Annotated in this window: 46 protein-coding genes and 1 pseudogene (2 of these 47 running past the window's edge); 18 read left to right on the top strand and 29 right to left on the bottom strand. The window is 71.0% G+C overall.

Translation table 11 applies throughout. The features are described 5' to 3' along the window. Window positions 1-1,756: the 3' portion of a putative bifunctional diguanylate cyclase/phosphodiesterase gene (locus EDD30_RS27615; RefSeq protein WP_071805824.1), read on the top strand. 629 nt of this gene lie to the left of the window's left edge; the window shows 1,756 of its 2,385 coding nt (coding positions 630-2,385); the start codon falls outside the window, past its left edge; its stop codon occupies window positions 1,754-1,756. Here EDD30_RS27615 and EDD30_RS42080 read toward each other — a convergent pair. Continuing rightward, a complete protein-coding gene (locus tag EDD30_RS42080) occupies window positions 1,710-2,390 on the bottom strand; it encodes an HhH-GPD-type base excision DNA repair protein (RefSeq protein WP_394328260.1) in 681 nt (226 codons plus the stop codon). The genes EDD30_RS27615 and EDD30_RS42080 overlap by 47 nt on opposite strands. Between EDD30_RS42080 and EDD30_RS27605 the strand changes: the two genes are divergently transcribed. Continuing rightward, the gene (locus tag EDD30_RS27605; protein ID WP_071805826.1) at window positions 2,285-3,022 is read left to right on the top strand and encodes a class I SAM-dependent methyltransferase; all 738 of its coding nucleotides are present in this window, start codon (window positions 2,285-2,287) and stop codon (window positions 3,020-3,022) included. The genes EDD30_RS42080 and EDD30_RS27605 overlap by 106 nt on opposite strands. Window positions 3,023-3,156: 134 nt before the next feature. On the opposite strand, the pseudogene EDD30_RS27600 reads toward EDD30_RS27605, so the two are convergent. After that, window positions 3,157-3,375: pseudogene (locus EDD30_RS27600) on the bottom strand (phosphotransferase family protein); the annotation flags it as partial. 43 nt (window positions 3,376-3,418) lie between these two features. Beyond that, window positions 3,419-3,994, bottom strand: a complete 576-nt coding sequence (locus EDD30_RS27595) for an HhH-GPD-type base excision DNA repair protein (RefSeq protein ID WP_071805827.1) — start codon at window positions 3,992-3,994, stop codon at window positions 3,419-3,421. Window positions 3,995-4,190: 196 nt separating this feature from the next. Here EDD30_RS27595 and EDD30_RS27590 point away from each other — a divergent pair, with 196 nt between their 5' ends. Both EDD30_RS27590 and deoC read left to right on the top strand, forming a co-directional pair. Beyond that, a complete protein-coding gene (locus EDD30_RS27590; protein WP_071805828.1) occupies window positions 4,191-4,919 on the top strand; it encodes a GntR family transcriptional regulator in 729 nt (242 codons plus the stop codon). Beyond that, window positions 4,916-5,620, top strand: a complete 705-nt coding sequence (gene deoC / locus EDD30_RS27585; RefSeq protein WP_071805829.1) for a deoxyribose-phosphate aldolase — start codon at window positions 4,916-4,918, stop codon at window positions 5,618-5,620. Before EDD30_RS27590 ends, deoC begins: the two co-directional genes overlap by 4 nt. On the opposite strand, the gene EDD30_RS27580 is transcribed toward deoC, so the two are convergent. Further along, window positions 5,614-8,865: an NACHT domain-containing protein gene (locus tag EDD30_RS27580; protein ID WP_071805830.1), complete on the bottom strand. Its 3,252-nt coding sequence runs from the start codon at window positions 8,863-8,865 to the stop codon at window positions 5,614-5,616. The genes deoC and EDD30_RS27580 overlap by 7 nt on opposite strands. A gap of 56 nt (window positions 8,866-8,921) precedes the next feature. On the opposite strand from EDD30_RS27580, the gene dtd reads away from it, so the two are divergent. Continuing rightward, window positions 8,922-9,344 carry a D-aminoacyl-tRNA deacylase gene (gene dtd, locus EDD30_RS27575; RefSeq protein WP_071805831.1) on the top strand — a complete coding sequence of 141 codons (423 nt, stop codon included), beginning with the start codon at window positions 8,922-8,924 and terminating at the stop codon, window positions 9,342-9,344. A gap of 11 nt (window positions 9,345-9,355) precedes the next feature. Here dtd and EDD30_RS27570 read toward each other — a convergent pair whose 3' ends face one another. Then, window positions 9,356-10,141: a sporulation protein gene (locus EDD30_RS27570; RefSeq protein WP_071805832.1), complete on the bottom strand. Its 786-nt coding sequence runs from the start codon at window positions 10,139-10,141 to the stop codon at window positions 9,356-9,358. A 313-nt stretch (window positions 10,142-10,454) separates the two neighbouring features. Between EDD30_RS27570 and sigB the strand changes: the two genes are divergently transcribed. Then, entirely contained in the window at window positions 10,455-11,411 is a 957-nt protein-coding gene (gene sigB / locus EDD30_RS27565; RefSeq protein ID WP_123678875.1) for an RNA polymerase sigma factor SigB, read from the top strand. A 333-nt stretch (window positions 11,412-11,744) separates the two neighbouring features. Here sigB and EDD30_RS27560 read toward each other — a convergent pair whose 3' ends face one another. Both EDD30_RS27560 and EDD30_RS27555 read right to left on the bottom strand, forming a co-directional pair. Continuing rightward, complete coding sequence (locus tag EDD30_RS27560) at window positions 11,745-14,306, bottom strand: bifunctional acetate--CoA ligase family protein/GNAT family N-acetyltransferase (RefSeq protein ID WP_071808599.1); 2,562 nt, start codon at window positions 14,304-14,306, stop codon at window positions 11,745-11,747. Between the two features lie 426 nt (window positions 14,307-14,732). Continuing rightward, window positions 14,733-15,917, bottom strand: a complete 1,185-nt coding sequence (locus EDD30_RS27555) for an acetoin utilization protein AcuC (RefSeq protein ID WP_071808584.1) — start codon at window positions 15,915-15,917, stop codon at window positions 14,733-14,735. Window positions 15,918-16,225: 308 nt separating this feature from the next. Between EDD30_RS27555 and EDD30_RS27550 the strand changes: the two genes are divergently transcribed. Next, window positions 16,226-16,924: an iron-dependent transcriptional repressor DtxR gene (locus tag EDD30_RS27550; RefSeq protein WP_071808583.1), complete on the top strand. Its 699-nt coding sequence runs from the start codon at window positions 16,226-16,228 to the stop codon at window positions 16,922-16,924. A 219-nt stretch (window positions 16,925-17,143) separates the two neighbouring features. On the opposite strand, the gene EDD30_RS27545 is transcribed toward EDD30_RS27550, so the two are convergent. Further along, a complete protein-coding gene (locus EDD30_RS27545) occupies window positions 17,144-17,698 on the bottom strand; it encodes a hypothetical protein (RefSeq protein ID WP_071808582.1) in 555 nt (184 codons plus the stop codon). 62 nt (window positions 17,699-17,760) lie between these two features. After that, entirely contained in the window at window positions 17,761-17,994 is a 234-nt protein-coding gene (locus EDD30_RS27540; RefSeq protein WP_071808581.1) for a DUF5522 domain-containing protein, read from the bottom strand. 86 nt (window positions 17,995-18,080) lie between these two features. Here EDD30_RS27540 and EDD30_RS27535 point away from each other — a divergent pair, with 86 nt between their 5' ends. Both EDD30_RS27535 and EDD30_RS27530 read left to right on the top strand, forming a co-directional pair. Beyond that, window positions 18,081-18,752: a hypothetical protein gene (locus EDD30_RS27535; RefSeq protein WP_211277977.1), complete on the top strand. Its 672-nt coding sequence runs from the start codon at window positions 18,081-18,083 to the stop codon at window positions 18,750-18,752. Beyond that, a complete protein-coding gene (locus EDD30_RS27530; RefSeq protein WP_342353747.1) occupies window positions 18,739-19,650 on the top strand; it encodes an alpha/beta fold hydrolase in 912 nt (303 codons plus the stop codon). Before EDD30_RS27535 ends, EDD30_RS27530 begins: the two co-directional genes overlap by 14 nt. Here EDD30_RS27530 and EDD30_RS27525 read toward each other — a convergent pair. The 4 genes from EDD30_RS27525 to EDD30_RS39965 form a co-directional block, all read right to left on the bottom strand. Beyond that, the gene (locus EDD30_RS27525) at window positions 19,625-20,839 is read right to left on the bottom strand and encodes an MFS transporter (RefSeq protein ID WP_071808598.1); all 1,215 of its coding nucleotides are present in this window, start codon (window positions 20,837-20,839) and stop codon (window positions 19,625-19,627) included. The two genes, EDD30_RS27530 and EDD30_RS27525, sit on opposite strands and share 26 nt — an antisense overlap. Window positions 20,840-20,931: 92 nt before the next feature. Continuing rightward, a complete protein-coding gene (locus EDD30_RS27520; RefSeq protein ID WP_071808578.1) occupies window positions 20,932-23,835 on the bottom strand; it encodes a vitamin B12-dependent ribonucleotide reductase in 2,904 nt (967 codons plus the stop codon). A 318-nt stretch (window positions 23,836-24,153) separates the two neighbouring features. After that, entirely contained in the window at window positions 24,154-24,681 is a 528-nt protein-coding gene (nrdR, locus tag EDD30_RS27515; RefSeq protein WP_071808577.1) for a transcriptional regulator NrdR, read from the bottom strand. 1,026 nt (window positions 24,682-25,707) lie between these two features. Next, a complete protein-coding gene (locus tag EDD30_RS39965; RefSeq protein ID WP_071808576.1) occupies window positions 25,708-26,034 on the bottom strand; it encodes a LysM peptidoglycan-binding domain-containing protein in 327 nt (108 codons plus the stop codon). A gap of 344 nt (window positions 26,035-26,378) precedes the next feature. Between EDD30_RS39965 and lexA the strand changes: the two genes are divergently transcribed. Continuing rightward, entirely contained in the window at window positions 26,379-27,101 is a 723-nt protein-coding gene (gene lexA, locus EDD30_RS27505) for a transcriptional repressor LexA (RefSeq protein ID WP_229798697.1), read from the top strand. Between the two features lie 562 nt (window positions 27,102-27,663). On the opposite strand, the gene EDD30_RS39960 is transcribed toward lexA, so the two are convergent. Together EDD30_RS39960 and hflX are read right to left on the bottom strand one after the other, a co-directional pair. Beyond that, entirely contained in the window at window positions 27,664-29,826 is a 2,163-nt protein-coding gene (locus EDD30_RS39960) for a hypothetical protein (protein ID WP_211277976.1), read from the bottom strand. 129 nt (window positions 29,827-29,955) lie between these two features. Then, window positions 29,956-31,353, bottom strand: coding sequence for a GTPase HflX (gene hflX, locus EDD30_RS27485; RefSeq protein ID WP_211277975.1), 1,398 nt, complete (start codon window positions 31,351-31,353; stop codon window positions 29,956-29,958). A gap of 172 nt (window positions 31,354-31,525) precedes the next feature. Between hflX and EDD30_RS27480 the strand changes: the two genes are divergently transcribed. Next, a complete protein-coding gene (locus tag EDD30_RS27480; RefSeq protein ID WP_071808572.1) occupies window positions 31,526-32,986 on the top strand; it encodes an NAD-dependent malic enzyme in 1,461 nt (486 codons plus the stop codon). On the opposite strand, the gene EDD30_RS27475 is transcribed toward EDD30_RS27480, so the two are convergent. Genes EDD30_RS27475 through miaA form a run of 3 tightly spaced genes read right to left on the bottom strand, consistent with a single transcriptional unit; the run spans window position 32,947 to window position 35,644 of the window. Further along, window positions 32,947-33,867 (bottom strand): glycerophosphodiester phosphodiesterase, encoded by a 921-nt coding sequence (locus EDD30_RS27475; RefSeq protein ID WP_084557269.1) that lies wholly within the window; start codon window positions 33,865-33,867, stop codon window positions 32,947-32,949. The genes EDD30_RS27480 and EDD30_RS27475 overlap by 40 nt on opposite strands. Then, a complete protein-coding gene (gene dapF / locus EDD30_RS27470) occupies window positions 33,864-34,712 on the bottom strand; it encodes a diaminopimelate epimerase (protein ID WP_071808595.1) in 849 nt (282 codons plus the stop codon). The genes EDD30_RS27475 and dapF overlap by 4 nt, the downstream gene beginning before the upstream one ends. Before the next feature lie 8 nt (window positions 34,713-34,720). Further along, window positions 34,721-35,644, bottom strand: a complete 924-nt coding sequence (gene miaA / locus EDD30_RS27465; protein WP_071808571.1) for a tRNA (adenosine(37)-N6)-dimethylallyltransferase MiaA — start codon at window positions 35,642-35,644, stop codon at window positions 34,721-34,723. 173 nt (window positions 35,645-35,817) lie between these two features. Here miaA and EDD30_RS27460 point away from each other — a divergent pair, with 173 nt between their 5' ends. After that, window positions 35,818-37,026: a DUF349 domain-containing protein gene (locus EDD30_RS27460; RefSeq protein ID WP_071808594.1), complete on the top strand. Its 1,209-nt coding sequence runs from the start codon at window positions 35,818-35,820 to the stop codon at window positions 37,024-37,026. Window positions 37,027-37,080: 54 nt separating this feature from the next. Here the strand turns inward: EDD30_RS27460 and EDD30_RS27455 are convergent, their stop codons facing one another. From EDD30_RS27455 to EDD30_RS27445, 3 genes are all read right to left on the bottom strand, one after another. Beyond that, window positions 37,081-38,508 carry a GGDEF domain-containing protein gene (locus EDD30_RS27455; RefSeq protein WP_170047620.1) on the bottom strand — a complete coding sequence of 476 codons (1,428 nt, stop codon included), beginning with the start codon at window positions 38,506-38,508 and terminating at the stop codon, window positions 37,081-37,083. A gap of 41 nt (window positions 38,509-38,549) precedes the next feature. Next, a complete protein-coding gene (miaB, locus tag EDD30_RS27450; RefSeq protein ID WP_071808569.1) occupies window positions 38,550-40,040 on the bottom strand; it encodes a tRNA (N6-isopentenyl adenosine(37)-C2)-methylthiotransferase MiaB in 1,491 nt (496 codons plus the stop codon). A 127-nt stretch (window positions 40,041-40,167) separates the two neighbouring features. Beyond that, window positions 40,168-40,548, bottom strand: a complete 381-nt coding sequence (locus tag EDD30_RS27445; RefSeq protein ID WP_244945417.1) for a hypothetical protein — start codon at window positions 40,546-40,548, stop codon at window positions 40,168-40,170. 245 nt (window positions 40,549-40,793) lie between these two features. Here EDD30_RS27445 and EDD30_RS27440 point away from each other — a divergent pair, with 245 nt between their 5' ends. The 4 genes from EDD30_RS27440 (at window position 40,794) to EDD30_RS27420 (ending at window position 44,288) form a co-directional block, all read left to right on the top strand. Continuing rightward, window positions 40,794-41,540, top strand: a complete 747-nt coding sequence (locus tag EDD30_RS27440) for an amino acid ABC transporter ATP-binding protein (protein ID WP_071808567.1) — start codon at window positions 40,794-40,796, stop codon at window positions 41,538-41,540. A 54-nt stretch (window positions 41,541-41,594) separates the two neighbouring features. Continuing rightward, on the top strand, window positions 41,595-42,449 hold the full coding sequence (locus EDD30_RS27435) for a glutamate ABC transporter substrate-binding protein (RefSeq protein ID WP_071808566.1): 855 nt from the start codon (window positions 41,595-41,597) through the stop codon (window positions 42,447-42,449). A 262-nt stretch (window positions 42,450-42,711) separates the two neighbouring features. After that, on the top strand, window positions 42,712-43,386 hold the full coding sequence (locus EDD30_RS27425) for an amino acid ABC transporter permease (RefSeq protein ID WP_071808564.1): 675 nt from the start codon (window positions 42,712-42,714) through the stop codon (window positions 43,384-43,386). Continuing rightward, a complete protein-coding gene (locus EDD30_RS27420; RefSeq protein ID WP_071808563.1) occupies window positions 43,383-44,288 on the top strand; it encodes an amino acid ABC transporter permease in 906 nt (301 codons plus the stop codon). The genes EDD30_RS27425 and EDD30_RS27420 overlap by 4 nt, the downstream gene beginning before the upstream one ends. Window positions 44,289-44,423: 135 nt before the next feature. Here the strand turns inward: EDD30_RS27420 and rny are convergent, their stop codons facing one another. The 8 genes from rny to EDD30_RS27380 form a co-directional block, all read right to left on the bottom strand. Next, the gene (gene rny, locus EDD30_RS27415) at window positions 44,424-46,148 is read right to left on the bottom strand and encodes a ribonuclease Y (RefSeq protein ID WP_071808562.1); all 1,725 of its coding nucleotides are present in this window, start codon (window positions 46,146-46,148) and stop codon (window positions 44,424-44,426) included. A 1,558-nt stretch (window positions 46,149-47,706) separates the two neighbouring features. Then, window positions 47,707-48,366, bottom strand: a complete 660-nt coding sequence (locus EDD30_RS27410) for a hypothetical protein (RefSeq protein ID WP_071803743.1) — start codon at window positions 48,364-48,366, stop codon at window positions 47,707-47,709. A 1,201-nt stretch (window positions 48,367-49,567) separates the two neighbouring features. Further along, a complete protein-coding gene (locus tag EDD30_RS27405) occupies window positions 49,568-50,479 on the bottom strand; it encodes a hypothetical protein (RefSeq protein ID WP_071803744.1) in 912 nt (303 codons plus the stop codon). A 531-nt stretch (window positions 50,480-51,010) separates the two neighbouring features. Beyond that, window positions 51,011-51,775 carry a regulatory protein RecX gene (locus EDD30_RS27400; RefSeq protein WP_071803745.1) on the bottom strand — a complete coding sequence of 255 codons (765 nt, stop codon included), beginning with the start codon at window positions 51,773-51,775 and terminating at the stop codon, window positions 51,011-51,013. A 332-nt stretch (window positions 51,776-52,107) separates the two neighbouring features. Then, entirely contained in the window at window positions 52,108-53,154 is a 1,047-nt protein-coding gene (gene recA, locus EDD30_RS27395) for a recombinase RecA (RefSeq protein ID WP_071803783.1), read from the bottom strand. 198 nt (window positions 53,155-53,352) lie between these two features. After that, complete coding sequence (locus EDD30_RS27390) at window positions 53,353-53,553, bottom strand: DUF3046 domain-containing protein (protein WP_071803746.1); 201 nt, start codon at window positions 53,551-53,553, stop codon at window positions 53,353-53,355. A gap of 127 nt (window positions 53,554-53,680) precedes the next feature. Further along, window positions 53,681-54,343, bottom strand: a complete 663-nt coding sequence (locus EDD30_RS27385; protein WP_071803747.1) for a UdgX family uracil-DNA binding protein — start codon at window positions 54,341-54,343, stop codon at window positions 53,681-53,683. Window positions 54,344-54,424: 81 nt separating this feature from the next. Then, window positions 54,425-55,771: an aminotransferase class I/II-fold pyridoxal phosphate-dependent enzyme gene (locus tag EDD30_RS27380; protein WP_071803748.1), complete on the bottom strand. Its 1,347-nt coding sequence runs from the start codon at window positions 55,769-55,771 to the stop codon at window positions 54,425-54,427. A gap of 46 nt (window positions 55,772-55,817) precedes the next feature. Here EDD30_RS27380 and EDD30_RS27375 point away from each other — a divergent pair, with 46 nt between their 5' ends. Continuing rightward, complete coding sequence (locus EDD30_RS27375) at window positions 55,818-57,059, top strand: bifunctional pyridoxamine 5'-phosphate oxidase family protein/GNAT family N-acetyltransferase (RefSeq protein ID WP_244945416.1); 1,242 nt, start codon at window positions 55,818-55,820, stop codon at window positions 57,057-57,059. Window positions 57,060-57,598: 539 nt separating this feature from the next. Beyond that, window positions 57,599-57,671: the 5' portion of a leucine efflux protein LeuE gene (leuE, locus tag EDD30_RS27370; protein WP_084556181.1), read on the top strand. Its footprint extends 689 nt past the window's final position; only the first 73 of its 762 coding nucleotides appear in the window; its start codon is at window positions 57,599-57,601; its stop codon lies beyond the right edge, outside the window.

Here is a 57,671-nt window from a genome sequence, read left to right as displayed (position 1 = left end):
GCCGGTGTACTTCAAGAACGGCCCGATCCGCGGGTGGCTGAGCCTGGGCGTGCACGGCGGCGACCTGCTCAACGAGACGCTGCGGGCACAGGCGCACGGTGCGGTGACCGCCGAGCTGGCCGACCCGGCCGCCGCGAGCGACCGGGTGGTCGCCCAGGCGACCGCGGACCAGGCACGGCCCTCGGCGACACTGAGCCGCACCGCCTACATCCCCGCCGGGCTGCGGATGTGGCGGCTGGAGGTCCACCCGACCGACCGGCTGCTCGCCGAGACCGACCGGGGCATCGTGGGCTCGGCGTGGGCTCTCGGGCTGACCATCACCCTGCTGCTGACGGCGCTGGTCGGCATCCTCACCGGCGCCCGGAACCGGGCGATGAGCAAGGTGGACGCGGCCACCGCCGCGCTGCGCCTCGACATCGAGCGCCGCCAGCAGATCGAGACCAAACTGCGGCAGCGCGAGTACGAGTTGCAGCGGCTGGCACTGCACGACGCACTGACCGGCCTGGCCAACCGGGCCGGCCTCGAGGACCGGCTCGCCCGCACGGTGGGCAACCGCGCGGACGTGGCGCTGCTGCTCATCGACCTCGACGACTTCAAGCTGGTCAACGACGCGTACGGGCACGCCGCCGGCGACGCGATGCTGACCAGCTTCGCCGAGATCCTGGCCTCCTCGGTCCGCGCCGAGGACGTGGCGGCCCGCATCGGCGGCGACGAGTTCGTCGTCCTGCTCACCGACGTCCCCGACGCCGACTCGGCCCTGGCGGCCGCCCAGCGGATCCTCGCCACCGCCGCGGCCTCGCCGGTGTGCCTCGGCGACGACACCGTGCCGGTGCGCGCGAGCGTCGGCGTGGCCACGACCCGCCCCGGCGACACGCCCAAGGAACTGCTGCGCCGCGCCGACATCGCGATGTACCAGGCCAAGGACCTGGGCACGCACGGCGCCCAGCTGTACGACCCGTCGATGATCGACGGCCGCGCGGCCGACGCCCAGCTCGGCGACGACCTCACCGGCGCCCTGGAGCGCGACGAGCTGACCGTGCTCTACCAGCCGCTGGTGGACCTCTCCGACAGCCGCCCGGTCGGCGTCGAGGCGCTGGTCCGCTGGCAGCACCCGGAGCTCGGCGTGGTCTCCCCGGCCCGGTTCATCCCGATCGCCGAGCGCAACGGCACGATCAACACCCTCGGCCTGTGGGTCCTGCGGGAGGCGTGCGCGCAGGTTGCCTCGTGGGGCGGCGACACGTACGTCAGCGTCAACCTGTCGCCCCGCCAGTTGCAGGAACCGACGCTGGTGCACGACGTGCTCGCCGTGCTTCAGCTCACCGGCCTGGAACCGGGCCGCCTGGTCCTCGAGATCACCGAGTCGGCGCTGGTCGACGACGTAGCGGGCACCACCATGCTCGCCGAGTTCCGCGCGCACGGCATCCGCGTGGCGATCGACGACTTCGGCACGGGCTACTCCTCGCTGCACTACCTCACCCGACTGCCGGTCGACATCCTGAAGATCGACCGCAGCTTCGTGGCGGAGCTGAACGGCACGCCGGAGGGCGCCGGCATCACCGAGGCGATCCTGCGGCTGAGCCACGCGCTGCACCTGACCACGGTCGCCGAGGGCATCGAGACCACCGAGCAGGCCGCCGAGCTGCAACTGCTCGGCTGCGGCATCGGCCAGGGCTACCTCTTCGCCGAGCCCCTGCCCCCGTCGCAGATGCTCAGCCTGCTGACGCGCTCTTCGCAGCCGCCTTCATCTCTATCTTGAAGGAACGCACCCGCGCCAGCGAGTCGCCGTCGACGATGTCGGCCACCGAGCGGTGCGAACCCTCCTCGCCGTACGCGCCCGCGGCCTCCCGCCAGCCGGGCGGCTGGACGCCGCACTGCTTGCCGAGCAGCGCGACGAAGATCTGCGACTTCTGCTTGCCGAAGCCGGGCAGCGCCGCGACCCGCTTGAGCAGCTCGTGGGCGTCGGCGGCGTCCCGCCAGAGATTGGCCGCGTCGCCGTCGTAGCCGCCGACCAGCGCCCGGCAGACCTCCGGCGGCGTCCCAGTCGGGCCGTCGGGGTACCGGACATACACGTGCAGAATTTTGCCTGGTGGCAGCATCTGCGGAACGGAGACGTCGCAGTCGTAAGGCCCCTGGCAGGGCTCGTTGTTGAGGACCAGGCTCGCCTCTTGGAAGAACGATCTTCGCAGTATGGCGGCCGCTTCGCCTTCGGCATGGTCAACCGAAACCGGCCGGAATCTGCGTTTAAGCCTTTGCGTCGGATGCAACGCCGTGACAGCGTGCGGTCGTGACCGATCTGACGGACGTGTTCTGGCGAGCCCACCGGGACCTGCCTCGGGAAGCGCCCGGCTCCGTGGCCACCACGCGGCTGCTCCTGCAGCTCGTCGGCGCACTGCCGGAGGAGCCGTCGATCCTCGACGTGGGGTGCGGCACGGGGCCGGCCACGGTTCTGCTCGCCCAGCTCACCAGCGGGCAGGTGACCGGGGTGGATCTGCACGTGCCCTTTCTGCAGGCCCTGGCCGAGCGCGCCCGCTCGGCCGGCGTGAGTGACCGCGTCACGACGCTGGCCGCCTCCATGGACCACCTGCCGGTACGCGCCGGTTCCGTCGACCTGCTGTGGGCAGAGGGTTCCGCCTACGTCATCGGCTTCGACGCGGCCCTGGCGGCGTGGCGGCCGCTGCTCGCGCCGGCCGGCGCGCTGGTGTTGACGGAGGCGGAGTGGTCGACGCCGGACCCGGCACCGGGTGCGCGGGCGTTCTGGAATGCCGGCTACCCCGCCATGCGTACCACCGCGAGCAACGTCGAGGCGGCCCAGCGCGCCGGTTGGCAGGTCTGCGCGATGTACGTGCTGCCCGAGTCCGACTGGGACGACTACTACCGGCCGCTGGCCGCCCGCATTGACGAACTGCGACGCGAGGGCGTGGCGGAGGACCTTCTCGCGCAGGTCGCGGAGGAGATCACCGTGCGGGCCGCCCACGGCCGGGACTACTCCTACACCGCTTACGTCCTGCGCCCCCGCGCCTGAACACCGGTTCTTCCACCCGCCGGCTGCCTGCCTCGGGCCCAAGCGCGAGGCCACGATCACCACCGAGGTCCACAGCGGCCACCCGTCACTGGACCTGACCCCACTCACGCTCTGACCCCATCGCCGTGAGGCGGCAGGAGTGAAGGACCTCTGGAGGGCTGTTCGCATCGATCAGCGGCTCGAATTTCGGCCTGCTCAGGGGTGTGACCGCTGCCGTTCAGCCATGGGACGAGCATGGCCGGCTCAACCCACGGTGCCGCCTTGGTAGCGAAGGCCCAGTCGACGATCCGGAGACCATCCGGTGTCACGATCAGGTTGGCGGGATTGAGGTCGGTATGGATGAGCAGGTCTCCCACCTACAGAGACAAGAAGTCATCAGATACCTATGGAGAAGCTCTATGCCTTCGCGGCCTTCGCCTCGGCCTTCATCTGCTTCTTGTACGCGCGCACCTTCGCCAGGGACTGGTCGTCGACGATGTCCGCGACCGACTTGAAGGAGCCCTCTTCGCCGTACCCGCCCGCCGCCTCGCGCCATCCGGTCGGCTGGACACCGTACTGCTTGCCGAGCAACGCCACGAAGATCTGCGCCTTCTGCTTACCGAAGCCCGGCAATGCCAGGATCCGCTTGTACAGCTCGTCCCCGCTTGTGACATCCGCCCAGAGGCCGACCGCCTCACCGCCGTACTGGTCGACCAGAACCCGGCAGACCTCCTGCACACGGGTCGCCATCGCTTTCGGGAAACGGTGCAGCGCCGGCGGTGTAGCAAAGATCGCGATCAGTTCCTCGGGCTCAAAGTCGGCAAGTTCGGTCGCACTCGGGTCATGTCCGAGCCGCTGGCTAAGGACGTAAGGCGAGTTGAAGGCCTTCTCCATGGTCACTTGCTGATCAAGAGTGATCGCGGTCACGACAGCCAGAGGGTCACGGTCCAGCAGCGCGTTGGCCTCGGCGTCAATGGGCAGCGAGAACGTCATGCCGCCATCTTGCTATACCTGCATCGGGACCTTCGCTGATGAGGGACCTCGGCTCCCGGCCAGGTCCCGCCCGGAACACGGCGAGCCACGCGGCGAACGCGAGCAGGGCCGTACGGAAGCGTCGTAGCCCACATCCTCTAGACAAGTTCTCGCCGATCCGGCAACCTCTAGGTTGTCTAGATGACCTGGAGGACCAATGGCGAAGACGCCGCTCTACGTGCGGATCGAGCGGGCGCTGCGCACCCGCCTCGCCGGGGCCAGCCCAGGCGACCTGGTGCCGGCGGAGTCGGCACTCGCCGAGGAGTTCGGCGTCGCGCGGATGACCGTGCGTGCCGCGCTCAACGCGCTGGAGGCCGACGGGCTCATCGAGCGGGTGCAGGGCCGGGGCACCTTCGTGCGCCAGCGTCCCGCCCCCCGCGCCGCCGCCACCCTGATGAGCTTCCACGACCAGGTGCTGAGCTGGGGCCGGCGGCCGTCGTCGCGGGTCGTCGAGGCCGAGGTACGGCCGGCCGGCGCCGACGAGGCCGCCGCGCTGCAGCTCACCGCGTCCGCACCGCGGGTGATCTCGATCGTCCGGGTCCGGCTCGCCGACGACGTCCCGATGGCGATCGAGTACGCGAGCTTCCCGCCGCATCTCACCGCGCTGCTCGACGCCGACCTCGAGACCGGCTCGCTGCACCGGGCCCTGCACGAGCTCGGGCTGCGGCCGACGCTCGGCTCGTCCACGCTCAGCGCCCAGCTCGCCGGCACCGACGGCGGTCACCTCCAGGTCGCCGCGACCGAGCCGCTGCTGGTCGAGAGCCGCGTCATCGTCGACCAGTTCTCGCAGCCCCTCGAACACTCGGTGAGCCGATACGTCGGCAGCCGCTACTCGCTGCACGTCACGTTCGACGTGCAGCCACCCCGGACAGGAGACACCCGATGAACGTCGCCAAGATGATCGACCACGCGCTGCTGCGTCCCGAGCTGACGCCCGAGGAGGTCCGGCAGGGTTGCGCGGTCGCCGCGCGTCACGGCACCGCCTCGGTGTGCGTGCGCCCCGCCGACGTGGCACCGGCCAAGGCCGCCCTGCACGGCACCGGCGTGCTGGTCGGCACGGTGGTGGGCTTCCCGCACGGCAGCACTCCCACCGCGGTGAAGGTGGCGGAGACCCGGGCCGTCGTCGAGGCGGGCGCGGACGAGATCGACGTGGTGCTCGCCATCGGCCTGCTGCGCGGCGGCGAGCACGACGCCGTGCGCGACGATCTCGCCGCGGTGGTGGCCGCCGCCGAGGGCCGCGTGGTCAAGGTGATCCTGGAGACGGCCTACCTGACCGACGAGGAGAAGGTGCACGCCTGCCGCCTCGCCGAGAGCGCGGGTGCCCACTTCGTGAAGACCAGCACCGGCTTCGCGCCGGGCGGCGCGACCCTCGCCGACATCCGGCTGATGCGCGCGACCGTGTCACCCGCCGTCGAGGTCAAGGCCTCGGGCGGCGTCCGTACGCTGGAAGCCCTGCTGGCCCTCTACGAGGCGGGAGCGACCCGCTTCGGCACCACCGCGACCGAGGCCATCGTCGCCGAGCAGGCGGCCCTGGAGCGCGGCGAACGCCCGGCCGTCCCCAGCCCGGGCGCCGCGGGCGACTACTGATCCACGGCCTGCGCCACGCGGGCGGCCAGTGCGCGGTCCACCGCCAGCGCCTGCTGGGCCTGTGCGTCGGCCATCGCGCCGGCCACTCCCCGCACCAGGTTGGTACGCAGGTGGGAGGCCGTCCGCCCGGGCAGGCAGCCGCGCAGCTCGTGCAGGGCCGCGAGGACGCGGAGCTGATCGACCGGGGCCAACTGGAGCCGCAGCAGGTTCATCTCGTCGACGAGCTCGGGCACCCCCTCGCCGTGGGGTATCCGAGCGGCGGCGAGGCACTCCAAGATCTCCGGCACCATACGCCGGAAATAGCTGCTGCGCACGTACGCCCGCAGCCAGCGCAGCACGTCGGCGACCGGAAGCCGGGCGGCGTCGCGGGTGAGCATGCCCAGCAGCAGCCGGGCGGCCCGGCCGAAGTGAAGCTGCGAGGCCGCCTGCTCCGGTCCCCCGCCGAGCAGGGCGTCCACGGCGCGCGCATAGCCGGTGGCGAGCGTCGCCGCGTCGGCTCCCGCCGCGCCGACCCAGACCCGCACGAGCGCGTGCGCCACGGACTCGGCATCGTCGTCGCCCATGGCCACCACGGTCGTGACGGCGTCGGGCATCCACCGGGCGAGCGGTTCGGCGGCCCAGCGGACCAGGTCGGCGGCGGTGTCGGCGGTGAGATGCAGGCGGTTGGCGACCCGGTCGTACGGCACCGTGCCCCAGGTGCCGGGCGTGCCGTACGTGGGGCCGGCGGTGCTCCAGCGCAGATCCACCGACGGGAAGCGGCGCTGGACGGTGGGATCCAGGACGAGGTCGCGGCGGTCGCCGTCCCAGGTGCGAATGACCGTCAGCGTGGCGACGAGATCGTTCCAGATACCGGACGGGACCGCCGCCTCCCACTGCAGCGCGGTGCCGCGCAGCCACGCCGCCGGATCGGGCGAGTGCAGGAACAGCTCGGAGGCCCGCAGCGGCTCACCGCAGGCGAGCGCGAGCAGGGCCAGATTCAGCGAGTACGTCGCCATCAGGTGGTCCACCCGCTTGTCGACCGGCCGGTACTCCTGGGCCGGGCACGCGGGCCGGATCACCGCGACGCGCAGCGTGTCCACCAGCCATGCTCGGATCAAGGCCCGGTCCTCGCCGGCAAGCATCGACGAGACGAAGGGCAGCACGGTCGCCCGGGCGGCCAGCGGTGCGTAGCCCAGCAGCGTCCGCACCAGGCCCTCGTCTCGTGGGCCGCCGAGGGGCAGCCGCGCCACGGCCGCACGTGCCGCCGTGTCCCGCAGCGCCCGGACCACGAGCCGGGCCACCAGGAATTCCCCGAACGTGGCGTGCAGGAACTCGTACGTCTGCAGCGTCCGATCGTCCTGCGTGGCCCGGGACCGCTGAATGAAGAAGAAGCGCCCGATGAGCTCCTCCCCCGCGGTCAGTGGCCGGCGGAACGCCTCGGTGCCGGAGCGCATCCCCGTGAGGCCGAGCGCGGCCAGGTCGGCGTCCAGCTCCCGCTCGGTGACCGACTGGCGCAGCCGGTTGAACATCGCGAACGCCACCACCGACAGGCGGACCAGTTCCTCCTCGATCAGCCCCGGCACCGCCGCCTCGGGCTCGCGGGGGTTCATCCGGCGTACCTCCCGCTCCGCGAAGCTGCTCAGCAGCCGCTCGTACAGCTCCGCGGTCTCGAGCGAGGCCTCGCTCTGCAGCGCGTGCGTGGCGGCGTCGTAGAGCGCGAGCATGAGCAGGAGCAACGGCTGCTCGCAGAAGTCCGGGAAGCGCGCGAGCACCTCGGCCGGCAGCGGCCGGTGGTCCGGGCGACCGGCGTTCGCCCGGTTCCAGGTCGTCAGCCAGGCGGCGACCTGAGCCTCGTCGAAGCCCTCCAGCCGTACGGCGAGCGCACCGCCCGGCAGCCGGGCCCGGTCGGCCACGGCCAGGCGGCTGGTGACGACGACCGCGACCGGCCGCCCGAGGACGGACTCGCGCTGTTGGAACGCCGCCACCCGCTGCAGGTAGTCGGACTGGTGGATGCCGGTCGCCTGGATCAGCTCGTCGAACCCGTCGAGCAGGATCACCGGCAGGGCGCCGGCCGCGGCGCGGGTCAGCTCCGGCCAGGCGACGGTCTCCCCGACGGCGGCGCGGACGGCCAGCTCGACCTGGTCCTGGATCGCCGCCTCGGCCGGCACGTCGCGCAGCACCACCCGGACGACGAGGAAGTCGGCGGCGGGCAGCCGCGCCGCCAGCACCCGGGTCAGTGCCGACTTGCCCGCTCCCGGCTGGCCGAGCAGCACCAGCGGCGCCTCGAAGGCCTGGGGCGTGGTCAGGTAGCCGGCGAGGAAGGCGGACAGGTCGCCGCGGATCTCTCCGGTCCACCACGACTCCTCCGCCAGGCTGGAGTTCGGCGACGCGACGCGGACCCGGAACCGCGGATCGAGGTAGACCTCGCCCAGCGACGGGACCCGGACCTCCCCGGCGTCACCGCGCAGCACGGGCAGCTCCAGATCGGCGCGGTACGCCGCCGCGAGCGCGGCCCGCCAGCCCTCCGCCCGGCGTCCGGAACCCGCCCGTTCCAGCAGCTCCCGCAGCTCGCCCAGGCTGTGACCGATGGCCCGCCGTTCGGCGCGTGCCGCCCAGAGACCGAACTCCGGTACGTCGACGGCCAGGCGCAGGCTGATCTCCTCGTACCGGCGCACCGCCAGGCCGGGAAGCCGGGCGCCGATCAGGTCGCCCGCGGTGCGCCGCTCCCGCTCGCTCGCCTGCTCCCAGACCGCCAGGCCTTCGAGGAAGCCGCGCAACCGGTTGCTCGCGGCGGCGTAGAACTCGGCGAGCTCCGCGGCGAGTCCCCGCGGCGTCTGCGCCGCCGACGGGATCGGGATGTCCGCGGTGACCAGCGACTCCAGCCAGTCGCCGTCCACCCTGGTGCCGGTGGAGAGCAGAACCTGCTCGTCGCGGGTCAGGGCCGGCGCGCCGACCCCGGACTGCGCCACCACCTGGTCGAACGCCTCGAAGTAGGCGGCCAGCACCAGCACGCCGTGTGCGGCCTGGAGGCGGCTGCTGCGGTCGTGGCGGGGCAATCCCCGTACGGAATCATGAAGTTTGCCGGCCACGACGTGGCCGAGGCGGACCATCTCGGTCTTGGCGTCGAAGAGCGACAGGGCCGCCGCCGAGCCGCCCGCGGTGGCCACCGACAGCGCCCCGCCGAGGAGATCGTCGACCGCCTTGGCCGCGGGTCCCGCCCCGTCGAGAAGCTTGACGGCATCGACGTAACGCAATCCGCGGGCCATCCGTCCATGATGTCCGGTACGCGGACCGCAGCCAAGAGCCGGTACGCTCGGCGCCGATGAGGGCACTGATACAGACCGTCAGCCGGGCAAGCGTGACCGTGGCCGACGAGGTCGTCGGGAAGATCGAGGACGGCCTGCTCGTCCTGCTCGGCGTCACCCACGCCGACACGGCCGACATCGCCGCGACCATGGCCCGGAAGATCCACGAGCTGCGCATCCTCGACGACGAGCGCTCGGCGGCCGAGGCCGGCGCGCCGCTGCTGGTGGTCAGCCAGTTCACGCTCTACGGCGACGCGCGCAAGGGGCGACGGCCGAGCTGGTCCGCGGCCGCCCCCGCGGAGGTCGCCGAGCCGCTGGTCACCGCCGTGGTGGAGGCGCTGCGCGGGCGCGGGGCGACGGTCGAGACGGGCCGGTTCCGGGCCCACATGCTCGTCGAGAGCGTGAACGTGGGCCCGCGAACCGTCCTGCTGGAGCTCTAGCTCCCGTTTTCTCAGAAGAGGCCGCGGCGCTGCGCGGACTGCTGGAGCCAGCCGTTGAGCTGCGCTGTCCAGTCGACCTGGTCGACCGTGTGGTAGTCGACGTCGAAGCGGCCGAACGCGTCGCGGCCCTCGGTGAACAGCCCGCCGCGCTTGTCGATCTCCAGCACCACCTGGAGCTGGTGCGGCGTCGGGATGAACGTGACTTCGAGCTGGTTGATGCCGTGCGCGAACTGCGCCGGCGGGTGGAACTCGATCTCCTGGTAGAACGGCAGCGTCTGCTGCACGCCGTAGACCCGGCCGCTCTCCACGTCGGCCCGGCTGAAGCGGAAGCCCAGCCGCAGGAAGGCGTCGAGAATCCGCTCCTGGGCCGGCAGCGGGTGCACGGCCACGGCGTCCAGGTCACCCTTGTCGACCGCCCGGGCCACCTCGAGCTCCGTACGCAGACCCATGGTCATGCCGTGCAGGTGTTGCCCGTACACCTCGGTGATCGGGGTCTCCCACGGCACGTCGAAGCGGAACGGGACGTCGTAGCGCGCGCCCGCGTCGAGCTTGAACGAGCCGGTGAGACGCTGGCGGTGGAACTCCTGATCGGTGTTGTACTCGCTGTCGCCGCTTTCCACCTCGACGCGGGTCAACAGTCCGACAGCCACGTACTCGATGTCCACGGCGTGGTCGCCGCCCATCACGTGCACCTGGCCCTCGAGGTAGCCGCCGGGGCGGCAGTTGGGGTTGGCGAGCACCGTCTCCACGGACGGCCCGCCCACGCCCATCGCCTGCATCAACTTTTTGAAAACCACCGAACCTCCTCGTCCGACCCGTGCCCTCCTGGCAGATTACCGGTCTTCGCCAACGCATTCGGAATTGCGCCACGTTCGGCAAATGTCACACCAATCCGGGCGCCCTGTCGGCTTGCCGACCTCATGGTTCTCCCTGATTCATGCCACCCGCACTCTTGCCTTACCTCGGCTTAACGCCCCCCGGTCCAAACTTTTGATCACCGGCACGAATGCGGCTGGGAACGCACGACATCGGTTGACGCGGGGAGGGGACTGAAAGGTGGTCCTGCAGATGAAGGCGACGGAGTCCACGGTGGTTACCGCCGAGAACATCATGACTGACGGTGTCGAGGCCCTGGCCGATCTGGACGCCACCGACGAGCGCGGCGTCTCCGCGGACCTCGTCCGGGCGTACCTCAACGGCATCGGCCGCACCCGCCTGCTCACCGCGGTCGAGGAAGTGACCCTCTCGAAGCGCATCGAGGCCGGGCTGTACGCCGAGGAGAAGCTCCCCGAGGCGGGCGACGACCTGGCCCCGCTCCTCGAGATCATCGTCGCGGAGGGCCGTGCCGCGAAGAACCACCTGCTCGAGGCCAACCTGCGCCTCGTCGTCAGCATCGCGAAGCGCTACACCGGCCGCGGCATGGCGTTCCTGGACCTCATCCAGGAAGGCAACCTGGGCCTGATCCGCGCGGTCGAGAAGTTCGACTACACCAAGGGCTACAAGTTCTCCACGTACGCCACCTGGTGGATCCGCCAGGCCATCACCCGCGCCATGGCCGACCAGGCCCGCACCATCCGCATCCCGGTGCACATGGTCGAGCAGGTCAACCGCATGGTCCGGGCCCGGCGCGACCTCGCCGCCCAGCTCGGCCGCGAACCCGCCGTCGCCGAGATCGCCAAGGCCCTCGGCGTGCCGGAGTTCCAGGTCATCGAGCTGATCTCGTACGACCGCGAGCCGGTCAGCCTCGACCAGGCGGTGGGCGAGGACGGCGAGAGTGCTCTCGGCGACTTCGTCGCGGCGGTCGACCCGAACGCCGAGCCGGGCAGCACCATCACCCAGGGCGAACTCCGCAACGAGGTAGAAATCGTCCTGGCAACGTTGTCGGAGCGCGAGTCCGCGGTGATCCGCCTCCGGTTCGGCCTCGACGACGGGCGTCAGCGCACGCTCGACGAGGTGGGCCGCGAGTTCGGGCTGAGCCGCGAGCGGATCCGCCAGATCGAGAAGGTCACGATGTCGAAGCTGCGGGACCCGCAGCGGGCGTCGCGGCTGGAGGCTTACGCGAGCTGAGTTTCACGGGGACGAACGAGGCCGGTCGCGGTATGCGACCGGCCTTGTTCGTTTGCAGTTCGGGCGTACGGGCCTTGACCGGCCTCCCCGCCGGTGTCCGCGTTCTTGCGACGCCGCCGCTTCGCCGGGTGTTGAGAGGTCACGGGCGGGTGGTCGGCGCCGGGCGGTCGCGGCACTTGGACCATCGAGGCGTTCGACCCGTCAGGGCACTCGTCCTGTCAGCGCACGCGACCCGGCGGCGCGCTCGGCCGTCGGGGCGCTCCGCCCGGCGGCGCGCTCGACCCGCCAGCGCGCTCCGGCCGTCGGGCGGTCGACCCGTCGGGTGTGGGCTTGTCAGGCGGTGTGCAGGCGGCGGGGCCCCGTGTCCGGGCGGGTGCCGGGCTCGCCGAACTCCACCGAGGCGTGCAGGACTGTGTATCCGTCCGGGCGGGCCAGCACCGGGTTCAAGGACAGGGTCCGGACGCGGAGGTGCTCGTCCGCGAGGCGGCCGACGCGGAGCAGCAGGTCGACCAGCGCGTCCCGGTCGACCGGCTCGGAGCCCCGGTAGCCGTGCAGCAGCGGCGCCGCCCGGGGCTCGTCGACCAGCGCCTCGGCGGCCCGGTCGGTGAGCGGGGCCGCACGCCAGGCCAGGTCGCCGAGGAGTTCGCTGGCCACGCCGGCCAGGCCGAAGCCGATGACCGGGCCGAACGCGGGGTCCTCGACCACCTCGATCGTGCAGGGCACCCCGGGCGCCACCATGGACTGGACGAGTACGTGCGGACCGAACGCCGCAGCCAGCTCCCCGTAGGCGGCGCGTACGTCGCCCTCGCCGCCCAGGGCGAGCCGGACAGCACCGAGGTCGATCCGGTGGCGAAGCGCCCGCCCAGCCGCCTTCAACGCCACCGGATAGCCGAGTGACCCCGCCGCGGCGATCGCCTCGTCGAGGGTGGCGGCCACGGTGGAGGGCTGTATCGAGATTCCGTACGCGGCGAGCAGCTCCGGCAGCGGCCCCTCGATCTCGGTAGCCGCCGGATCCACACCGGAGAGTGCCGGGAGGATGCCGGGCGGCCGGCGCAGCCAGTCGGCGTACGACGCCACCCGGCCGAGGGCACGCACCGCCTCCTCCACGGACGGATAGGACGGCACTCGGGCGGGCAACTGCCCGAGCAGGAACGTCGCCACGGTGGGCTTCTCTCCCGCCAGGGCAACGCTGCCGAGCGCGGCGGTGAAGTCGGCGTCCTCGTCGGAGAGCTGGCCGGGCAGCGGCGGCGCGAAGACCACCACGAGCGCGTCGACCCGGTCGTCGACCGCCGCGTCGGCGAGGGCGTCCGCGAAGTCGTGGGCGCCGGCCTGCGGGCCGATGTCGTGCGGATAACCCTCGGCCATGGTGAGGTCGTTGGCGCGGCACGCGGCGACCGCCAGGCCCGACAACGCCGAGGAGTTGCCCACCACGGCGACCCGGCGCCCGGTCGGAAGCGGCTGGTGGGCGAGCAGGACGCCGACATCGAACAGCTCCGCGACCGTGTCGACGCGGATGACGCCGGAGCGGGCGAACAGCGCGGTGACGGCCTTGGTGTCCGGACCGGGAAGATCGCCGGCCAGCCCGGGAGGGCGGCTCGCCGACGCCACCGCGACCACGGGCTTGACCCGGCTCATCCGCCGCGCCAGCCGGGCGAACTTGCGCGGATTGCCGAACGTCTCGAGATAGAGCAGCACGACATCGGTGCCGGGGTCGTCCTGCCAGTACTGCAACAAGTCGTTGCCGGAGACGTCGGCGCGGTTGCCGGCCGACACGAAACTCGACAGGCCCAGCCCGCGACGGTCGGCCTCGGCCAGGAGCGCCACACCGAGCGCTCCCGACTGGCTGAAGAAGCCCACGCGGCCCGCCGCCGGCAGGAGCGGCGCCAGCGTCGCGTTCAACCGTACGGAAGGATCGGTGTTGGCTATGCCCAGGCAGTTGGGGCCCACCACCCGCAGGCCCGCCGCGTGGGCCGTGTCGACCAGGGCCCGCTGTGCCTGCGCGCCCGCCGGCCCGGTCTCGGCGAAGCCGGCCGAGATGACGACCAGACCCCCCGCGCCGGCCGCGGCCGCATCGGCCACGGCCGCCGCAACCCCGTCCGGGGGCACGGCGATGAGCGCGAGGTCGATGTCGGCCCCGGCCTCGGCGGCCGACCGGTACGCCGGCAGCCCCGCCACCCGCCCGGCCCGCCGGTGCACGGGCACGACGGTGCCGGTATAGCCACCGTCGCGCAGGTGGCCGAGCAGGGCCGCGCCGATGCCCTGACCGCTTGCGCTCGCCCCGTACACGGCGACGCCGCGCGGGTGCAGCAGGCGCGCGATGGACCGCGCCTCCGTACGCTGCTCGCGGCTCTCCTGCACCTCGCGCGACTTCTCGGTCGGTGCGATCGGGAAGCTCAGGTGCACCACGCCGTCGGCATACTGGCGCTGGACCTGGTAGCCGAAGTCGCTGAAGACCCGCAGCATGCTGCCGTTCTCCGGCAGCACCTCGGCGACGAAACGTGAGATCCCGTTCTCCTGCGCGGCATCGGCGAGATGCTCGAGCAGCACCGGGCCGATACCCCGGCCCTGGTGCGCGTCCTCGACGACGAAGGCCACCTCCGCCTCGGGCGAATCGGGGCCGAGGCGCTCATAGCGGCCCACGGCCATGATCCGCGAACCGGACACGATGACGAACGCCTCGCGGTCACGGTGGTCGACATTGACGAAACGGTCGAGGTCGCGTTGCGGGATGCGCGGATAGGGCGAGAAATACCGCAGGTAGCGGGTGCGGTCGCTCATCCGGGAGTGGAACTCCACGATGGCGGGTGCATCGTCCGGGCGGATCGGACGCAGATGCACGGCGCTGCCGTCAGAGAGCAGCACGTCGGCCTTCCTGGTCACGGACTCTCTGGTCACCGGCTTCACCTCCCCAGTCTCCGTCTCGGATGCGGTCCCGTCGCGGGTCTTAAGTGTTTGTTCCCAGCGAAGTTCGCTTTCTCTTCTTACGTGTCCATCACTGGTACCCCGCCCGGCGCAGTGCCGACGGAGAATCTGGATCCCCGTCCGCAGCGGACGGTCTCGAGCACCGAGCGCGCCGAAGCCGTGCTGCAGGACCGACAGCCGCGCTGCTGTGCGGACCCGGACAGCCTCGCCGCTGGACTAGCGCAGCCGCCGCCAGGCCACCCGCTCGACGCGAGGCGGGTCCGAGGTCGCAACGCAGCGCGGCTTAAGGTCACAACGCAGCGCGGACCTGAATGCCGCGACGCAGCGCGGGCCTCGAAGCCGCAACGCGGCCCGGGCCTGAGAGCCGCGAGGCGAACCCGGTCGAGGTTGCGGGGTCGGTCAGTCTCGGGGGTCATGAGGGTCCAGTCCGTGCAGCGGGAAGACGGCCGACCGGGTCGCCATGATGGCCTTGTCCACCGGATCCGTCGCGGTGCCCGGTTCCCAGCGCTCGACGGGCGGGGGGTCGCCATCCGTCAGGGTCGCCGGAACCGTGCCGCCGGGGCAGCGTTCGGCCGCGAGCTTGCGCCAGAGTGGCGGGGTTGCCGTGTCGGGATCCAGCGGTGCGCCGGTCGCCACCGCGAGGAGGTGCGCCCAGGCCCGGGGCACGACCTCGACCAGTGCGTATCCGCCCCCGCCGGTGGCGATCCACCGGCCGTCGCTGACCTCGTCGGCCAGGCCGCGCAGGGCGATGTAGGCGGCCCGCTGACCGTCCACCGACAAGCGCAGGTCGGCGAGCGGGTCCAGCCGGTGGGCGTCCGCACCGCACTGGGTGAACAGGACCTGCGGCTCGAACGCGCGCACGACCGACGGCACGATCGCGTGGAAGGCACGCAGCCAGCCCGCGTCGCCTGTGCCTGGCGGGAGGGCCACGTTGACCGCCGTGCCCTCGGCTCCCGGTCCTCCGGTCTCGTCGGGGAAACCCGTGCCGGGGAAAAGCGCCAGCGGCGACTCGTGCAGACTCACGGTCAGGACGCGGGGATCGTCGTAGAAGGCCGCCTGGACGCCGTCGCCGTGATGGACGTCGATGTCGATGTAGGCGATGCGCCGGGCGCCGAGGTCGAGCAGGCGCGCGATCGCGACCGCGGGATCGTTGTACACGCAGAACCCCGCGGCACGCGAGGCCATCGCGTGATGGAGCCCACCGGAGACGTTGACGGCGCGCGTCGCCTCGCCGGACCAGACGGCCTCGGCCGCGGCGATCGTGGCACCGCAGATGCGGGCGGATGCCTCGTGCATGCCGTCGAAGACGGGGTTGTCCGGCGTATTGAGGCCCCAGCCCTGGAAGAAGGGGTCGATCGGCGCCGCCCGCACCGCATCCAGATAGTCGGCGCGATGCACGCGCGTCAGGGCGTCGTCGCCGGCCGGTGTGGGCACGATCATCCGGACCCCGGGCCGGTCGAGGACTCCCAGCTCGCGGGCGAGTGCGATGGTGAGCTCGACCCGCACCGGATTGAGCGGGTGATCACCCATGTCGTATGCGAGCAGCGCCTCGTCCCAGATCACTGCCGTCGTCCCATCCGCCATGCCGTCACTCTGCCACGCCGGGCCGACAGATTCGGACCGCCGGCCGAGGGCTGTGGATAACGTGAGCCTTCAGGGTTTGTGGGTGCTTGTCGGCGCGACCCCGAGCGGTGAAGGTGGGAGGACGAGCGGTGAAGGTGGGAGAGAACCGAGGAGGGATGACGGCGGGATGAAGGGGTTGACCGCGGTCGAGGCGTTTTGTCCGGTCCAGACATCTTCCAGCGCCGTCCGGTAAGGTCTCCACACGCACCTCGTCGGCGCGAAGTCAACCCCCGGCTGCGAGGTAATATCGCTGCTGGGAGGGCCGCACTGTGAATGATCTCGTCGACACCACCGAGATGTACCTGCGCACAATCCTCGAGCTGGAGGAAGAGGGCGTGCCGCCGCTGCGCGCACGCATCGCGGAACGGCTGCATCAGAGCGGTCCCACGGTCAGCCAGACGGTTGCGCGGATGGAGCGCGACGGTCTGCTCACCGTCGAGAACGACCGCCATCTGCTTCTGACCGAGCAGGGTCGCGTCGCCGCGGTTGCGGTCATGCGCAAGCACCGCCTCGCCGAGCTGCTACTCGTCAACGTCATCGGCATGCCCTACGAGGAGGCCCACGAGGAGGCCTGCCGCTGGGAGCACGTGATGAGCGACGCCGTGGAGAAGAAGGTCTACGAGCTGCTCAACCGGCCGACCCGCTCGCCGTACGGCAATCCGATCCCGGGCCTCGAGGTTCTCGGTCCCCCGTCGGAGGACATGCTGAGCAGCAGCGCCACGGCAGTGAACGCGGTCGAGCGCAACCTCGCCTTCCCGGGGCTCAGTGGCAGTGTGGTGGTGCGCCGGATCTGCGAGAGCGTCCAGACGAACGCCGGCGTACTGCGCCAGTTGCACGCCGCGGGCATCGACCCGGGCGCGACCGTGACGGTGGCGCAGGAGCGTGACGGTGTCACGATCGACCGGTCGGGTGACAAGATCCGACTGCCGCGCGAGGTCGCTTCCCGGGTGTTCGTCGACGCCCACTGAGCCGCGCATAGCTCGCCGGGCTCAGGTTGCGCGGACCAAGCCCAGGCGGAGCGCCTGCATCCAGCAGGACGTGCCGCATCCAGCAGAGCGTGCCGCGGCCAGCAGGCCGCCTACGCGGGCCCGGGTGGGAGGAGTCGACGCGGGCGGACCGCGGTCACGCAGAGCCTGCCGCGCTCGGGCAGGGAATGCCGCGCGTCCGGTATGCCCATCGGTGTGCGGTCAGCCGTTGGTGGTGTTGATCGCCTTGGCCAGCGACAACAGCTTGGTCTGCATCCGCTCGACGTCCTTGGCCGAGGCTCCCTTTGCGAACGTGTAGCGCAGCGTCTGGAGCTGTTCCGCCTCGCTCAGCCAGCTGATCTCGATCGTGGGCCCGTGACCCCCGGACGCCTTCGCCACCAGGCGGTAGCCCGCCTTGCCGAGTCCCTTCACCTTCGTCGACTTGGCGGGCATCATCTCGTCGAGGAAGAGGTCCGCGTCCGCCTTGGTGCTTTCCACCACGGAGAGCGCCAGGTACGGCCCTTGCGCCGACGTTGTCTGGACCACGCAGGTCGAGGTCTCGTCGACCTGGTCGGAGGCCGCGACGGAGAAGGCGACGCCGATCGTCTTCTCGATGAAGGGATAGTCCCAGAGGATGCAGGCCCCGCCCGCCGATGCCGCCGGTTGTTCGGCGATCCGGACGGGAGGGAGCGGCGCCGGGTCGGGTTGCTCGTTCGAGCAGCCGGCCGGCGCCAGCAGCGCCACTGTGGCGCCGAGGGCGATGAGACGCTTGCGCACCTGGTCCTCCCGAATATTTCGGGCACACCGTACTGGTCTCCGGGAGTCGGCGAAAGATCGGGTCAGACACCATCCACGTACGGACAGTGACGGCAGCCCCGCCCACAGCACGTGCCGCGCTTGGCGAGAAAGCCGGCGGTGAGCACGAAGAGACCGGTCTGCGGGTCCGGGTAGCCCGCCTGGCCGGCTTCGAGCGCCGCGGCGTGCGCGGCGAGGATCTCCGTCCGCCGGGGATGGCCGGGAGCGAGCCGGGACGGGTGCGGCTCGGTCAGGGGGCGCGGGGCGGGTTCGTCCACCGCTCGACCCTAGAGGAGAGTCTTCCTCGCAGGATGGTGGCGAGGCTGAGCCCCGGCCATGCTCCTTGACAGAGGATGTCAAGTAGATGAACGATTGCCGAGTGCCGACCCGTGCCGCACTCGTCGAGCAGATCGTCCGGCTGCTCGACGTCCGGCTGCTCGACCCGCTCGAGATCCTGCTGGAGGGCGACGATGCCGTGGCGGCGTTGCGGGAATTGATCCGCCTCCGCGCCGCAGCCTGGGCGGATCTCATGCGCGGCCCCGACGACGGCGTGGCCGCCGGCGCCGTCATCCGCCTTGTCGCGATGCTGTATCCGGGCGATCGCGCCTTCGATCCGCCGCTGGAATGGTGGCGCACCCCGCTCGGACGGGTCGTGGCGCTGCGGGTGGGCCACCCGGGCGCGGAATCGGTGACGCTCGCCACCGCCGGGGCGATGCTCGGGATCACGCGGCAGGGGGTGCATGATCTGGTCCGCCGGGGAAAGCTTCCGCGCCACCCGGACGGCGGCGTGCCGTCGGCAGCGGTCCGCGACCGGCTACGCCGCGCCGACGAAAGCGACAAACCCACCGCCGGCAAGCGCGTGGAAGACACCAAGAGCGTCGTCGAGGACAGCAAGAAGGCCAAGGACGGCAAGCGCGGCGAGGACAGCAGAAACATCCAGGTCGGCGGAGACGACGGCACGGACCGCGACGGCAGCACGGACCGCGACAACGGCACGGACGGCGACGAGCACCAAGGAGACGATGATGATCAATGACCGACTGGTCGACGCCGGGGAGCTTCCCATCGCCGTGCGGGACTTCGGCGGGGATCGACCTCCGCTTCTCCTGCTGCATGGGGCCGGCGGCAATCTTGCGATGCTCACCACGCTGGCCCGGGCGCTGCGTTCCCGGAACCGGGTCATCACCATGGACCTGCGGGGCCACGGGCGTTCCGGTGACGGCGCGTGGTCGTGGGATGCCGCGCTCGGTGACATCGCCGCGGTGACCGTACAGATGGAACTGGATCGTCCTGCCGTTGCCGGGTATTCCCTTGGCGGGATGCTGGCCGTCCTCTGGGGTCAGCGGCATCCCGAGTCGCCCGGCGTGGTGAATATGGACGGTAATCCGCCGCCGACGCGGGTCGAGCACCTGCCGGGCCTGGAGCCGGAGAAGGCTTCCGCCGAGCTGGCACGGTTGCATGCCACCTTCGATGCGGCCCAGGCACAGTTCGGGCGCACGATCGCGGCGACCGAGCTGCCCGATCTGGTGGAACGGCAGCAGATGGCGGCCCGGGACATGGGCGCCAACGAGAAGCTGTGGATCGAGGGGTTCCGGCGCAACCTCGTGCACAAGGACGGGGAGACCTCGATGCGGCCGACGGCGGAGACGTCGGGCTCCTTGCGTACGCTGATGAATGAACTTGATCTTGGTCCGGTCTATGCCTCGACGCCCGCGCCGACGCTGACGGTCCTCGCCACGCGGAACCTGCCGGAGCAGGAGCAGTTCGCCGAACTCTACGCCGCGCACCGCCGCCACCTGCTGGCGCAGGCGGAGACCGGTGCGAAGGTGAATCCGCGCATGCGGCACCTGCAGCTTGCGGACGCGTCGCACGCCATGGTGATCGAGCGACCGGACGTGCTGGCCTCGGTCATCGGCGATTTCCTGAACCGGTGAGGCGGTCTTCCGCGCGGGTGACAGGCCGGGCGGCGCCCGAGGCCAGCACGCCGAGCCCGATCGCCACGGCTACCACCAGCAGGGCGCGCAGCACGCCGACACGCTCGGCGAGCAGGCCGATGAGCGGCGGTCCGGCGAGGAACGCCCCGTACCCGATCGAGCCCGCGACCGACACCCGGATCGCCGCCCGCAGCGGGTCGTCGGCCGCGGCGCTCATCCCGATCGGGAAGCCCAGCGAGGCGCCCGCGCCCCACAGCAGCGCGCCGGCGAGCACGGCCGGCACGCCGATGCCGGAGAGGGCCAGGAGCAGGCCGACGAGGGCCGATGCCGCGGTCAGCCGAAGCGTACGGACGCGGCCCCAGCGTTCGATCGCCGCGCCGCCGAAGAGCCGGCCGAGGGTCATCGCCGTCACGAAGAAGCCGAGGCCGATCGCGCCCACGGTCTCGCTCGCCCCGTAGCCGTCCACGAGGCCGATCGCCAGCCAGTCGTTGGCCGCGCCCTCGGTGAAGCCGAAGCCGAGCATGATGACGCCGATGAGCAGGGTGCGCGGCTCACGCCAGGCGTCCCTGACCCGGCCGCGAGGCGATCGCTCATCGTGAGCCGCGGGTACGGGGAGGAAGCGCCGCACGGTCAGCAGCATCACCACCGCCGCCACGGCCGCCGTGACGAACACCTGCACCGTCACCGTGATCGAAGCCGCGGCCGCCGCGGCGCTCATCCCGGCGCCGGCCACCGTACCCAGGCTGAAACCGGCATGAAAGCGGGGCATCAGCGTCCGCCCGAGCCGCCGTTCCACGTCCGCGCCCTCGACGTTCATCGCGACGTCCCAGGTGCTGTTGCCCATGCCGATGAAGATCAGCCCGACGCCCGCCGACACCACGGAGCCGGCCGCCGCGCCGACGCCCAGACCCACCAGGCCCAGCACGACGGCCATGCTGCCGAGCAGGACGGCGCGCGCCGGACCGAGCCGCTGCACGAGCGGCCCGGCCAGCGGGATCGCGGCCACCGCCGCCCCGGACAGGCACAGCAGGAGCAGGCCGAACCCCGCAGGAGAGAGGCTCAGATCATCGCGTACGGCGGGAGCACGGGCCAGCCATCCACCGAAGGCGAGCCCGTTCGTGGCGAAGGTGACGCCGACGGCGACCTTGGCCCCCTCCAGCCGGCGGCGGTCGAGAACGTCAGCGGTCACCACTCGACCGTAGTGGGAGGTGACGGATAACGCCGGATGCCTCCCGCCCGGACCCGGGCGGGAGGCATCCTTCAGGCATCACTCACAGGGCGTCAACTGCAGCCGGACGTCGACCCGCATCCCTCGCACACGTAGCAGCTTCCGGCCGGGCGCATCTTCGTGCCGCAGGTGAAGCACAGCGGCGCGTCCGCGGACGTTCCCAGCACGATCTCGAGCAGTTCCGTCGAGGAGTGCGCCTCCTTCTCCGCCTCGACCGGCGCCTTCGCCTCGGCGGCCGGAGCCACCGGGGCGGGGGCGGGGGCCGCCGGGGTGGACGCGGCGCCGACCGGGGCAGACACCGGGGCGGACGCCGCCATGCCGGCCAGGTCCACGTTCGCGGCCTCCGCCGCCGCCTCGGCCGCGACCTGGGCCGCGCGCTCCTTGGCGGTGAAGATGCCCAGCTCGGCACGGGTGTCGTAGGGCAGGAAGTCCAGCGCCAGGCGGCGGAAGATGTAGTCCATCACCGATGCGGCCATGCGGACGTCCGGGTCGTCGGTCATGCCGGCCGGCTCGAAGCGCATGTTGGTGAACTTGCTGACGTACGTCTCCAGCGGCACGCCGTACTGGAGCCCTATGGAGATCGCCACCGAGAAGGCGTCCATGACGCCCGCCAGGGTGGAGCCCTGCTTGGACATCTTCAGGAAGACCTCGCCGAGGCCGTCGTCCGGGTAGGACGACGCGGTGAGGTAGCCCTCGGCGCCGCCGACCGAGAACGACACGGTCTCCGACGGGCGCTTCTTCGGCAGCCGCTTGCGGACCGGGCGGTACTCGACGACCTTCTCCACGACCTTCTCGACCTGGGCCGGGGTCTCCGCCGCCGCCTTGTTCGGCTTCGCCGCGGACAGCGGTTGGCCGACCTTGCAGTTGTCGCGGTAGATCGCGAGCGCTTTGAGGCCCAGCTTCCAGCCCTGGAAGTGGATGTGCTCGATGTCCTCGACGGTCGCCGACTCCGGCATGTTGACCGTCTTGGAGATCGCGCCGGAGATGAACGGCTGCACGGCGGCCATCATCCGGACGTGACCCATCGGGGCGATGGACCGCTCGCCCATGGCGCAGTCGAACACCGGGTAGTGCTCGGGCTTCAGGCCCGGGGCGTCGACGACGTTGCCGTGGTCGCCGATGTGCTCGACGATCGCCTCGACCTGCTCCTCGGGGTAGCCGAGGCTGCGCAGGGCGCGCGGCACCGTCTGGTTGACGATCTGCATGGAGCCGCCGCCGACGAGCTTCTTGAACTTGACCAGGGCCAGGTCGGGCTCGATGCCGGTGGTGTCGCAGTCCATCATCAGGCCGATGGTGCCGGTCGGCGCGAGCACGGACGCCTGGGCGTTGCGCCAGCCGTTCTTCTCGCCGATCTTGATGCCGTCCTGCCACTGCTTGGTGGCTTCCTTGACCAGCGCCGTCGCGACCGGACCGCTCGGGCGGATCTCGTCGTTGGCGGCCGCGTGCTTGCGCATGACGCGCTTGTGCGCCTCGGCGTTGCGCGCGTAGCCGTCGTACGGGCCGACGACGCCGGCGATCTCCGCGGAGCGGCGGTAGGCCGTACCGGTCATCAGCGAGGTGATGGCGGCGGCGACCCCGCGGCCGGCCTCCGAGTCGTACGGCTGGCCCGACGCCATCAGCAGCGCGCCCAGGTTCGCGTACCCGATGCCGAGCTGGCGGTAGGCCCGCGTGGTCTCGCCGATCTTCGGGGTCGGGAAGTCCGCGAACGCGATGGAGATCTCCATCGCGGTGATCACCAACTCGACGCTCTTGACGAACTTCTGCACCTCGAAGCCGCCGTCGGCGTTGAGGAACTTCATGAGGTTGAGTGACGCCAGGTTGCAGGACGAGTCATCCAGCGACATGTACTCCGAGCACGGGTTCGACGCGGTGATGCGGCCGGTCTCGGGGTTGGTGTGCCAGTCGTTGATGGTGTCGTCGTACTGCAGGCCAGGGTCGGCGCACTCCCACGCGGCCTTGGCGATCTCGGTGAAGAGCTTCTTGGCGTCGATGGTCTCGATGACCTCGCCGTGCAGGCGGCCGTGCAGGTCGAACGTGCCACCCTCCTCGACCGCGCGCATGAACTCGTCGCTGACGCGGACCGAGTTGTTGGCGTTCTGGTACTGGACGGAGACGATGTCGCTGCCGCCGAGGTCCATGTCGAAGCCGGCGTCCCGCAACGCGCGGATCTTGTCCTCTTCGCGGGCCTTGGTGGTGACGAACTCCTCGATGTCGGGGTGGTCGACGTCGAGGATGACCATCTTGGCCGCGCGGCGGGTAGCGCCACCGGACTTGATCGTCCCGGCGCTGGCGTCGGCGCCGCGCATGAAGCTGACCGGGCCGCTGGCCGTGCCGCCGGAGGAGAGCAGCTCCTTGGAGGAGCGGATCCGGGAGAGGTTGACCCCGGAGCCCGAGCCGCCCTTGAAGATCAGGCCCTCTTCCTTGTACCAGTCCAGGATCGAGTCCATCGAGTCGTCCACGGACAGGATGAAGCAGGCGCTGACCTGCTGCGGCGACGAGGTGCCGACGTTGAACCAGACCGGCGAGTTGAAGCTGAACACCTGGTGCAGCAGCATCCAGGTCAGCTCGTGCTCGAACACCTCGGCGTCGGCCGGGGAAGCGAAGTAGCGGTGGTCCTCGCCCGCCTTGCGGTAGGTCTTCACGACCCGGTCGATGAGCTGCTTGAGCGACCGCTCCCGCTCCGGCGTGCCGACCGCACCCCGGAAGTACTTGGTCGTGACGATGTTGGCGGCGTTGACGCTCCAGAACGCCGGATACTCGACCCCGCGCTGCTCGAAGTTGATCGAGCCGTCCCGCCAGTTCGTCATCACGACATCGCGGCGCTCCCACTCGACCTCGTCGTAGGGGTGAACACCCTCGGTCGTCCAGACCCGCCCGACGCGCAGCCCCCCGACCGCGGCGCCCCCGTTACCAGCGCGGCTGCGCTGCCTACCTGCTGTCATGCCCTCACCGGCCATATGTGCTCCCCCTCGAACGATCGCGGCTTCCCCACCGCGACCCAAACTTTCCCGACATCGGCACGGCCGTGGCCGCGCCATCTTTCAAGCCCTCTGGTACGCGCGGCGCCCCGTGGCAACGGTTCGTCATCTCGCGCCCTACCGCCGCCCGCCCGGCGCTGCCGGACGGACGCTGTCTTCAGGACGGCATCTCCGCCCCGTGCATGTGTTGGTTGCCCGTGCGCGCCGGTGCTCCCGCTTTTCGTCTGCGCTCACCCGGCGTTGCCGGCTGGTGCCGGTGGACGTCCCTGCTCCACACTCGGCCGGCGCCCTGGGTGCTTACGGCGCGCGGTCACCGACCTTGGGTGCGCGGCCCCCGGAGCGGGGCGCGACGACGTGCCGCACCGCCGACTCCCTGCTCGTCGCGGCCTCCCGCAACTCCGTGATCTCCCGCTCGAACTCGTCGAGCGAATCGAATGCTTTGTACACGCTGGCGAACCGGAGATAAGCGACCTGGTCCAGTTCGCGCAGCGGGGTGAGGATGGCCAGCCCGACGTCGTGGCTCGGCACCTCGGCCGCGCCCCGGGCGCGGACGGTCTCCTCGACCTTCTGCGCCAGCAGTGCGATCGAGTCCTCGTCGACGGGACGCCCCTGACAGGCCTTGCGCACCCCACTCATGATCTTGGTCCGGCTGAAGGGCTCGGTGACGCCGCTGCGCTTGACCACCGCGAGCACGGCCTCCTCCACGGTGGTGAACCGCTTGCCGCACTCGGGACAGGACCGACGACGACGGATCAACTGACCGTCGTCGGCCTCACGCGAGTCGACCACGCGGGAATCCGCGTGCCGGCAGTACGGACACCGCACCGCTGAGACCTCCTGTCGCCGGGGCGGCCATCCCAGGGAGTTGACTGCGGCGCACCCGCAATCCGGGCACGACGAACCCAGCTCCGCGGTGATCAATTTCCGCCTCGAAGCTGTGGACGAGCCTGTGGATTACGGGGTGTCCCGACCCCAACCTGTGGACGACTTACACCCTTGTAACTACTAGATGTTGGGGTCGACGTTAGGCCGCCGGGGACCCCGGCGCAAGTTCAGCGGCGCGTCGGCGCGCCGTATTTTCTACCTCAACACGACGGGTGCCGCGGCGGTCACGGCCAGCACCGGATCGCCTTGATCGCCGGCCGCGGGGAGGGTGCGGCAGGGTCGATGCGACCTTGATGACGATGAATGACAACGGCGTTTCCTCGACGCGGGGACGCGGGTGCGGGTTGCTTCAGCGCGACGCTCCGGGCCGGGGTGGCCGGTCAGCACAGCGCTCAACGCGGTCAGCGCTCGGCGCGACACTCGATCTTGGACGGACGTCGACACGGTGGCTCACCCCCGGCGGTCGGCGCGACGAGCTCACCGGCTGCGCGACATCCACAACGCGCCGCATCCACAACGCGCCACATCCACAAACGCGGCGTATCCGCGGCTGCTCAGCGCGGCGTATCCGCGGCGCGGGAGTTGCACCGCACAGTTCCTCGGCGCGTGGCCTCAGCGTCTGCACGGCTTCCGAGTCCCGGGCACCGGGGCGCGTGGCCCTTCGGCCCCGCGGCGCGGCGGACCGCCCTCGGCGGCCCCTTTCACGGCCGGGCGGACTCGGCAACCTTCGGTCGGCGTCCACCTACACCCTGGTCGCGTCCTTTCGCCGGGCGGACTCGGCGACCTTCGGCCCGGCGCCCACCTACACCCTGGTCGCGTCCTTCATCCTGGTCGCGTCCTTTCGGCCGGGCGGACTCGGCAGCCTTCGGCCCGGCATCCGGCCAGACCCTGGTCGCGCCCTTTCGGCCGGGGCGCTCGGCGTCAGGGCGAACATCGAGCCCGCTGGTGGGACCACTGCGGCGGAGGTCAGCTCGGGGGCGGGACGATCAGTGTCTCCCCGGCGTACACATAGGAGTGTCTTCTGCCGTTGAGTGCGCGGATCTCGGCTATCACCTCCCGCGGTGCGCGGTCGGGGACGGCTCGCTCGGCGATGGACCACATGGTGTCGTCAGGCTGCACCACGATCGCGGCGGCGGGGCCCGCCGGCGTTTCGCCGGCCCGGGAGGCAGTGGTCCACAACACAGCGCTGGCGAGGGTCGCCAGGAGAAAGAAGAGGGTCAGCACGACGATCCGGCCTCGCCGTGTCAACCGCAGCGGGGCGGGACGGCCCGGACGCACACCGGTGGCTACCACGGCAAACACCTTTCCTCGCGGACGGTCTTCGTACGGGCGTTCGATCGAACGCCCGTACGACGGTGTATCAGAACAGGCGTACGGAAGTCGAGCACTTCCGGGCGACACGCCGAGAGAAAGTCGTACAGATGTTTGAATCTGTCGTACCCCGCCGATACGGTTCTCCATCAAGAGGGGTCAGCCGGACGGACGTCCATCCCCACGGCGCAGGTCCGGCTCCGCGAGCGCACCACGGGCCCGTGAGGCCGTGGCCGACAAGGAGGGCGGACGTGTCGACCGACGACCGGACGAGCCGGCAGGATCAGAAGGACTCGAAGCCCGAGGCCACGAACGTCAAGGCGGCCATGCGGCGCCGGAGCCCGGCCCGGGCCCGTAGCGCCGACGCGCCGCAGCTCCGCTCGGTCACACCGGTGGTCAGCCAGTTCCCGGATCTGGTCACCGCCGACCTGACCGCCCGGCAGCGGCGCATCCTGGAGTTCATCAAGGATTGGGTGGAGCGTTACGGCTACCCCCCGAGCGTCCGGGAGATCGGTGAGGCGGTGGGGCTGGTGTCCCCGTCCAGCGTCGCCTACCAGTTGAAGGAGCTCGAGAAGAAGGGCTTCCTGCGCCGCGACCCCAACCGGCCCCGCGCGGTGGACGTGCGGTCGCCGAGTGACATGGTCGACGACGAGGCGCTGCGCACGGCCCGTCCCGCCCCGGCCTACGTGCCGCTCGTCGGCCGGATCGCCGCCGGTGGGCCCATCCTGGCCGAGCAGGCGGTCGAGGACTTCTTCCCTCTGCCGCGCGAGCTCGTCGGCGAGGGCGAGGTCTTCATGCTGGAGGTCAAGGGCGACTCGATGATCGACGCGGCCATCTGCAACGGAGACTGGGTCGTGGTACGCCAACAACCTACGGCGAACGTCGGCGACATCGTCGCTGCCATGATCGACGGCGAGGCGACGGTCAAGAGTTACCGGCAGCGGGACGGCCACGTGTGGCTCATGCCGGCCAACCCGGCGTTCGACCCGATCCCGGGCGACGACGCAACAGTGATGGGTCGCGTCGTCGCGGTGCTGCGCAGGGTTTGACCGGAATCGCCTGCGCCGCTGAGCAGGCGGGGCTAGCGCTCGCCCAGCGGCGGTGGGCCGGGAGATGCGGCGCTGGGCCGGCCAGACACCACGCCAAGCAGGACCGGTCGACGCCAAGCCAGGACCGGTCGACGCCAGGCCGGGCCGGGTCGACGCCATGCCTGGCCCGGCCTGGCCAGGCCGGGTCCACGCCAGGCCAGGCCAGGTCCACGCCAGGCCGCGCCGGGTCTACGCCAGGCCAGGTCCACGCCACGCCACGCCAGGCGGGCCCACTCCGGTCCAGGCCGCATCAGGTCGACGCCGCGCCCAGCCGGGCCCACGTCGAGGCCGGACCGGGTCGGGTCGGGTCGACACCACGCCGGGCCGTTGCCGCCGGGCTGGGTGGAGGCGCTGCGGCGCGGTGCCGTGCCGCGGGTGACCGCTGGAATCGCCCGCGTGCACAGCAGGTGCGGCCGGCGATCACCCCGTGGATGAAGTGTCAGTCAGCGGCCCTGTGGGGGCATCCGCAGCCCGGGTTCTCCGGGCGGCTGTCGCGGGCCTCGCGAGGTGCCGTTCATCGCGTTCATCCGCCGTTCGGGTGGCCGCCTCCCGTGGGCTGCGACGCCGGGGGCCACGATGGTGGGGGTGCGGCCGAGGACGAAAGCGGGGCGCCGTAGACGCTTCCTCCGCGGCCGCCGGAAGAGGGGCCGTTGGAGGAGGGACCGCCGGAGGGAGGACCGCTGGGGCCGCCGCTGGCGGGGCGGTTTCCGGGCTGTGCGCCTTGGGCAGGGCGGACCGGCGCGGCGCCTTCCGAGCGACCGGGCTGAGCCGCGCCGCCCAAGCTACCGGGCCGGCCCGCGCCACTCGGACGCCCGGTCGGGGCCGCACCACTGGGACGAACCGGCTGGGCCGCACCACTGGGACGAACCGGCTGGGCCGCACCACTCGGACGAACCGGGGCAGCACCGCCGGGCGGAACCGGCTGCGCGACGGCACTGGGACGACCTGGCTGGGCAGCGTTGCCGGGACCGCCGGCCTGACGGCCCGTCGGGCGGCTGGGCTGGCCGGCGTGGGGATGACCCGGTTGCCCGCCGTCGGGGTGGCCCGGTTGACCACCGCCCGGACGCGCCGGCTGGCCACTCGTAGGACGTGCGACCGGCTGGCCGCCACCCGCCGGCTGACCGACGCCACCGGCGCGGCCCTGCGGACCGCCACCCGGACGGCCCGGCTGAGCACCGCCCGGACGGCCCGGCTGAACAGCGCCGGGGCCACCCGGCTGGGCAGCGCCGGGACGACCCGACTGAGCACCGTTCGGGCGACCATGGATGGTGCCAGGGCGACCTTGCACGCCGCCGCCCGGCTGACCCGGCTGGGCTCCGCCGCTCGGGCGTCCCGCCGCGCCTCCGTAGACTCCGCCGGCCTTGGGGTGTTGTTTGGCGCCGTACACGCCAGGCGCCGATGCTGCCGCGCCCGCGCCCGCCGCGCCCGCGCCCGCCGCGCCCGCGCCCGCCGCGCCCGCGCCGTAGACGCCGGCCTTCGGCTTCGGGCCGCCGACGGTCAGGAGTTCCGTTTCCGCGTCCAGCGGGTCCGGGCCGGTGGGATCCGGGTTCTTCACCGCCAGTTCTGGCTGCGGCTTCTTGCGGGACCGCATGATGCCGAAGACGCCCGCGCCGACCAGGATGGCGCCCAGGACGCCGATGCCGCCGACGAGGTAGGTGATGTCGGAGAGGCTGAGGTCGGAGTACCAGCTCGGGCCTTCGCTCGACTTCGCGTCCTTGGCGCCCTTCGTGCTCGCCTGGGCGATCGTGGTGGCGGGCGTGTAGCGCAGGATGTAGTTGTCGGCTTCCTGGTCCTCTTGCTGACCGAAGTCCGAGACCGTGGCGAACGTCTTGCCGTCCGCGCTGTAGCTGATCGCCTCGCCGAACGGCTCGTTGGGCAGGCCCGTGCCTCTCGGCTTCTGCTTCAGCGCGGCGATCACGTCACCGTTGGTGACATCCCATTCGAAGGCGTCCAGGTACGTCCGGATGACCACCTTGTTGCCCCCGGGAGCGATCGCGGCGCCCGTGACCACGCTCTGTGCCAGACGGGCGAAGGACGTGCCCGGCGTGTCCGTACGCGGCAGCTCGACCTGGCCGACCTTCTTGAGCGGAACGCCCTCGGTGTTGTCCGTCTTGAGCGCCGACGCCGGCGTGTAAAGCTGGGCCGGGCCGGTGATCTCCTTGGTGATGATGATCGGCTTGCCGGCGCCGTCGAGGAGCAGGGCCTCCGCGTCGTGCCGGTCGCCCGCCGGGTACGCGAGGCGGTGGATCTTGGGCTTCTTGGAGCCGTCCGCCGGCATGCTCCAGACGCTGATCGTCTCGCGAGGCTCGGCCGACTTGGTGCGCACGTTGTTGTCGCCGGTGTCGGCGATCCACAGCGTCTTGCCGTCCGGCGACAGGATCAGGTCCTCGGTGTCGCGCGGGCCGTTGCCGCTGAAGGCGACCTGGTCGGCGATAGCGCAGTTCTTGTCCAGGAAGAAGACCTTCTGGCGCTGCGCGTCGGTGCTGTCGTTGATCACGACATAGCCGTCGTCCGTCGCCACGATGCCCGAGAGCTCGTTGAGGAGCGGATCGGTGACCTTGCACACCTTCTTGCCGGCCGCGGCCTTAGCCGAGGTGGCCGCGGGGGCCGGCTCGGCAGAGGCGGGCACTGCACCCACCATCACCAGCCCGGAGGCCATGAGGGCCGGGAACACGAGACGCCGCATCCGATCAGTGTCGCATGCGGCGTCTCCCACTGGCGTGACGCGTGGATCAAGCCTGGTCATACGGGGCGCCTGAGGCACGGAACGGATACTTCGGACAGCGTCGCCGCCCGCGAGAACCCGCTCGCGCTGTCAGGCCCGGAACTGCGCCAGCTCCGCCGCCAACTGCTCGTCGACGCGTACCCGGAGCTCGGTCCCCTCTTCCGTGTGCCGGGTGTCGAGAACCTGCCCCTTGCGGTGGATCCGCGCCACCAGATCGCCCCGGTCGTACGGCAGGAGCACCCGCAGGTCCACCGCCGGGCGCGGCAGCCGCTGGGCGATGGCCGCGTGCAGGTCGGCGATGCCCTGCCCCGAACGGGCCGAGACGAAGACCGCGTCGGGCCAGGCGCGCTTGAGGCGCAGCATCGTCTCCTCGTCGGCGGCGTCGGTCTTGTTGACCACCAGCAGCTCGGGAATCCGGTCGGCGCCGACCTCGCCCAGGACCTCGCGGACCGCCGTGACCTGACCCTCCGGGTCGGGGTGGGCGCCGTCGACCACGTGCACGACGAGGTCGGCGTACGAGACTTCCTCCAGCGTCGAGCGGAACGCCTCGACGATCTGGTGCGGCAGGTGGCGGACGAAGCCGACCGTGTCGGAGAGCGTGAAGACGCGCCCGTCCTCCGCCGCCGTGCGCCGGGTCGTCGGGTCGAGGGTCGCGAACAGTGCGTCCTCGACCAGGACACCCGCCGAGGTCAGGCGGTTGAGCAGGCTGGACTTGCCCGCGTTGGTGTAGCCGGCGATGGCCACGGCCGGCACGCCGCTGCTCGCGCGGCGGGAGCGCTTCGTCTGGCGTACGGTGCGCATGGCCTTGATCTCGCGCCGCAGCTTGGCGATGCGGTGGTTGATCCGGCGCCGGTCGGTCTCCAGCTTGGTCTCACCGGGGCCGCGCGTGCCCACGCCGCCACCGCCGGAGCCGCCGCCGGCACCGCCACCCTGCCGGGAGAGCGACTCACCCCAGCCTCGCAGCCGCGGGAGCAGGTATTGGAGCTGGGCCAGCTCGACCTGCGCCTTGCCTTCCTTGCTCTTCGCGTGCTGGGCGAAGATGTCGAGGATGAGCGCCGTACGGTCGACGACCTTGACCTTGGTCTGCTGCTCCAGGTTGCGCAACTGGGACGGGGAGAGCTCGCCGTCGCAGATGACGGTGTCGGCGCCCGTGGAGATGACCACGTCGCGCAGCTCCTCCACCTTGCCGCGGCCGATGAAGGTGGCCGAGTCGGGGCGGGAACGCCGTTGGATGAGGCCCTCGAGGACCTGCGAGCCGGCAGTCTCGGCCAGCGCGGCCAACTCGCTCAGCGAGTTCTCCGCGTCAGAGACGCTGCCCTCGGTCCAGACGCCGACCAGGACTACTCGCTCGAGCCGCAGTTGCCTGTACTCGACCTCGGTGATGTCCGTGAGCTCGGTGGAGAGGCCGGCGACCCGCCGCAGCGAGTGCCGCTCCTCCAGTTCCAGCTCACCGGTAGTGACGTCGGGTTCGGAAAGCTCAGTTCGCAAAAGTGACCTCCTCCGCCCGATCGTGGCACGCCGGGGGTACCGGGCGCATCCACATAACGCGGCGGGGCGTTGTCGCAGAGTGTATGACTCACCAGTAACCACCGCGATGTCCACCGGCATTCCCGGAGCGGGAGAATATGAACATTCACCCGCTGACGACGGAGGGACTTCCGTGGTGACCACCCGCCTGCCCAGTGCAGGATTCTCGATCACGATCCGGATCGCCGTGACCGCCGACGCCTCGTCCATCGGCCGGCTCACCACGTGTGTGGGTGAGGCGGGCGCCATCGTGACGGCGCTCGACGTGGTGGACTCCGACCCCGGCCGGGTCCTGGTCGACCTCACCTGCGACACCGCCGACTCGACCCACGCCGACCAGGTCGTCAAGAACCTCGAGGAGCAGGACGGCGTCGACGTCCGCAAGGTCTCCGACCGTACGTTCCTGCTGCATCTGGGCGGCAAGATCGAGGTGTCGTCGAAGGTCGCCCTGCGCAACCGTGACGAGCTGTCCCGGGCGTACACGCCGGGCGTGGCGCGGGTGTGCATGGCCATCGCGGAGAACCCCGCCGACGCGCGCCGGCTGACCATCAAGCGCAACACGGTCGCGGTGGTCAGCGACGGCTCGGCCGTGCTCGGACTGGGCAACATCGGCCCGGCCGCGGCGATGCCGGTGATGGAGGGCAAGGCCGCGCTCTTCAAGCGCTTCGGCGGAGTCGACGCCTGGCCCGTCGTGCTCGACACCCAGGACACCGACGAGATCGTCAACATCGTCCGGGCGATCGCTCCCGCGTACGGCGGCATCAACCTGGAGGACATCGCCGCGCCGCGCTGCTTCGAGATCGAGATGCGCCTGCGGGAGCTGCTGGACATCCCGGTCTTCCATGACGACCAGCACGGGACCGCGATCTGCGTGCTGGCCGCGCTGACGAACGCGCTACGGGTCGTGGGCAAGAACCTCGCGGACGTCAAGGTCGTCGTCTCCGGCGCGGGGGCCGCGGGAACGGCGATCATGAAGCTGCTGCTGCGCCAGGGCGTGGGCGACATCATCGCGTACGACCGCAGGGGCGCCCTGCACCGCGGCATGGCGGACATGACGCCGACCTGGCAGTGGCTCGCCGACAACACGAACCGCGACAACTACTCCGGCGACCTGCCCGGCGCGATCGCCGGAGCGGACGTCTTCATCGGTGTCAGCGCCCCCAACCTGCTGACCGGCGCCGACATCGCCAAGATGGCCGACAAGTCGATCGTCTTCGCGTTGGCCAACCCGGATCCCGAGGTGGACCCGCGCGAGGCCCGCCAGTACGCCGCCGTGGTGGCCACCGGCCGCTCCGACCAGCCCAACCAGATCAACAACGTGCTGGCGTTCCCCGGCGTGTTCCGCGGCATGCTCGACGTGAGCGCCGAGGAGTTCACCGAGGAGATGGCGCTGGCGGCGGCGATGGCCATCGCCAACGTCGTCGGCGACGACAAGATCAACCCGACCGTGATCATCCCCAGCGTCTTCGACTCTCGGGTGACGCCGGCGGTGGCGGCCGCCATCCGGGCGACGGTCAAGGGCACCCCGGCTCCGCACAACGCGGCCGCGGTTCCTCAGGCCGAGCTGGACCAGGCTCCCGACGAGGCGTTCTGAGCCCAGCCGGTGAGCTCCCCGGTGTGGTCGGTGATCAGGCCGGCCACACCGGCCCGGACCAGATCGGGCCAGAGCCTCAGGTCGTTGGCCGTCCACGGCATCACCGCCACCTGAGCCTCCGCGAGCGCCGCGACGGTCTCCGGGGAGCCGAGCACGGCGTTCATGGACGGGTTGCAGTGCACGACGCCCAGCTCCGCGGCGACCTCCACCTGCGCGGCGTCGAACCCGTCGCGGAGCAGGCCCCGGCGCACGTCGGGGGCGGCCTCGGCGACGAGGCGCACGATCGCCGGGTCGAAGCTCTGCACGACCGTACGGCCGAGCAGCCCCGCGTCGGCGACCTGCCCCATGATGATCTTCACCTGTTCCAGGGTGGCCGGCGGCTTGATCTCCAGCAGCAGCTCGACGCGGGGCGCCACCGCCGGGGTGACACCCGCGTCGTCCGCCGAGTCCGCGAGGACGGCGTGCGGGCGCAGCAGCGCCAACGCGTCGGTGAGCCGGGGCACACCGGTCCCCGCGTACGCCGGCGAGAACCAGGAACCGGCGTCCAGCCGGGCGATCTCGTCGAGGGTCAGCTCCCAGACCTTGCCGGTGCCGTCCGTGGTGCGGTCGACCGTGCGGTCGTGAATCACCACCGGCACGCCGTCGGCGGTGGTGCGGACGTCGAACTCGATGAACGTCGCCCCGGCGAGGACGCCCGCGGCGAGGGCGGGCAGGGTGTTCTCGGGGGCCACCGCCGAGTAGCCGCGGTGAGCCACCCGGTGCAGCGCCGCCAGATGCTCCGGCGCAGCCGTCCGATGCGGCGCCGCCAGATGCTCCGGTGCAGCCAGATGCTCCGGTGCAGCCAGATGCTCCGGTGCAGCCGTCCGATGCGGCGCCGTCATGGGACGAGGGCCGCCACGTCCACCTCGCCGGAGGCCACCAGCACCGCCGGCCCCGCCAGCCACCACCGGCCGTCGTCGGCGGCGGTCACGGTAAGCCGCCCGCCCGGCACGTCGACCGCCACCACGCCGGTCGTGCGTCCCGCGTCGCGCAGCGCGACCGCGCCGACGGCCAGGGCGCCGGATCCGCAGGACAGCGTCTCGCCGGAGCCGCGCTCGTGGACGCGCATGTGGACGTGCAGATCGGCACCGTCGACCGGCGCGCCGGGAGTGGTGAACTCGACGTTGACGCCGTCCGGGAACAGTGTGCCGTCGTGCCCGGGTGCCGTGGTCAGGTCCAGCGACGACAGATCCACACCGTCGTGCAGCGCGCTGACCAGATGCGGGTTGCCGCAGTCCACGGCCACCCCGGGCACGGTCAGCGGGCCCACGGTCGCGGTGCTGGCCGCGTACACCCGAGGGGTGCTCATGTGGACGGAGATGAGCGGGTCGCCGACGACCGCGTGCACGACGCCGGATCGCGTCGCGACCGGCAGGCCCGCGGGGCCTGCGGTCGCGAGCCCCCGGGCGACCAGATAGCGGGTGAAGACCCGGACCCCGTTGCCGCACATCTCGGCGGACGACCCGTCGGCGTTCCAGTAGTCCATGAACCATTCGGCGTCGGCCGCGTGGCTCGCGCCGTCCGGGTGCTTGGCGCTGCGCACGACCCGCAGGACGCCGTCCGCGCCGATGCCGCGGTGACGATCGCAGAGCGCCGCGACCAGTGACGCCGTCAGGTCGAGCGTCCCGTCGGGGTCGGGCAGGATGACGAAATCGTTGCCGGTGCCGTGGCCCTTGGTGAACAACACGCGGTCCATCATCTCGCAGCCGCTCCGCAGGCCGCCAACGCGTCCGCCGTGCACGAGGGCGACGCGCCGTCGAGCCAGGTGATCCGCGGGTCCCGGCGGAACCAGGAGCGCTGGCGCCGGACGAAACGGCGGGTGCCCTGCACGGTGTCCGCCTTGGCCGCCTCCTCGGTCAGTACGCCGTCGAGCTGCGCGAGGGCTTGCTGATATCCGAGCGCGCGACTCGCCGTGCGCCCCTCGCGGAGGCCCTCGCCGTCCAGCCGCCGCACCTCGTCCAGCAGCCCGCCGGCCCACATGAGCTCGACCCGCTCGGCGATCCGCCGGTCGAGCTCCTCGGTGCCACGGTCGACCCCGATCTGCACACTCTCGTAGTAGGGCGTCGGGTCCGGCAGGGCCGCGGTGAAGGGCGCGCCCGTCATCTCGATGACCTCCAGGGCCCGGACGATACGCCGCCCGTTGGACTCCAGGATCTTGGCGGCGGCCGCCGGGTCGGCCGCGCGCAGCCGCTCGTGCAGCCGCGCGGGGCCGGTCTCGGCGAGTTCCGCCTCGAGCCGTTCCCGAATGTCGGGATCCGTGCCGGGAAAAGCGAAGTCCTCCAGCACCGCCCGGACGTACAACCCCGAGCCGCCCACCACGATGGGTACGCGGCCCCGCGCCGCGATCTCCTCGACGGCCGCGCGGGCCGCCTCCTGGTACTCCGCGACGCTCGCCGGGAAGGTGACGTCCCAGATGTCGAGGACGTGGTGCGGCACGCCTTCCCGCTCCCCGGCTGGGAGTTTGGCCGTACCGACGTCCATGCCGCGATAGAGCTGCATCGAATCGGCGTTCACCACCTCGCCACCGAGGGCGTGGGCGAGGGCGAGGCTGAGCGCGGTCTTCCCGGCCGCCGTCGGCCCGACGACGGCGACAACTCCGGGGGGTGGGAGCAATGGCACGGAGTCACCGTAACGGGCTGGTCACGGTCATCCGCGGGCGCTTCCCCGGAACCGGGTTGGACCTGTGACAATGCGCGGTAAAGAATGCCGGTGGAAGAATGGCATTCGGCTGCGCTATGGCGGCGGTCGCGGGCAGCGAGGCTCGCCGACGCCGGGAGAACGAGGATGGGCTCATGAACGACTGGACGACCTTCGGGCGCGTGGATGCCGACGGCACCGTGTACGTGAAGACGGCCGAGGGCGACCGGGTGGTCGGCTCATGGCAGGCGGGCACGCCCGAGGAGGGCCTGGCCCACTTCGCCCGGCGGTTCGCGGACCTGGTCACCGAGGTCGACCTCGTCGAGGCCCGGCTGAAGTCCGGCGCGGCCGACGCGGCGCACTCCCTGACCAGCATCAAGCGGCTGCGCACCACCCTCGACGAGGCGCACGTGGTCGGCGACATCGACGGCCTGGCCGCCCGCCTGGACCGGCTCGCCGCCATCGCGGACGAGAAGGCCGGCGAGGCCAAGGCCGCCCGGGAGGTGGCCCGCACCGAGGCCCTGGCGCGCAAGACCGCCCTGGTCGAGGAGGCGGAGGCGATCGCCGCGGAGGCGACCGGCTGGAAGAGCGCGGGCGACCGGCTCAAGGAGATCCTCGACGAGTGGAAGACGATCCGCGGCGTCGACAAGAAGACCGACGGCGAGCTGTGGAAGCGCTTCGCCGCCGCCCGGGACGGCTTCACCCGCCGCCGCGGCGCGCACTTCGCCACCCTCGACGGCCAGCGCAAGCAGGCGCAGACCGCCAAGGAGGAGCTGGTCAAGGAGGCGGAGAGCCTCGCCGAGTCCAGCGAGTGGGGCCCGACCGCGGCCCGGCTCAAGGAGCTGATGAGCGAGTGGAAGGCGGCGCCGCGCGCCGCCAAGGAGGCCGAGCAGCGCCTCTGGGAACGCTTCCGCGCCGCCCAGGACGCGTTCTTCAGCCGCCGCAGCGAGGTCTTCTCGGCCCGCGACGCGGAGTACAAGGGCAACCTCGAGAAGAAGCAGGCCATCCTCGCCGAGCTCGAGGCGATCGACGTCGACGCGGACCCGCGCGCCGCGCAGAACAAGCTGCGTGACGCCCAGGCCGGCTGGCACGACGCGGGCCGCGTACCGCGCGAGTCGGCCGCTTCCCTCGACCGGCGCTGGCGCGCGGCCGAGGAGCGGATCCGGGTCGCGATGGACTCGGCGTGGCGCAAGACCACCCCGCAGGACAACCCTCTGCTGAGGCAGATGCGCGAGCAGGTGGCGGAGGCGGAGCAGCGGCTGGCCCGGGCCCAGGCCGCCGGCGACAGCCGTCGCATCAAGGAGGCCGAGCAGGCCCTCGCGTCGAAGAAGCAGTTCCTGGCCCTGGCCGAGCAGGCCAACTGATCCAGCGAACGTGACAGGTCCGGCCTCGCGTCTCGGCGCGGGCCGGATTTTTTTTCAGGCGTGAGCGAGGCTGAGCCGGCCCAGGGCCTTCGACTGCTTCGCCTCGTACATCGCCAGGTCGGCGCGGTTGATCAGGTCGTCGGTGGTGGCGAGCGGACCGGCGAAGGCGACGCCCACGCTGAGGCCGACCCGCACTTGCTCGCCGGCCACGTCGATGGGTTGGCGGACCACCTCGCGGATCCGCTCGCAGACCGCGTCGACGGCGGCGCGCGGGTCGTCGGCGTGGCAGACGACCACGAACTCGTCGCCCCCGAAGCGGCTCACCAGGTCGTTCTCGCGGACCGCGCCGCGCAGACGGGCGGCGACCGCGACGAGCAACGCGTCCCCCGCGGCGTGACCCAGGCGGTCGTTGACCGGTTTGAAGCCGTCCAGGTCGCAGAAGAGCACCGCCTGCCGTCCCGGAAAGGTGGCGAGCTCGGTGGTCAGGCGCTCCAGGCAGGCCGCCCGGTTCGGCAGGCCGGTCAACGTATCCACGGTGGCGAGCCGCAGCAGCTCCTGCTCGGCCCGGCGGCGCTGCGCCGACAGCCGGCCGACCCGCAGCATGACGAGCGGGACCAGCACGGCGGAGCCGACGGCGATCAGGACGCCGTCGACGGGCAGACCCAGCAGGGCCCGGCCGCCGCCGACGACCGGGATCAGGGCCATCATCAGCCCGAGGAAGATCAACCGGCCGGGCGTCAGGTCGTCCGCGGGCTCCGGCCCCGGCTCGCTGATCATCACGGCGGTCGGGTGCAGGGCGGCGGAACCCAGGCACACGTACGCGAGCAGGAACGGCACGTTCGTCCAGTCGGGCAGCGCATTGGTGACCGGGTCCGCGGCGTACACCGTGATGACGTTCGCGACCAGGCAGGTGGCGAGGCCCGCGACGAGCAGCCACACGGCGATGATGCGCCGTGACACCAGGGCGACCCGCAGCAGGGCGCCGAGGATGCCCATCATGACGAAGACGTCGATGAACAGGAAGACCTGCTCGGTCGGCGGCACGTTCGCGGCCTGGTGGAAGGGCAGGAAGACGACGTCCCACAGCAGCCCGCCGAGCGCCAGCAAGGTGATCGCCGCGTCGATCACCCCGCCGAGGTCACGCCGGCCGCGGCGCAGGACGATCAGGACCGCGTCGCCGAGCAGGAAGAGGTAACCGAGGGCGTAGAGCCCGGCCGAGGCCACGTCGTAGCGGACCGGTGTCGACGCGAGATAGGTGGACCAGGCCCAGGCCAGGTTGGCCGCGTTGAGGCAGCCGACCGCGGTCAGCAGCAGCCACCACGGCTGCCGCGTTCCCACCGGGCTACGGCGCAGCCCGACCGCGACCGCCGGGATCGCCGCGAAACTCGCCAGCAGGAACGGCAGCCACCGCAGATCCGCCGGGAACGCGCAGTACGCCGCGATGAGGCCGAACGAGGCCACGGCATACCCACGGGACGTCACGAGAGGTCCCATCGGTCGCACGCGTGCGGAGTTGAGGTTCCCTAGAGGGAGCAGCCGCCGCTCGGCGCGGGCAGGGGCGCCGGGACGCCGATGGTCGGCAGTCCCAGCGACACGCCGGGCAGGCGCGGGGTGCGGCCGGCCTCGTACGCGTCACCCGCCCGGGTGCGCCGGTGGCTCAGCGGGTCACCGTCGGCGTTGAGGTGGTGCGGCGCCGCATAGGTGACCACCGTCTCGATCACGTCGCCGGGACGCGGGGCGGTGCCGCCGGTGGCGAAATGCACCAGCCGCCCGTCGCGGGCCCGGCCGCTCATCCGGCCCGTACGCTCGTCCTTACGGCCCTCGCCGACGGCGACCAGGACCTCGACCTTCTCCCCCACCAGCCGCTTGTTCTCGGCCCAGGTGATGTCCTCGAGCGTGGCGATCAGCCGCTCGTAGCGCTCCTGGACGACCTGCTTCGACAACTGCTCTTCCATCGTCGCGGCGGGCGTGCCCGGGCGCTTCGAATACTGGAACGTGAAGGCACTGGAGAACCGGGCCTGCCGGACCACCTCGAGGGTCTGCGCGAAGTCGTCCTCGGTCTCGCCCGGGAAGCCGACGATGATGTCGGTCGTGATCGCGGCGTCCGGCATCGCGGCCCGGACCTTGTCGATGATGCCGAGGAACTTCTCCGAGCGGTAACTGCGGCGCATCGCCTTGAGCACCCGGTCCGAGCCGGACTGCAACGGCATGTGCAGCGAGTGGCAGACGTTCGGGGTCTCGGCCATCGCCGCGATCACGTCGTCGGTGAAGTCCTTCGGGTGCGGGCTGGTGAACCGGACCCGCTCCAGGCCCTCGATCTCGCCGCAGGCGCGCAGCAGCTTGCCGAACGCGAGGCGGTCGCCGAACTCCACACCGTACGAGTTGACGTTCTGGCCGAGCAGGGTGACCTCGAGGACGCCCTCGCGGGCCAGCGCCTCGACCTCGGCCAGGATCTCGCCCGGCCGGCGGTCCTTCTCCTTGCCGCGCAGCGACGGCACGATGCAGAAGGTGCAGGTGTTGTTGCAGCCGACCGAGATCGACACCCAGCCGGCGTACGTCGACTCGCGCTTGGTGGGCAGGGTCGAGGGGAACACCTCGAGCGACTCGAGGATCTCGACCTCGGCCTCCTGGTTGTGCCGGGCGCGCTCGAGCAGCGCCGGCAGCGAACCGATGTTGTGCGTGCCGAAGACCACGTCGACCCAGGGCGCGCGCTTGACGATGTCGCCGCGGTCCTTCTGGGCCAGGCAGCCGCCGACGGCGATCTGCATGCCGGGGTGCTTGAGCTTCGTGGGGCGCAGGTGGCCGAGGTTGCCGTAGAGCCGGTTGTCCGCGTTCTCGCGGACCGCACAGGTGTTGAAGACCACGACGTCCGCCGCGTCCGCGTCGGCGGCGCGGACGTAGCCCGCGTCCTCCATCAGGCCGGAGATGCGCTCGCTGTCGTGCACGTTCATCTGGCAGCCGTACGTACGCACGTCGTAGGTGCGGGGCCCGGCGCTCTGCGGAGTCTCAGTCATGGCAATTGACCAGGGTAGTCCCCCGCGGCCCCGGGGCCCTACGCGGCCGCGGGGTGGTCTTGGCGCCTTATGCGGCCCGCGCGGTGATCCCGGTGCCTTATGCGGCCCGCGCGGTGATCCCGGCGCCTCATGCGGCCGCGGGGCGTTCGGGTGACGGCCGGGGCTTCCACAGGGAGCGCGAGCAACCGGGGCCGGCGGCGCACGCCGGGTCGGCGCCGGTGCAGGGGCGCACGTGGCGGCGCTCCGTACCGTCATCGGTCTCGGTCTCGTCGACATGCACCGCCCGCAGCGTCCCGTCGGGCTCGGCCAGCACGTAGCGGGTGGGGTTGAGGGTGTCGTCCGGCAGCAGCAGGTCGGCGCCGAGCCGGACCGCGACGGCGCTGGCGATCGTCGCCTCCGGGAGATCGCCGGGCGCGAGGTAGCAATCGATCATCGTCGGGAAGTCGCCGCCGACGTGCCAGACGTCACACAGCACCGCGCCTTCGGCCGGGGCGTCCAGGGTTGCCACCGGTCGCTGCAAGGCGCCCGATACGGCATGTCGGACATGCTGGGCCTCCAGGGATGCCCGAACGCACCAATTCCAGAGGCCATCTGCCCCATCGGCATCTCCCATACCGCTCATCGTGGACAACCTTTCGACGCATTTGCCCCCGGTGTTACTGCTCCGTGACCATTCTCGGCGTGATCCGATACCCCCGCCCCCCTAGAGTGGCCCCATCCGAGTGAACCCAACGACGGGACGGTGGTCAGACGGTGACGACGAGTGAGCCTCTCATCGTCCTCGAGCACGTCAACAAGTACTTCGGCCCGTTGCACGTCCTGCAGGATGTCAGCCTCTCCGTGGACCGCGGCGAGGTGGTCGTCGTGATCGGACCATCGGGGTCGGGCAAGTCGACGCTGTGCCGTGCGATCAACCGCCTCGAGCCGATCAACTCCGGCACGATCACCTTCGACGGCAAGGAGTTGCCGGCCGAGGGCAAGGCCCTGGCGCGGCTGCGCAGCGAGGTCGGCATGGTCTTCCAGTCCTTCAACCTCTTCGCGCACAAGACGATCCTCGAGAACGTCATGCTGGGTCCGATCAAGGTCCGGAAAGAGAAGCCCACGGCCGTCCGCGACCGCGCGATGAAGCTGCTGGACCGCGTCGGCATCGCGAGCCAGGCGGAGAAGTACCCTGCTCAGCTCTCCGGCGGACAACAGCAGCGTGTCGCGATCGCGCGGGCCCTGGCCATGCAGCCCAAGGCCCTACTCTTCGACGAGCCGACGAGCGCCCTCGACCCCGAGATGGTCGGCGAGGTCCTCGACGTCATGACGTCGCTCGCCAAGGAGGGCATGACCATGGTCGTGGTGACCCACGAGATGGGCTTCGCCCGGCACGCCGCCGACCGTGTCGTCTTCATGGCCGACGGTCAGCTCGTCGAGCAGTCCACTCCGGCCGACTTCTTCGAGAACCCGAAGAGTGATCGCGCCAAGGACTTCCTCTCTAAGATCCTGACCCACTGACACGTCCATCGAGGACATCATTTGTTGTGTGTTTCCAGTAGGAGGAACGTGACGATGCGCATCACCCGATTGACGGCCGTGGCCGGGGCCTTCGCCCTGGCGATGGCCGCGGCAGCGTGCGGCGGGAGCGACGACAGCGGTTCGGGTAAGGCCAGCGGCATCGTGGGCAAGGCGAGCAGCGACAAGAAGCTCGTCGTCGGCGTCAAGGCGGACCAGCCCGGTCTCGGCCTGCAGACCGGTGGCACCTACACCGGCTTCGACGTCGAGATCGCGAAGATCATCGCCAAGGGCCTCGGCGTCCCGGAAACCGGCATCGAGTACAAGACCACGGTGTCGTCGAACCGCGAGCCGTTCATCCAGCAGGGCCAGGTCGACATCGTCGTGGCGACCTACACGATCACCGACGAGCGCAAGAAGGCCGTCAACTTCGGCGGGCCGTACTACGTGGCCGGTCAGGACCTGCTCGTGCCCACCGCCTCGACGATCACCGGTCCCGAGGCGCTGAAGGGCAAGAAGGTCTGTTCCGTCTCCGGCTCCACGCCGGCCAAGCGGATCCAGACCGAGTACAAGGACGCCCAGCTCCAGCAGTTCGACTCGTACTCGAAGTGCGTGCAGGCGCTGTCCGACGGTTCCGTGGACGCGGTCACCACCGACGACATCATCCTCGCCGGGTACGCCGCCCAGGAGCAGTACACCGGCAAGTTCAAGGTGGTCGGCAAGAAGTTCAGCGACGAGCCGTACGGCATCGGCCTGAAGAAGACCGACAAAGAGGGCTGCGAGAAGATCAACGAGATCTTGAAGGCCGCGGCGACCGACGGCTCGTACAAGGCCGCCTGGGACAGCACGCTCGGCAAGAGCGGCCAGGCCGCGCCCCAGCTCGACGTCACCAAGCTGACCAACTGCAGCTAAGCAACCGCGACGCGGGCGGGGCCGGTGTGACTGCCGGCCCCGCCCGCCGTTCCGGGCCGATCCGCCCGCTCCACCCGGCGCCCTCCGCGGCGCCTGATCTTTTCTTCGGCGTCGCCTCCGCGCGGAGCCTGCTGCACCTCGGCGCCGCCTCCGGGCGGAGCCTGTTGTTCTCCGGCGCCGCTGTGAGGCGGAGCCTGTTGTCCCTCGGCGTCGCTGCCCGGCGCCTGTTCTGTTCCTTCGGCGTCGCGAGGAAGCGAGGGTGATGGACGTCTTCTCCGATCCCACCAACATCGACACGTACCTCACCGGGTTCCTCTGGATCCTGAAACTCACCGCGGCCGCGACCGTCTGCTCCGTGGTGCTCGGCCTGGTGCTGGCCGCGATGCGGGTCTCGCCGGTCCCGGTGCTGCGCGGCGTCGGTACGGCCTGGGTCAACATCTTCCGGAACACGCCGCTGACGTTGATCGTCTTCTTCTGTTACTTCGGTCTGTACTCGGCGCTGCGCGTGTCGCTGTCCGACGACCTCATCCTCAACAACTACTGGCTCGGTGTCGTCGGCCTCTCCGTCTACACCGCGGCGTTCGTGTGCGAGGCGATCCGCTCCGGCATCAACACGGTGCCGGCCGGACAGGCCGAGGCCGCCCGCGCCATCGGCATGTCGTTCTTCCAGACCCTGCGGATCGTCATCCTGCCGCAGGCGGGGCGGGCCGTGATCGCCCCGCTGGGCAGCATCTTCATCGCGCTGGCGAAGAACTCCACGATCGTCGGCACGATCGGCCTCATGGAGTCGTCGAGCGCCATGAAGGACCTGATCAACGCGAACGGCGACGCGGTCATCCCGATCTTCCTCGTGTTCGCCGGCACCTTCGCCGCTGTCCTCATCCCCACCGGCTACCTCTTCGGCTGGCTGGCCAACCGACTGGCGGTGAAGCGGTGAGCAGCAACACCGACGCTGTCCTCTACGACCACCCGGGGCCGCGGGCGAAGGCCCGCAACATCGTGCTCACCGCCGTCTTCGGTGTCGCCCTCGCGGCGGCGCTGTGGTGGATCTACCGCAAGTTCGACGAGAAGAACCAGTGGGACGGCGCGCTGTGGCGCCCCTTCCTCGAGGCCTCCACCTGGACCGACTACATCCTGCCGGGCCTGTGGTCGACGATCAGCGCGGCCGCGGTCGCCATGGTGCTGTCGCTCGTCTTCGGCCTGGTCTTCTCCGTGGGGCGGCTCTCGGACCACTGGTGGCTGCGGATTCCGGCCGGTGCGGTGGTGGAGTTCTTCCGCGCCGTACCGCTGCTGCTCATGATCTTCTTCATCTTCTACGGCATCCCCTTCATCACCGAGGAGCCGATGCCGCCGTTCTGGGCGGTCGTCGCCGGTCTCACCCTCTACAACGGCTCCGTGCTGGCGGAGGCGTTCCGCGCCGGCATCCACGCCGTGCCACGCGGCCAGAGTGAGGCCGCGTACGCGATCGGCATGCGCAAGCACCAGGTGATGGCCGACATCCTGATCCCGCAGGCGGCACGCGCGATGCTGCCGGTGATCGTGAGCCAGCTCGTCGTCCTGGTGAAGGACACGGCGCTCGGCTACATCATCGGCTACACCGAGCTGCTGCAGAACGGCGTCAACACGCTCGGCGCCAACTTCGGCAACATCGTGGCCGCGGCCATCGTCGCGGCGGTGCTGTACATCCTGCTGAACGCGACGCTGACGTTCTTCGCCGGGGTGCTGGAGCGCCGGACCCGGCGCACCGGCAAGGCACCCCGCGTCGTCGCCGCCGGCGACGCTGCGGGCGCCAGCGCGCCCGCGGCCACCGTCGGTGGCGTGGGCGAGCCTCAGGGTTGAGCGTCTCCACTCACGCAGAATGAAGGGTTCGGGGATCCGTTCAGGAGCCGCCAGGCTCCTGGATCCCCGGACCCGGCCTCGGCGTGAGCGACGGTCCGCACCCACCACCCGGCCACGACATCCAGATCTTGATCTTTATCGGGCCAGTTCCGTGACGCGCGACTCGCGGACGACCGTGACCCGAATCTGGCCGGGGTAGGTCAATTCCTCCTCGATCTGCTTGGCCACGTCCCGGGCCAGCACCGCGGCGGCGATGTCGTCCACGTCCTCCGGGCGGACCATCACGCGGATCTCGCGGCCCGCCTGCATGGCGAAGACTTTGTCCACGCCCGTCTTGCCGCCGGCGATCTCCTCGATGCGCTCCAGGCGCTTGACGTACGCCTCCAGGCTTTCCCGGCGCGCACCCGGGCGACCGCCGGAGCAGGCGTCCGCGGCCTGGGTGAGCACGGCCTCGACGGTCTGCGGCGGCACCTCGTTGTGGTGCGCCTCGATCGCGTGGACGACGTCCTCGGACTCGCCGTACTTGCGGGCCAGATCCGCGCCGATCAGCGCGTGGCTGCCCTCGACCTCGTGGGTGAGCGCCTTGCCGATGTCGTGCAGGAAGGCGGACCGCTTCATCGTCGGCACGTCCAGGCCCAGCTCGGCGGCCATGATCCCGGCGATGTGGGCGGTCTCCACGAGATGCTTGAGCACGTTCTGCCCGTAGCTGGTGCGGTAGCGCAACCGGCCCAGCAGCGTCGCCAGCTCCGGATGGATGTCGGTGATGCCGACGTCCACCAGGGCCTCCTCGGCGGCGCGCTCGCAGAGGCGGTCCACGTCGTTCTTCGCGCTCTCGAAGACTTCCTCGATGCGGTGCGGGTGGATGCGGCCGTCGAGCACCAGCTTCTCCAGCGTCAGCCGGCCGACCTCGCGGCGGACCGGGTCGAAGCAGGAGAGCAGGACCGCCTCGGGGGTGTCGTCGATGATCAGGTTGACGCCGGTGGTCGACTCGAACGCCCGGATGTTGCGGCCCTCGCGGCCGATGATGCGGCCCTTCATCTCGTCGCTCGGCAGGTGCAACACGCTGACGACGCTCTCCGCGGTCTGCTCGCTGGCGATGCGCTGGATCGCGTCCACGACGATGTGCCGGGCTCGGGTGTCGGCGGTGCGCTTCGCATCCGTCTCGATGTCGCGGACGAGGATTGCGGCCTCCCGCTTGGCCTGCCCCTCGATGTTCTCGACGAGTTCGGCCCGGGCCTGCTCGGCGGTCAGGCTCGCGATCCGCTCCAGCTCACGGCGGCGCTGCTCCTCGACGCCGGCGATCGCGGCCTCCCGCTCACCGAGCGCGGCCTCCCGGGCGGTCAGATCGGTGTCCATCGTGGCCAGGCGCCGCTCCCGCTCCACCAGCCGCTCGACCTCCTCGGCGTGCAGACGCTCGCGCTCGTCAATCCGGGCGGCCCGCCGCTCGACCTCGGCGGCGTGCTCCTTGGCCGTGGTGTTGAGCAGCGCCACCTCGCGCTCGCCGCTGCGCCGGGCGGCCGTGCGGACCTGCTCGGCGTCGGATTCGGCCTGGCGGTGCGCGTGCTCGAGAATCGTGTCGGCCTCCGCGTGCGCCGACTCCAGAACCCGCCGGGCCTCGGCCCGGGCGGCGGTTGCCTCGGCCTTGGCGGCGGCGACCTCCGCGCGTACGGACGCGGCTTTCGCGTTCGCGTCGTCGACCTTGGCCTTGGCGTGCTGGAGGGTGCGCTCGCGGCTCTCCTGGTCGGCGGAGCGGCTGTCCTGGAGGCGGCGCAGGGCACGGGCGCCGAAGATCAGGCCGGTTATGACCGCGGAGGCGAGGATGATGACCGCCACCATGAGCACCCATACCAGGGCCGTCATCTCGTCGAATCTCCCTTCGGCGCCGCAGGGGTCTGCGGCTTGGTTCTCTGTGTTGCCGTTGCTCGGGTACGTCTCGCTATTCTCCGGGGTGCGCCTCGGTCGGCGGCGGGGGCGTCTCGCTTGGTGACGTGGAGCGGCTCGCTTTCTTTGCGGTGCGCTTGTTGGGCTTCCTGCGTTCTCGCGTTGCGCCTGGTCGGCCCGTGCTTTCTCTCCAACCTGCCGGGCTTCCTGCTTCTTGCGTTGCGCCTGCGGGCTTCGCGCTGGCCTGTTGCGCCTGCGGGCTTCGTGCGTCAGGGATGCGCGACCGGAGGCTGTTGATCGCAGGGGGCATCGGCCTATCGGCTGCCGGCGCCGCTTGGCGTCGCCCGTGGGGCTGCCAGGGTCGCCCGTCGTCGATCCCGGTGACCTCATCGGCTGCCCGCTTGGCGCCTCGGGCGGTGGCTCCGGCAGGTGCCCGCGTGGCATGCGGCCTCTACCTCTTGCCGCTCGCGTGCCGGCCGAATGGCTCGCGGGGCCTGCGGCGCAGGCTGCTTGCGAGCTTGTGGGGCTGGCAAGCGGCTCGCGTGGCTTGCGGCTTGCGGCTTGCGGGCTGCTCGCAGGCTGCGGGCTGCTCGCGGTTTGCGGGGTCGTGGACGGCGGGCTGCCGGTGGTGCGGCGTCCGGGCAGCGCCGGGCGCCGGGTGTCCGGCTCACCGGTGCCGTCCGGGGGACCTCGCCGGTCCGTGTGGGGCCAACCGTTCGCCGGCGTTCCGGAGCCCTCGGTTTGCGCCGATGGCCCGTCGTGCCGACCTGTGCCGATGATGTCGCCGACGTGCCGGTCGCGGCGAGGGTCTCGCCGCGGTGCCGGTTCGCCGCCAGTCTGGTCGTAGCCGATAAGGCTCACCGCCGGCCGGCGGGTGGGCACGCCGACGACGGTGATGCCCGCCGGACGAGCCGCCCGCCGATGGGTGCGGTCCGCCGCGGCGAGGTGCCGCCGAGCGGCCGGTTCCCCCGGGACGTCCGCCACGGCGATGGCGTCGCCGAGCTCATCCCGGAGAGCGGTCCGCTGCGGCGAGAACGTCGCCGGGCGTTCCTTCCCCGGCTGAGAAGCGCCCCCCGACGATGGACTCGCCGGGAACGCCACCCTGCCGGGAGTGGTGCGCTGACAGCGATGGCGTCGCCGGGCGCTCCGTCCCAAGACCGGAAGTGATGCCGAAAAGTAATGCGATCTATGTTGTGCGCTTAGCCTGCGATGGTCGTACAAACCTTGTGTAACGCGAGGCTAGGTCGCGAGAGCCGGTTCGGTCAAGGACTCATGATTCGGCCGTGGACGGGACGTTCCGCACAGGCCCACACCCGCCCAGGTCACGCACGGTTGCCCTCCACGGCGTGGCCGGACGGCTACCGCACCGCGGCCGTCGCACCACGGCCGTCGCACCACGGCCGTCATATCACCGCCGTCACCCCACGGCCGTCACCCACGGCCGTCACATCACGGCCGCGCACCACGGCAGTCGCACTGCAGTCGTCGCAGCCGTGCAGTCGCCCGGCCGCAGCCGAGCGAGCGGGCTCAGGATGAGTCAGGCGTAGCGGGCCCAGATGTCGCGCATCGGCTCCCACTTCTCGCCCGTACCTTCCTTCCAGTACGCGAGCAGGTACGCCGCCACGGGAGTGGACGCGTCGTCCCACCAGATTCCGGCCACGGTGCGGTTCGCGACCTTGTATGCGTACTCGACGTAGTTGCCGTTGGACCGCCCCGACGGGGTGGCCCGCTCGCCGGCCGGGCCGACGCCCGGGGTGAGCGTGCGGGCGTCGACGTTCTGCCCGAGCGTCGCGACCCGGGCCTTGTCCCGGTCGGCGCTGCTGGCGTACTCGACGAAGATCACACTCATCGCATCCATCTCGCAGCGGACGCGCGCCTTCTCGCCCTTGTTCAGCGTCGGGCCTCTGTTCTCGCCGCTGCGGGAACAGCCGGAGAGATGCGGGAGCCAGCCCTGCGCGACGGGGGCCAGCGCGCCGGCGAACTTCGGCTGATTGATCGCCACCTGGTTCTGCTCGTAGACCCCCTGAGCGCTGGGGGTCGGGGTGGGGGCGGAGGCAGCGGTTCCGGTGGGCTGAGGTTGGGGGGCGGTCGTGCGGCCGACGAACCAGCCGCCCGTACCGAAGATCAGCAAACCGGCGGCAAGGCCGGCGAGGGCCGGGACGACGAAGCGGCTCCGGGGTTGTTTCGGGGTGGGCACGATGCGAGGGCCGCTGCCATAGCCGGGGCTCGCTTCGAAGCCGAAGCGGTCCTGGGCGGGTATGGCCGGGCTGGCCGCCGGGTAAGGAGTGGCGGACGCGGGTGCTGCCGGGCTTCCAGGGATGGCCGAGCTTCCCGATATGAACGGACTTCCGGGGATGGACGCGCCTCGGGGGATGGACGCGCCTCCGGGGATGGACGCGCTCCCCGCCTGGCCGTGAGCGGCATTCGGATTGAAAATGCCTGGAGCGGCGGGATCGGGGCTGAAGTAGCCCGAGCCGCCCACATCGAGCCCGTACTGGTCGAACCCGGTGCCAGAGGTAGGAGTCGCGGCGGGGCCAGCGTCGGAGGTGGGAGCAGCATTCCAAGCGGCGCCGCCCGATGTGGGGTATGCCTCTTGAGGACCGCCGTGGAAAGGTCCGTAGGAGGGGCTTTGAGGGGGAATGCCGCCGGGGCGAGCCGGGTCATGGGCGGGAGCGGCGCTCGCCGGGGCAGCCGCCGGCCCCGATCCCGGCATGACGTTGCCTGCTGGTTGGCCGGTAGGGACCGGTTGGCCGGTAGGGACCGGTTGGCCGGTAGAGACCGGTTGGCCGGTAGAGACCGGTTGGCCGGTAGGGACCGGTTGGCCGGTAGAGACCGGTTGGCCGGTAGAGACCGGCTCGATCCCGCCGGCTGCACTGCCCGCCGCCTGCCGACTCGGCTCTTCGCCCCTGCCGAGCTGCAGCGGCACCGTCGCCTCGGATTGGTCGACGACTGCCCCGGGAGGCGTGGTCGCGGGCGTCGCGCCGGCGCCCCCGGGAAGGGAGGCGCCCTCGCGCCGAGCGCCGTGGGAGTCGTCTGTCACGACGATGCAGGTTACCAGTCCGGCCGGAGTGGCAACGGCCACCAAGATCCGCGGGAAGGAATAGACCCGCAGCCCAGGCGGGCCGCGGGTCCATCATCGGAGGCACAAGTGGCATTCGGGGCGGCGGCTCTGCATCACTGCAACTCCTCGAAGCGATAGCACACCATCACTGCGACTCCTCGGAGCTGCGATGCCACGTCACTCCATCAACTCGGAGCGATTTCACCGCGTCACCCCATCTACTCGGAGCGATTTCACCGCGTCACCCCATCCACTCGGAGCGATTTCACCGCGTCACCCCATGTATCCGGAGCGGCGACGCCGCGTCACTCCATCTGCCTGAAAAGGCGACCTCTCGTCACTCCGCTTCAGCGTTACGGCGACGTCGCGTCATCAGGATGAGGCCGACGCCACCTGCGGCGATCGCGGTACCCACGCCCGCGATGGTGACGATGTCGGTACCGGTGACCGCAAGGCCACCGGAACCGCCCGAGTAGGAACTGCCCTGGCTACCGCTGGCGTTCGTACCGCTGCCGCTCCCGCCACCGTTGGCGCCACCAGAGCCCTCGCCGGAGCCGCCGTTGTCGCCGCCGCCGGAGCCGGCGCCCGCACCGGAGTCCGGAGTGACCGGATCCGTCGGGTTGGTCGGGTCACCGCCGCCGCCCCCAGGCGTTTCACCCGGGCTTCCCCCACCGGGATTGCCGGCGCCACCGCCAGGGTTGCCCGTGCCACCACCGGTGTCACCGCCGCCGGGGTTGCCGGTGCCGCCGCCACCGGCGTCACCACCGCCGGGATTGCCGGTGCCACCACCACCGGCGTCACCACCCCCAGGGTTGCCGGTGCCGGTGTCACCGCCGCCCGTGCCACCACCACCGGCGTCACCACCCCCAGGGTTGCCGGTGCCGGTGTCACCGCCGCCCGTGTCACCACCGGTGTCACCACCGCCCGTGTCACCACCACCGGTGTCGCCGCCGCCGGGGCTGTCCGTGCCACCCCCGCCGGGGTTGTCCGGGGTGTCGTCACCGGGGTTGTCCGGGGTGCCACCTGCACCGCCGCCCGGGCTTTCCGGGTCGTCGTCACCGGGGGCCTTGGCCTCCTCGGCGACCTCGGAGGTGGCCGAGTCGTCATCGGCCGCGGCGGCCGGCTCGGCGAGCGCCACCACGCCGAGGGCGTTGAACTCAGTAGTGGAGGCAGCAGCAGAGGTGACGCCCGCCAGACCGGCGACACCCACGGCACCGACGACGACGCCGAGCCGTACTGCTGCGCGCACGCCACGACGGCGCGCGAGTTGACTGGTTCGCATGTTCCTCCCCGTACTTTCGAGCTGAATCGGTCTTCAGTGGACAATCGCGTGCGTAAGTCCGGCGGGAAGATTACCGACAACCACCGGACCACTTCCATTCACGGGCGACAATAGCGCTCAAGACGGACACTCCTTGGGAATGCCGATTGATGTTCCACACGGAACGAATGCACTCGACCACCTACAGGCAGCGGACACTCCGTGCCGTCACCGACGCTCGCACCTTCACCACACCGCCGCGCGTGGGCTGTTCCTGCGGCCTCAGCTCGACGCGGTGAAGGACCGCCGTCGAGCATGTACCGACGTTCCGCTTTTGGCGCCATTCCCAGGACATGTCCCGGACCGATCCGGTGCGCCGATTCACTGAAACAGCGACCGTCGACGTGCCATTTCGCTGACCTTCGCAGTGGTCGCGACGCCGGCAGGAGGCCCGCGCGACCCGAAGGCGATCGAGGCGGCAGGAGCGACCACCAAGCGCCGCGCCCGTGCGGGCGATGACTACGTGAGGGTGTCGCCCTCCTGCTCGGCCAAGGCGTCGGCGTCGATCTGATCGGCGAACTCCGCGGCTTCGGCGTCCCGGGCCGCGAGCGCGTCCTTGACGGCGCGGATCGCCACACCTGCGGGGTAACCCTTGCGCGCCAGCATGCCGACCAGGCGGCGAAAGATCTGGTCCGGCGTTCCCGTCGCGGCACGAAGCTTCCGGTCGACCAGGGCACGAGCGGTCGCTGCTTCCGCGTCCTCGTCGAGGGTCTCCAGCGCCTCGGTCGCCACCTCGGCGTCGACGCCACGCTGGCGGAGCTCGTTGGCCAACGCCCGCCGGGCAAGACCTCGACCGTGGTGACGGCTGGACACCCATGCCCGGGCGAATGCGGCGTCGTCGATGATGCCGACCTCGTCGTAGCGGTCGAGAACCTCGGCGATGACCTCTTCGGAGATCTCCTTCCGGACCAGCACCTTGGCGAGTTCGGCGCGAGTCCGAGGACGGCCGGCGAGCTGTCGAAGGCAGATCTCGCGCGCCAACTCGGACTCCGACTTCGGTGGCGCGGAGGGTTGTTCCGCGCCCGCACCCGCGCCTCGACGACCACGTCCGCTTCCGGTCGCCCACGCGGATGCATCCGGCGCGGTTGCACGCCCCCTGCCCGAACCGTTGCGATCAGACGCCCGAGCTCCGGTGGCGGTGCCGTCGGCGGACTCCTCTTCAGTGGAGCGGAAAGGGATCGCATCCCAGCCTCGCCCGGCTCGCGCCCCACGTCGTCCGGCCATCGCTCGACGCCTCCTCAGTCCTACGCTCGCTCGCGGTGATCGTCGCAGCCCGGTGCGGCCTGAGACAGCCGGCCCGGATGGACCGCAGGGCGGCCTGGCCACGCGAACCGCAGGGCAGCCCGCCATCCCGGAGTGGCCGCGGCCGTCGCGCCGCGGGCCCGGCTCGGCGTCTGGGCACGGAAGGAGAGGTCGAGCGCTCTCGCCGGGGAGCCCGTCCCGCCCTCCCCGGCCGGATGGCCAGGGAGGGCGCAGCCGGGAGGCGCCAGGATGGCGTGGCCGCGAGGCCCCAGGATGCCGCGCTACCGGAACGCGACGGGTCCGCGGGCGGTCGATCAGAAGTCGACCGGCGGAAGTTCCGGCCCACCCGCGGCGTCACCGCTGGTCTGGCCGACGCCGAGCTTCTCGAGGATCTTCTTCTCGATCTCGGCGGCGACGTCCGGGTTCTCCTTCAGGAACTCGCGGGCCTTCTCCTTGCCCTGGCCGAGCTGGTCACCGTCGTACGTGTACCAGGCGCCGGACTTGCGAATGATGCTCTGCTCGACGCCCACGTCGATCAGAGAGCCCTCGCGGGAGATGCCCTTGCCGTACATGATGTCGAACTCGGCCTGCTTGAACGGCGCCGCGACCTTGTTCTTGACGACCTTGACGCGGGTGCGGTTGCCGACCACGTCCGTGCCGTCCTTGAGGCTCTCGATGCGGCGCACGTCGAGGCGCACCGACGAGTAGAACTTCAGCGCGCGGCCACCCGTCGTCGTCTCGGGGGAGCCGAACATGACGCCGATCTTCTCGCGGAGCTGGTTGATGAAGATGGCGGTCGTGCCGGAGTTGTTCAGAACACCGGTGATCTTCCGGAGCGCCTGGCTCATCAGGCGGGCCTGGAGACCGACGTGACTGTCGCCCATCTCGCCTTCGATCTCGGCGCGGGGCACGAGGGCCGCCACCGAGTCGATGACGATGATGTCGAGCGCGCCGGAGCGGATCAGCATGTCCGCGATCTCGAGCGCCTGCTCACCGGTGTCGGGCTGCGAGACAAGCAGGGCGTCGGTGTCCACGCCGAGGGCGCGGGCATATTCCGGATCGAGGGCGTGCTCGGCGTCGATGAAAGCCGCGATGCCGCCGGCCCGCTGGGCGTTGGCCACCGCATGCAGGGCCACCGTCGTCTTACCGCTGGACTCGGGCCCGTAGACCTCGATGACGCGGCCGCGCGGCAGGCCGCCGACGCCGAGCGCCACATCCAGGGCGATGGAGCCGGTCGGGATGACGGCGGTCTGCACGACCGGCCGCTCCCCCAGTCGCATCACCGAGCCCTTGCCGAATTGCTTGTCGATCTGCGCCAACGCCAGATCGAGAGCTTTGTCCCGGTCAGGTCCTGCCACCATGTCCGCCACCCCTGTACTCGACTTCGCAGGCGTCTTCGCCGAAGAGCTTCTGTTCACCACGCGGGTCACGCTAGACGTTGGGTCTGACAGAAAACGACCGCCCGGCCCTGAGCTGTGGATGACCACGTCGCTGAGGACAATAGCCGAACACCTGTTCGACGCTCGAGCGACACGCCAGAACAAACGTACGAAAGGTGTTCAGCGCAGGCGCGCAGGCACCCGATCGGAGTACGCGGCCACCACGGCGCGCCAGATCGTAGCCGTCTCGACACCCCGGGCTATGGCCTCGTCGATCGTCCGTCCACCGAGGTCCGCGAAGGCGTGATCGGCGGCGAGACTGCGCGCATAGGCGGGCCCGAAGGCCTGCTCGAGGCGCTGCCAGAAATCCGTCAACCGCACGGCAAGAGCCTACTCGCGAGGCCGGAAGGACCGGAGATGTCGCCCGGAGCCGCCCCGAGAGACCTGGATCACCACGCCCACCGAGAGAGACGACACTGACCAGCAACTCGCACAAAGTGCTCAAATGTCAGGCCAGGGCTGTCGCGGCCACCTTGAGGTCGTCGACCAGGCTCTGGTACGCGGCATCCCGATCATCGGCCCGCAGCACGGCCGAGGGATGGATGGTCGCGAGCGCCTGGATCTCCGCGACCGGGAAGTCCCCGGGATGCTGCGCGGACGCCGGCCACGGCATGAGCTGGCCCCTGGATCGGGTGACCCGGAACGACGGGCCGAGCAGGGCCTTGGCCGCCGTGGCGCCCAGCACGACCAGGAGCTCCGGTTTGAGCAGGGCGAATTCCGCGACGAGCCAGGGACGGCAGGCCGTGATGTGGGCGGGTCCCGGACTCTGGTGGATGCGTCGCTTGCCGCGCAGTTCGAAGCGGAAGTGCTTGACCGCGTTGGTGATGTAGACGTGGCCCGGATCGATGCCCGCGTCGTCGACCGCCTCGCGCAGCAGCCGACCGGCCGGACCGACGAACGGCAGGCCCTTCTGGTCCTCGACGTCACCGGGCTGCTCGCCGACGAAGACCACGCGGGCATGGGCGTCACCGCGGCCGAATACCGTCTGCGTGGCGTTCTGATAGAGCTCGCAGCCCTCACAGTGGGCCGCGGCGGCCTTGAGCTCGTCGAGCTCGTGCGCTCGCGGCGGAACGAAATGCTGTGCCCCGATCGGCGCTTCGGTCCTTGGCATTCCACCGTTCTACCCGTTCGCGTGCCGTCCACGCCCGGCGGTATCACCTGAACGGGGATGAACGCGGCGGACCAGTCACCGTCATCGACCCACGATGCTCACGCCGGGCGGGTAGGCGGCAGCCGCCACGATGTCGGCGAGCGGCTCGATCGCCTCGTCGTCGAGAGGACTGACGGTGATCCGTACGCCAGGGGGCGCGTCCATGCGGAACAACGATCCGGGCGCCACCGCGTATCCGGCGTCCCTCAGTGCGGTGATCAGCCGGGTCTCGTCGGGTGTGCGTACCCAGAGATTGATGCCTGTGGTGCCGTAGGCCTTGACCCCCCGGGAGGTCAGTGCGTGCCGCAATGTGTCGCGACGGTGGTCGTAGCTCCTGCCGGCCGCGGCGATCTGGGCAGCGACATCCTCGTCTCGCCAGAGCCGGAGCAGCAGACGCTGCAGCAGCGTGGAAACCCAGCCGGTGCCGATCCGCATGCGGCCGGCCACCCGCGCGATGGTCGCCTCGTCCCCGGCCATCACGGCGATCCGGAGATCGGGCCCGAACGGTTTGGACGCCGACCGGACGAACGCCCAGGCGGTGGTGGCACCGCTCAGGCAGTGCAACGGCACGCCGGACAACTCGGCGGCATGGTCGTCCTCGATGAGCAGCACCTCGGGCCGGAAGGACAACACCTTGCGCAGGGCGGCCGCACGCTCAGTGGTGACCGCCGCGCCGGTCGGATTCTGGGCACGGGTGGTGATGACGACCGCGCGCGCCCCGGAGGCGATAGCGTCCAACAACCGGTCGGGGAGCGGACCTTCGTCGTCCATCGCGACCGGCAGGGGAGTCAGGCCGAGCGCGGCGAGCAGATCGAGCAGATTCGCCCAGCCGGGATCTTCCACGGCCACCGCGTCGCCGGGGCGCAGATGAGTGGTGAGCAGGCGTTCGATGGCGTCGAGTGTGCCGTTGGTGACGGTGATCGCCCCGGCGGCCACCGGGACGCCGTCGGCCTCGAGGCGCGGACCCGCCGCATCGACGAGCTCGGGCATCGCGTCGGCGGCCGCATAACCTCCCGGCGCTCCGACCTCATCGGACACCACCCGCAAGTGCGGACCGAGCGCGGGCAGCAGCCGGACGTCCGGATCACCCGACGACAGGTCCAGGGCGCCGGCCGGCACGGGCAGCCGCAGAGCCGCACGCGCACCGCCGATCGGCGGACGCGACCGGATGCGCGTGCCGCGCCGGCCAGAGGTCTCCACAATGCCGCGTTGGCGCAGGTCCGCATAAGCCTTCGACACCGTGGCGGGACTGACGTGCAACTCGTCGGCGAGGACCCGGATCGGCGGCAACGCCTCCCCCCAGACCCAGTCGCCCCGGCGAACGCCGGCCTCGATGCTCCCGGAAATCGCTGCGGCGGTCGAGCCGGTCACCTGGTATTGTTCTGTCACAGTGTCGATTCTGTACTAGTACAGAAAATCTGGCAAGGAGCATCCGGTGACCGACCTCTACCAGCTCACCGCCCGCACGACCGCGACGCGCCATCGCGACCGCATGCGCTACGAGCGCGGCTCGGCACACGCGATCCTCGACGAGGCCTATGACTGCACGGTGGCGTTCGTGGTTGACGGAGAGCCCCGGGTGCTGCCCACCATGCATGTCCGCGTCGGCGACACGCTCTATTTGCATGCCTCGACGGGCGGCCGGCTGGGCCTGACGGCGCGAGCCGACGGCGTGCGGGTGTGCGTCTCCGTGACCTTGCTGGACGGGCTGGTCTACGCCCGCTCGCAGTTTCACCACAGTGCCAACTACCGGTCCCTGGTGGCGCACGGAGTCGCCAAGCCGATCGGCGACGAGAGCGAGAAGAAGGCCGCGATGTCGGCCCTGGTGGAGAAGCTGGGAGCGGGCCGAGCGGCCGAAAGCCGCCCACCGACGAGCCGGGAGTTGGCGACCACCGTCGTTCTCTCACTGCCGTTGACAGAGGTTTCGGTACGGCTACGGGAAGGCGGAGTGGTCGACGATCCCGAAGACCTACCGCTGCCCCATTGGGCGGGAGTGCTCCCGTTGCAGCGCGTCGCGGGACTGCCACAGCCGGACACGGGAGTGGAGTCGGCGATCCCGTCCTACCTCCCCCACGCGCCGCACTCGCCGTGGACGACGGCAGTGCCGATGCGCGGAAAGCACGTCTCGCTGGAGCCACTTTCACCGGCACACGTGGACGGCCTGATGGCGGCACTAGCAGACGACGAGGTGTGGCAGTTCCTCCCGACGCCAAGGCCGAGCACCCGCGAAGCGATGGCCGAACACGTCACGCTCGCCACACGCCACCAGTGGTCGGGTGAGCGCGTGACGTGGGCGCAATGCGATCCGGCCACCGGCAAGGTGATGGGCATGACGAGCTACCACGACGTCGACGAGAAGGGAGGAGCCCTGGCGATCGGACACACCATCCTCGGCCGCCGCTGGTGGCGCACCGGCGTGAACACGGAGGCCAAACTGCTGCTACTCGAGCGGGCCTTCGAGGTGCTCGGGGCCGGACGGGTGTTCTGGTACACCGACATCCGCAACGAACGGTCCCAGCAAGCCATCGCACGCCTCGGAGCAAGCCGGGACGGCCTGATCCGGCGGCACCGCCTGCGACCGGACGGCACCTGGCGCGACACGGTGCTGTTCGCGATGACGGTCGACGAATGGCCGGCGGCCAAGGAGCGCCTGCAAGCCCGAGTGGCGGCCGGTTGACCGGTGTTGCGCGGCAAGCGGGGATGAGGTCAACCGGGCGACGCTGTCAAGCGGGTGAGGGCAGACCGGCCGGCCCCCGCCGATCGCGAGGAGTCCCGCCAGGCGGCCCCGGCAATCGGGGGGAGGCCAGCCAGGCGGCCCGGCGATCGGCGGGGACCGGCCAGGCCGGATCCGGCAATGGAGGTGGGTTTGACCGGGCAGTCCGCACACATAGGCCCTGGTAGGGCAGGCGCCAGGAAAGGGACGAGGTCGGTCCGGAACCCGCGGACGGGGTGAGACCGGTCCCGGACCAGCCGACAGGGCGACACCCCGGTGGCCGCGATGGCCGCGATGGCCCGTCACGCGGTCCGGAGGGCGGCCTGCCTCCGACGGCCCCGGCCGTGCAGTGGTTGTCGTGGGCTCGGGCAAGCGTGAGAACGTGCCGCACATGGGCCGCTCGGCGGGTGGCGTCGGTGGACGAGGGCTGGGGTGGGCAAGGCCACAGGTTCTTGTCCCTGCGGGGGCTGCCCGGAGGCGGCCTGCGAACCGAGGATAGGGCCGTGCTGGGAATCACCGACTTCTGGACCTACGTGCTGGGCACCGTGGCGATCATTCTGCTGCCCGGACCCAACT

This window comes from Couchioplanes caeruleus (assembly GCF_003751945.1).
In the GTDB taxonomy this organism is placed as follows: domain Bacteria; phylum Actinomycetota; class Actinomycetes; order Mycobacteriales; family Micromonosporaceae; genus Actinoplanes; species Actinoplanes caeruleus.
The sequence above is the reverse complement of the archived record's forward strand: the minus strand, read 5'-3'. Positions and strand labels throughout refer to the sequence as shown.

Bases quoted from the DNA above. Each gene is read 5' to 3' on its own strand.
- rny (WP_071808562.1), bottom strand. From the start codon at position 46,148: ATGACGGCCCTGGTATGGGTGCTCATGGTGGCGGTCATCATCCTCGCC.
- EDD30_RS27460 (WP_071808594.1), top strand. From the start codon at position 35,818: ATGAACGACTGGACGACCTTCGGGCGCGTGGATGCCGACGGCACCGTG.
- EDD30_RS27590 (WP_071805828.1), top strand. From the start codon at position 4,191: ATGGCGAAGACGCCGCTCTACGTGCGGATCGAGCGGGCGCTGCGCACC.
- EDD30_RS27425 (WP_071808564.1), top strand. From the start codon at position 42,712: ATGGACGTCTTCTCCGATCCCACCAACATCGACACGTACCTCACCGGG.
- dtd (WP_071805831.1), top strand. From the start codon at position 8,922: ATGAGGGCACTGATACAGACCGTCAGCCGGGCAAGCGTGACCGTGGCC.
- EDD30_RS27580 (WP_071805830.1), bottom strand. From the start codon at position 8,865: ATGGCCCGCGGATTGCGTTACGTCGATGCCGTCAAGCTTCTCGACGGG.
- EDD30_RS27555 (WP_071808584.1), bottom strand. From the start codon at position 15,917: ATGGCGGATGGGACGACGGCAGTGATCTGGGACGAGGCGCTGCTCGCA.
- lexA (WP_229798697.1), top strand. From the start codon at position 26,379: ATGCGGCGCCGGAGCCCGGCCCGGGCCCGTAGCGCCGACGCGCCGCAG.
- EDD30_RS27595 (WP_071805827.1), bottom strand. From the start codon at position 3,994: ATGACGTTCTCGCTGCCCATTGACGCCGAGGCCAACGCGCTGCTGGAC.
- EDD30_RS27475 (WP_084557269.1), bottom strand. From the start codon at position 33,867: ATGACGGCGCCGCATCGGACGGCTGCACCGGAGCATCTGGCTGCACCG.
- sigB (WP_123678875.1), top strand. From the start codon at position 10,455: ATGACTGACGGTGTCGAGGCCCTGGCCGATCTGGACGCCACCGACGAG.
- EDD30_RS27400 (WP_071803745.1), bottom strand. From the start codon at position 51,775: ATGGCCGGACGACGTGGGGCGCGAGCCGGGCGAGGCTGGGATGCGATC.
- EDD30_RS27535 (WP_211277977.1), top strand. From the start codon at position 18,081: ATGAACGATTGCCGAGTGCCGACCCGTGCCGCACTCGTCGAGCAGATC.
- EDD30_RS27520 (WP_071808578.1), bottom strand. From the start codon at position 23,835: ATGGCCGGTGAGGGCATGACAGCAGGTAGGCAGCGCAGCCGCGCTGGT.
- EDD30_RS27385 (WP_071803747.1), bottom strand. From the start codon at position 54,343: ATGCCAAGGACCGAAGCGCCGATCGGGGCACAGCATTTCGTTCCGCCG.
- EDD30_RS27530 (WP_342353747.1), top strand. From the start codon at position 18,739: ATGATGATCAATGACCGACTGGTCGACGCCGGGGAGCTTCCCATCGCC.
- recA (WP_071803783.1), bottom strand. From the start codon at position 53,154: ATGGTGGCAGGACCTGACCGGGACAAAGCTCTCGATCTGGCGTTGGCG.
- miaB (WP_071808569.1), bottom strand. From the start codon at position 40,040: ATGACTGAGACTCCGCAGAGCGCCGGGCCCCGCACCTACGACGTGCGT.
- deoC (WP_071805829.1), top strand. From the start codon at position 4,916: ATGAACGTCGCCAAGATGATCGACCACGCGCTGCTGCGTCCCGAGCTG.
- EDD30_RS39960 (WP_211277976.1), bottom strand. From the start codon at position 29,826: ATGCGGCGTCTCGTGTTCCCGGCCCTCATGGCCTCCGGGCTGGTGATG.
- EDD30_RS27435 (WP_071808566.1), top strand. From the start codon at position 41,595: ATGCGCATCACCCGATTGACGGCCGTGGCCGGGGCCTTCGCCCTGGCG.